Source organism: Phytohabitans rumicis (assembly GCF_011764445.1).
GTDB lineage: Bacteria > Actinomycetota > Actinomycetes > Mycobacteriales > Micromonosporaceae > Phytohabitans > Phytohabitans rumicis.
Genome location: NZ_BLPG01000001.1, coordinates 3,552,169 through 3,609,839, shown reverse-complemented (window position 1 = coordinate 3,609,839; position 57,671 = coordinate 3,552,169). Strand labels below are relative to the sequence as shown.

At 70.1% G+C, this 57,671-nt stretch carries 50 protein-coding genes and 4 pseudogenes (2 of these 54 only partly in view); 31 read left to right on the top strand and 23 right to left on the bottom strand.

Annotation, left to right across the window (positions count from 1 at the left end):
• From Prum_RS15805 to Prum_RS15780, 6 genes and pseudogenes are all read right to left on the bottom strand, one after another.
• A protein-coding gene (locus Prum_RS15805) for a sugar ABC transporter permease (RefSeq protein WP_173077263.1) crosses the window boundary here: on the bottom strand, positions 1–736 show its 5' portion. The gene continues 518 nt to the left of window position 1, outside the view; the window shows 736 of its 1,254 coding nt (coding positions 1–736); its start codon is at positions 734–736; the stop codon falls past the left edge of the window.
• Positions 733–1,557, bottom strand: coding sequence for an ATP-binding cassette domain-containing protein (locus tag Prum_RS15800; RefSeq protein ID WP_371871370.1), 825 nt, complete (start codon positions 1,555–1,557; stop codon positions 733–735). The genes Prum_RS15805 and Prum_RS15800 overlap by 4 nt, the downstream gene beginning before the upstream one ends.
• A 51-nt stretch (positions 1,558–1,608) precedes the next feature.
• Positions 1,609–2,711 (bottom strand): annotated as a pseudogene (locus tag Prum_RS15795) (sugar ABC transporter substrate-binding protein).
• Positions 2,712–3,211: 500 nt separating this feature from the next.
• Positions 3,212–3,691, bottom strand: a complete 480-nt coding sequence (gene ybaK, locus Prum_RS15790) for a Cys-tRNA(Pro) deacylase (RefSeq protein ID WP_173077261.1) — start codon at positions 3,689–3,691, stop codon at positions 3,212–3,214.
• Between the two features lie 9 nt (positions 3,692–3,700).
• Entirely contained in the window at positions 3,701–4,849 is a 1,149-nt protein-coding gene (locus Prum_RS15785) for a THUMP-like domain-containing protein (protein ID WP_246277919.1), read from the bottom strand.
• Positions 4,850–5,041, bottom strand: a complete 192-nt coding sequence (locus Prum_RS15780) for a DUF1918 domain-containing protein (protein WP_173077260.1) — start codon at positions 5,039–5,041, stop codon at positions 4,850–4,852.
• Between the two features lie 278 nt (positions 5,042–5,319).
• Here Prum_RS15780 and groES point away from each other — a divergent pair, with 278 nt between their 5' ends.
• The 3 genes from groES (at position 5,320) to Prum_RS15765 (ending at position 8,959) form a co-directional block, all read left to right on the top strand.
• Positions 5,320–5,628 carry a co-chaperone GroES gene (groES, locus tag Prum_RS15775; RefSeq protein ID WP_498070960.1) on the top strand — a complete coding sequence of 103 codons (309 nt, stop codon included), beginning with the start codon at positions 5,320–5,322 and terminating at the stop codon, positions 5,626–5,628.
• Positions 5,629–5,696: 68 nt separating this feature from the next.
• A complete protein-coding gene (gene groL / locus Prum_RS15770; protein WP_173077259.1) occupies positions 5,697–7,340 on the top strand; it encodes a chaperonin GroEL in 1,644 nt (547 codons plus the stop codon).
• A 125-nt stretch (positions 7,341–7,465) separates the two neighbouring features.
• The gene (locus Prum_RS15765; RefSeq protein WP_173077258.1) at positions 7,466–8,959 is read left to right on the top strand and encodes a molybdopterin-dependent oxidoreductase; all 1,494 of its coding nucleotides are present in this window, start codon (positions 7,466–7,468) and stop codon (positions 8,957–8,959) included.
• Here the strand turns inward: Prum_RS15765 and Prum_RS54490 are convergent.
• A pseudogene (locus Prum_RS54490) lies at positions 8,922–9,313 on the bottom strand (WhiB family transcriptional regulator). The gene Prum_RS15765 and the pseudogene Prum_RS54490 overlap by 38 nt on opposite strands.
• A 171-nt stretch (positions 9,314–9,484) precedes the next feature.
• Between Prum_RS54490 and Prum_RS15755 the strand changes: the two are divergent.
• The gene (locus tag Prum_RS15755) at positions 9,485–10,336 is read left to right on the top strand and encodes a helix-turn-helix transcriptional regulator (protein ID WP_246277918.1); all 852 of its coding nucleotides are present in this window, start codon (positions 9,485–9,487) and stop codon (positions 10,334–10,336) included.
• Here the strand turns inward: Prum_RS15755 and Prum_RS15750 are convergent.
• Positions 10,333–10,737 carry a DUF5319 domain-containing protein gene (locus Prum_RS15750; RefSeq protein WP_173077256.1) on the bottom strand — a complete coding sequence of 135 codons (405 nt, stop codon included), beginning with the start codon at positions 10,735–10,737 and terminating at the stop codon, positions 10,333–10,335. The two genes, Prum_RS15755 and Prum_RS15750, sit on opposite strands and share 4 nt — an antisense overlap.
• 102 nt (positions 10,738–10,839) lie before the next feature.
• Between Prum_RS15750 and guaB the strand changes: the two are divergent.
• The 3 genes and pseudogenes from guaB (at position 10,840) to Prum_RS15735 (ending at position 14,867) form a co-directional block, all read left to right on the top strand.
• Positions 10,840–12,311: pseudogene (gene guaB, locus Prum_RS15745) on the top strand (IMP dehydrogenase).
• Between the two features lie 9 nt (positions 12,312–12,320).
• A complete protein-coding gene (locus Prum_RS15740; protein WP_173077255.1) occupies positions 12,321–13,439 on the top strand; it encodes a GuaB3 family IMP dehydrogenase-related protein in 1,119 nt (372 codons plus the stop codon).
• Positions 13,440–13,454: 15 nt separating this feature from the next.
• The gene (locus Prum_RS15735) at positions 13,455–14,867 is read left to right on the top strand and encodes a M1 family metallopeptidase (protein ID WP_246277917.1); all 1,413 of its coding nucleotides are present in this window, start codon (positions 13,455–13,457) and stop codon (positions 14,865–14,867) included.
• Positions 14,868–14,926: 59 nt separating this feature from the next.
• Here Prum_RS15735 and Prum_RS15730 read toward each other — a convergent pair whose 3' ends face one another.
• A complete protein-coding gene (locus Prum_RS15730) occupies positions 14,927–16,009 on the bottom strand; it encodes an LCP family protein (RefSeq protein ID WP_173077254.1) in 1,083 nt (360 codons plus the stop codon).
• A gap of 63 nt (positions 16,010–16,072) precedes the next feature.
• Here Prum_RS15730 and Prum_RS15725 point away from each other — a divergent pair, with 63 nt between their 5' ends.
• Positions 16,073–17,755 carry an FAD-dependent oxidoreductase gene (locus Prum_RS15725; protein ID WP_173077253.1) on the top strand — a complete coding sequence of 561 codons (1,683 nt, stop codon included), beginning with the start codon at positions 16,073–16,075 and terminating at the stop codon, positions 17,753–17,755.
• 91 nt (positions 17,756–17,846) lie between these two features.
• Complete coding sequence (guaA, locus tag Prum_RS15720; protein ID WP_173077252.1) at positions 17,847–19,400, top strand: glutamine-hydrolyzing GMP synthase; 1,554 nt, start codon at positions 17,847–17,849, stop codon at positions 19,398–19,400.
• Here the strand turns inward: guaA and Prum_RS15715 are convergent.
• Positions 19,384–19,623: a PspC domain-containing protein gene (locus Prum_RS15715; RefSeq protein ID WP_173077251.1), complete on the bottom strand. Its 240-nt coding sequence runs from the start codon at positions 19,621–19,623 to the stop codon at positions 19,384–19,386. The two genes, guaA and Prum_RS15715, sit on opposite strands and share 17 nt — an antisense overlap.
• 144 nt (positions 19,624–19,767) lie before the next feature.
• Here Prum_RS15715 and Prum_RS15710 point away from each other — a divergent pair, with 144 nt between their 5' ends.
• The 3 genes from Prum_RS15710 (at position 19,768) to Prum_RS15700 (ending at position 22,882) form a co-directional block, all read left to right on the top strand.
• Complete coding sequence (locus tag Prum_RS15710; RefSeq protein ID WP_173077250.1) at positions 19,768–20,712, top strand: NUDIX domain-containing protein; 945 nt, start codon at positions 19,768–19,770, stop codon at positions 20,710–20,712.
• 184 nt (positions 20,713–20,896) lie between these two features.
• Positions 20,897–21,796, top strand: a complete 900-nt coding sequence (locus Prum_RS15705; protein WP_173077249.1) for an NUDIX hydrolase — start codon at positions 20,897–20,899, stop codon at positions 21,794–21,796.
• Positions 21,797–22,003: 207 nt separating this feature from the next.
• Positions 22,004–22,882 (top strand): CDP-alcohol phosphatidyltransferase family protein, encoded by an 879-nt coding sequence (locus Prum_RS15700; RefSeq protein ID WP_173077248.1) that lies wholly within the window; start codon positions 22,004–22,006, stop codon positions 22,880–22,882.
• Between the two features lie 1,095 nt (positions 22,883–23,977).
• Here the strand turns inward: Prum_RS15700 and Prum_RS15695 are convergent.
• Genes Prum_RS15695 through Prum_RS15685 form a run of 3 tightly spaced genes read right to left on the bottom strand, consistent with a single transcriptional unit; the run spans position 23,978 to position 27,031 of the window.
• Complete coding sequence (locus tag Prum_RS15695; RefSeq protein ID WP_173077247.1) at positions 23,978–25,171, bottom strand: phosphatidylserine decarboxylase; 1,194 nt, start codon at positions 25,169–25,171, stop codon at positions 23,978–23,980.
• 16 nt (positions 25,172–25,187) lie between these two features.
• Positions 25,188–25,568, bottom strand: coding sequence for a hypothetical protein (locus Prum_RS51565; RefSeq protein WP_246277916.1), 381 nt, complete (start codon positions 25,566–25,568; stop codon positions 25,188–25,190).
• Positions 25,568–27,031: a PspC domain-containing protein gene (locus Prum_RS15685; protein ID WP_173077246.1), complete on the bottom strand. Its 1,464-nt coding sequence runs from the start codon at positions 27,029–27,031 to the stop codon at positions 25,568–25,570. Before Prum_RS15685 ends, Prum_RS51565 begins: the two co-directional genes overlap by 1 nt.
• Positions 27,032–27,194: 163 nt before the next feature.
• Between Prum_RS15685 and Prum_RS15680 the strand changes: the two genes are divergently transcribed.
• Both Prum_RS15680 and Prum_RS15675 read left to right on the top strand, forming a co-directional pair.
• Positions 27,195–28,460 carry an ATP-binding protein gene (locus Prum_RS15680; RefSeq protein ID WP_246278574.1) on the top strand — a complete coding sequence of 422 codons (1,266 nt, stop codon included), beginning with the start codon at positions 27,195–27,197 and terminating at the stop codon, positions 28,458–28,460.
• Complete coding sequence (locus Prum_RS15675) at positions 28,457–29,116, top strand: response regulator (RefSeq protein ID WP_173077245.1); 660 nt, start codon at positions 28,457–28,459, stop codon at positions 29,114–29,116. Before Prum_RS15680 ends, Prum_RS15675 begins: the two co-directional genes overlap by 4 nt.
• On the opposite strand, the gene Prum_RS15670 is transcribed toward Prum_RS15675, so the two are convergent.
• A complete protein-coding gene (locus Prum_RS15670; protein WP_246277915.1) occupies positions 29,117–29,854 on the bottom strand; it encodes a PIG-L deacetylase family protein in 738 nt (245 codons plus the stop codon).
• Positions 29,855–30,302: 448 nt separating this feature from the next.
• Here Prum_RS15670 and Prum_RS15665 point away from each other — a divergent pair, with 448 nt between their 5' ends.
• From Prum_RS15665 to Prum_RS15645, 5 genes are all read left to right on the top strand, one after another.
• The gene (locus Prum_RS15665; RefSeq protein WP_173077243.1) at positions 30,303–31,949 is read left to right on the top strand and encodes a peptide ABC transporter substrate-binding protein; all 1,647 of its coding nucleotides are present in this window, start codon (positions 30,303–30,305) and stop codon (positions 31,947–31,949) included.
• 147 nt (positions 31,950–32,096) lie between these two features.
• A complete protein-coding gene (locus tag Prum_RS15660; RefSeq protein ID WP_173077242.1) occupies positions 32,097–33,023 on the top strand; it encodes an ABC transporter permease in 927 nt (308 codons plus the stop codon).
• A complete protein-coding gene (locus Prum_RS15655; protein WP_173077241.1) occupies positions 33,016–33,990 on the top strand; it encodes an ABC transporter permease in 975 nt (324 codons plus the stop codon). The genes Prum_RS15660 and Prum_RS15655 overlap by 8 nt, the downstream gene beginning before the upstream one ends.
• Positions 33,991–33,998: 8 nt before the next feature.
• Entirely contained in the window at positions 33,999–35,036 is a 1,038-nt protein-coding gene (locus Prum_RS15650) for an ABC transporter ATP-binding protein (RefSeq protein ID WP_173077240.1), read from the top strand.
• The gene (locus Prum_RS15645; RefSeq protein ID WP_173077239.1) at positions 35,029–36,075 is read left to right on the top strand and encodes an ABC transporter ATP-binding protein; all 1,047 of its coding nucleotides are present in this window, start codon (positions 35,029–35,031) and stop codon (positions 36,073–36,075) included. Before Prum_RS15650 ends, Prum_RS15645 begins: the two co-directional genes overlap by 8 nt.
• 22 nt (positions 36,076–36,097) lie before the next feature.
• Here the strand turns inward: Prum_RS15645 and Prum_RS15640 are convergent, their stop codons facing one another.
• Both Prum_RS15640 and Prum_RS15635 read right to left on the bottom strand, forming a co-directional pair.
• Positions 36,098–36,412, bottom strand: coding sequence for a chorismate mutase (locus tag Prum_RS15640; protein WP_173077238.1), 315 nt, complete (start codon positions 36,410–36,412; stop codon positions 36,098–36,100).
• Between the two features lie 251 nt (positions 36,413–36,663).
• Positions 36,664–38,523 carry a bifunctional metallophosphatase/5'-nucleotidase gene (locus Prum_RS15635; protein WP_173077237.1) on the bottom strand — a complete coding sequence of 620 codons (1,860 nt, stop codon included), beginning with the start codon at positions 38,521–38,523 and terminating at the stop codon, positions 36,664–36,666.
• 153 nt (positions 38,524–38,676) lie between these two features.
• Here Prum_RS15635 and pcrA point away from each other — a divergent pair, with 153 nt between their 5' ends.
• Complete coding sequence (pcrA, locus tag Prum_RS15630; protein WP_173077236.1) at positions 38,677–41,028, top strand: DNA helicase PcrA; 2,352 nt, start codon at positions 38,677–38,679, stop codon at positions 41,026–41,028.
• A 536-nt stretch (positions 41,029–41,564) separates the two neighbouring features.
• Here pcrA and Prum_RS51560 read toward each other — a convergent pair.
• Together Prum_RS51560 and Prum_RS15620 are read right to left on the bottom strand one after the other, a co-directional pair.
• Complete coding sequence (locus tag Prum_RS51560; RefSeq protein ID WP_246277914.1) at positions 41,565–41,945, bottom strand: M23 family metallopeptidase; 381 nt, start codon at positions 41,943–41,945, stop codon at positions 41,565–41,567.
• Positions 41,946–42,593: 648 nt separating this feature from the next.
• Positions 42,594–43,313, bottom strand: coding sequence for a M23 family metallopeptidase (locus Prum_RS15620; protein WP_173077235.1), 720 nt, complete (start codon positions 43,311–43,313; stop codon positions 42,594–42,596).
• A gap of 401 nt (positions 43,314–43,714) precedes the next feature.
• On the opposite strand from Prum_RS15620, the gene icmB reads away from it, so the two are divergent.
• The 4 genes from icmB to sucD all read left to right on the top strand — a co-directional run bounded on the left by icmB (position 43,715) and on the right by sucD (position 47,107).
• Entirely contained in the window at positions 43,715–44,119 is a 405-nt protein-coding gene (icmB, locus tag Prum_RS15615) for a coenzyme B12-dependent isobutyryl CoA mutase small subunit (protein WP_173077234.1), read from the top strand.
• 282 nt (positions 44,120–44,401) lie between these two features.
• Entirely contained in the window at positions 44,402–44,941 is a 540-nt protein-coding gene (locus Prum_RS15610) for a hypothetical protein (RefSeq protein ID WP_173077233.1), read from the top strand.
• Between the two features lie 106 nt (positions 44,942–45,047).
• Complete coding sequence (gene sucC / locus Prum_RS15605) at positions 45,048–46,226, top strand: ADP-forming succinate--CoA ligase subunit beta (protein WP_173077232.1); 1,179 nt, start codon at positions 45,048–45,050, stop codon at positions 46,224–46,226.
• A gap of 2 nt (positions 46,227–46,228) precedes the next feature.
• Positions 46,229–47,107, top strand: coding sequence for a succinate--CoA ligase subunit alpha (sucD, locus tag Prum_RS15600; RefSeq protein ID WP_173077231.1), 879 nt, complete (start codon positions 46,229–46,231; stop codon positions 47,105–47,107).
• Positions 47,108–47,166: 59 nt separating this feature from the next.
• Here the strand turns inward: sucD and Prum_RS15595 are convergent, their stop codons facing one another.
• Positions 47,167–47,406 (bottom strand): hypothetical protein, encoded by a 240-nt coding sequence (locus Prum_RS15595; RefSeq protein ID WP_173077230.1) that lies wholly within the window; start codon positions 47,404–47,406, stop codon positions 47,167–47,169.
• A gap of 115 nt (positions 47,407–47,521) precedes the next feature.
• Between Prum_RS15595 and Prum_RS15590 the strand changes: the two genes are divergently transcribed.
• Entirely contained in the window at positions 47,522–48,826 is a 1,305-nt protein-coding gene (locus Prum_RS15590) for a cell division protein PerM (RefSeq protein ID WP_173077229.1), read from the top strand.
• 56 nt (positions 48,827–48,882) lie between these two features.
• Here Prum_RS15590 and Prum_RS15585 read toward each other — a convergent pair whose 3' ends face one another.
• Both Prum_RS15585 and Prum_RS15580 read right to left on the bottom strand, forming a co-directional pair.
• On the bottom strand, positions 48,883–49,116 hold the full coding sequence (locus Prum_RS15585) for a hypothetical protein (RefSeq protein WP_173077228.1): 234 nt from the start codon (positions 49,114–49,116) through the stop codon (positions 48,883–48,885).
• A gap of 75 nt (positions 49,117–49,191) precedes the next feature.
• Entirely contained in the window at positions 49,192–49,704 is a 513-nt protein-coding gene (locus tag Prum_RS15580; protein WP_173077227.1) for a DUF4190 domain-containing protein, read from the bottom strand.
• 89 nt (positions 49,705–49,793) lie between these two features.
• On the opposite strand from Prum_RS15580, the gene purN reads away from it, so the two are divergent.
• Complete coding sequence (purN, locus tag Prum_RS15575; protein ID WP_173077226.1) at positions 49,794–50,405, top strand: phosphoribosylglycinamide formyltransferase; 612 nt, start codon at positions 49,794–49,796, stop codon at positions 50,403–50,405.
• Positions 50,402–51,951 (top strand): annotated as a pseudogene (gene purH / locus Prum_RS15570) (bifunctional phosphoribosylaminoimidazolecarboxamide formyltransferase/IMP cyclohydrolase). The gene purN and the pseudogene purH overlap by 4 nt, the downstream one beginning before the upstream one ends.
• 62 nt (positions 51,952–52,013) lie before the next feature.
• On the opposite strand, the gene Prum_RS15565 reads toward purH, so the two are convergent.
• A complete protein-coding gene (locus tag Prum_RS15565) occupies positions 52,014–53,600 on the bottom strand; it encodes a peptide ABC transporter substrate-binding protein (protein WP_173077225.1) in 1,587 nt (528 codons plus the stop codon).
• A gap of 49 nt (positions 53,601–53,649) precedes the next feature.
• Here Prum_RS15565 and Prum_RS15560 point away from each other — a divergent pair, with 49 nt between their 5' ends.
• From Prum_RS15560 to mdh, 3 genes are all read left to right on the top strand, one after another.
• A complete protein-coding gene (locus tag Prum_RS15560; RefSeq protein WP_173077224.1) occupies positions 53,650–54,510 on the top strand; it encodes a bifunctional methylenetetrahydrofolate dehydrogenase/methenyltetrahydrofolate cyclohydrolase in 861 nt (286 codons plus the stop codon).
• A gap of 105 nt (positions 54,511–54,615) precedes the next feature.
• Positions 54,616–55,707, top strand: coding sequence for a peptidoglycan DD-metalloendopeptidase family protein (locus Prum_RS15555; RefSeq protein WP_173077223.1), 1,092 nt, complete (start codon positions 54,616–54,618; stop codon positions 55,705–55,707).
• 56 nt (positions 55,708–55,763) lie between these two features.
• Positions 55,764–56,714, top strand: coding sequence for a malate dehydrogenase (gene mdh / locus Prum_RS15550; RefSeq protein WP_173077222.1), 951 nt, complete (start codon positions 55,764–55,766; stop codon positions 56,712–56,714).
• Between the two features lie 62 nt (positions 56,715–56,776).
• Here mdh and Prum_RS15545 read toward each other — a convergent pair whose 3' ends face one another.
• Entirely contained in the window at positions 56,777–57,538 is a 762-nt protein-coding gene (locus tag Prum_RS15545) for an MBL fold metallo-hydrolase (protein ID WP_173077221.1), read from the bottom strand.
• Positions 57,539–57,607: 69 nt separating this feature from the next.
• On the opposite strand from Prum_RS15545, the gene Prum_RS15540 reads away from it, so the two are divergent.
• On the top strand, positions 57,608–57,671 hold the start of the coding sequence (locus Prum_RS15540; RefSeq protein WP_173077220.1) for an NADP-dependent isocitrate dehydrogenase. It continues 1,151 nt past the right edge of the window; only the first 64 of its 1,215 coding nucleotides appear in the window; it begins with the start codon at positions 57,608–57,610; its stop codon lies off the right edge, out of view.

Below are 57,671 nucleotides of genomic sequence, written 5' to 3'. Positions count from 1 at the left end.
GCTCCTGGTTGAGCACGGATACGGCGATGCCCAGGATGAGGGCGAGCGCCCCGATCCGGGCGAGCACGACGGCGAGCGGCTCGGTGACCAGGCCGCGCGCTGCGCGCCGGCGCAGCTTGAGCAGCTGGACCGCGGCGTATCCGGCGACGCCGGCGGCGGCCAGCGCCCAGCCGAGCCAGGGCGTCATGTTCTTGTTCTCGATGGCCACGAGCACGTCGTCCTGGATGGACACGTTGGTGCCGCCCTTGATGAGCAGCAGCACGATGCCCTGGAACGCGAGGAACGCCGCCAGTGTGACGACGAACGACGGGATACCGACCTTGGCGACGAGGAAGCCCAGGACGAAGCCGATCACCACGCCGGTGGCGATCGCGGCGGCCACCGCGACGTACCAGGGGTACTCCTGGAGCGTCACGAGCTGAGCCAGCACCGCGGCGCAGACGCCACTGGCGAAGCCGGCCGACAGGTCGATCTCGCCCAGCAGGAGGACGAAGACCAGCCCCATCGCGATCAGCGTGACCGCGGCGCCCTGGGTGAACAGGTTGGCGAAGTTGCCCGCCGAGAAGAACGCCGGCCGTGCGATCGAGAAGATCACGCACAGCAGGATGAGGCCGAGGATGGCCGGGAGCGCTCCGATGTCCCCGCCACGCAGCCGGCCGATGTAGTCGCGGAAATGGCTCCCGACCGTCGGGGTCGCCGTCACGGCGGCCGGCTCGATATGCGCCGTGGTGATCATTGCTTCGCTCCCGGGATGTCGGATTCCATGAACTCGGCGCCGTTCTCCACCGCCGGCAGGCCCAGTTCGCCGCTGCGCCCGGCGGTGATCAGCTCGACGACCTGCGCATGGGTGACGTCGGTCGTTTTCACCTGGGCGACCATGCGGCCGAGGTACAGCGCGGCGATGTTGTCGGAGACGGCGAAGACGTCGTTCATGTTGTGCGAGATGAGTACGACGGCCAGCCCGTTGTCGGCGAGCCGCCGGACCAGTTCGAGCACCTGCGCGGTCTGTGCGACGCCCAGGGCGGCGGTCGGCTCGTCGAGGATGACCAGCTTGCTGTTCCACAGCACGGCCTTGGCGATGGCCACCGTCTGGCGCTGGCCGCCGGACAGGCTGGCGACGAGCTGGCGCAAAGACTTCACGGTGCGTACGGACAGGCCGGCCAGGGTGTCGGCGGCCATCTGTTCCATGGTGGGCTCGTCCAGCACGAGGCCGGAGCGCTTCTCCCGGCCCAGGAACATGTTCTGGACGATGTCGAGGTTGTCGCACAGGGCGAGGTCTTGGTAGACGACCTCGATGCCCAGTCCGGCGGCGTCCCGCGGCCCGTGGATGTGCACCGGCTGGCCCTCGAAGAAGAGCTCACCCGAGTCGATGGGATAGATCCCGCTGATGCACTTGACGAGGGTGGACTTGCCGGCGCCGTTGTCGCCGACGAGCGCGGTCACCTCTCCGGGCGGAACGGCGAAGGCCACGTCTTGCAAGACCTGAACGGGACCGAACGACTTGTCGATCCCTCGCGCTTCCAACAGGGGTGTCACGGTGCTCTCCTTAGCGCTGATCTAGGGCACACCGGCCACTTGCCGGTGCGCCCTAGATCGACCGTAATCAGGTCAGCTAATGCCTGCCTGGGTGCAGAGGGTGGCGTACGCCCCGGTGCAAAGCTCCGCCTTGGTCACGAACCCGTCGGCGACGACGTCCTTGACGTTGTCCTTGGTGATCGACACCGGCGTCAGCAGCACGGACGGCACGGTCCGGCCGGACTCTGGGTCCTTGACGCTCTGCCCGGTGTCCTTCGTCTCGCCCTTGGCCAGCGCGATCGCCAGTCCGGCGGCCGCGTCAGCCTCCTGCTTGATCGCCTTGTAGACGGTCATGCACTGGTCGCCGGCGAGGATGTTCTGCAGGCCCTGGACCGTGGCGTCCTGCCCGGTCACCGGGACCTTGCCGTTGAGCTTGTTCTTCTTGAGCACCTGGATGGCGGCGTTGCCCAGCCCGTCGTTGGCGGCCAGAACGCCGTCGATCTTGCCGTTCTGCTGGGTCATCATCTGCTCGAAGATCGTGCCGGCCTGGGTGTTGTCCCAGTCTGGCACCGACTGGTCCGGGCCCTTGACGTACTCGCCCGCGTCGTACTTCGGCTTGAGCACCGAGTCGTACCCGTTCTTGAACAGGGTGGCGTTGTTGTCGGTGGGGACCCGTTGAGCTCAGCCACCACCGGCTTCGACGCGTTCTTTTCGGTCAGGCACTTGACCAGGCCCTCGCCCTGCAGCTTGCCGACGGCCTCGTTGTCGAAGCTGACGTAGTACTGAGCGGAGCCGCCGAGGGTCAGCCGGTCGTAGTCGATCGTGGCGACGCCCTGGGACTTCGCCTTGTCCAGGACGGCCTTGCCGGTGCCGGAGTCCAGGTTGACGATCATCAGCACGTTGGCGCCGTTCGTGATCATCTGGTCGGCCAGGGTCTGGAACTGGGTCTTGTCGCCCTGCGCGTTCTGGATGTCGGACTCCACGCCGGCCGCGTCGAACGCCGCCTTCAGGAACTTCCGGTCCGCGGTCTCCCAGCGGACGGACGAGGCGCTGTCGGGCAGGATAACGCCGATCTTGGGCGTCTTGCCGGAGCCAGTGCCGGAGCCGGAGTCGTCGCCCGAATCGTCGCCACAGGCGGCGAGCGTGCCGATCGTCAGCAGGCTGACGGCGGCGATGGAGAGGATCCCTTTGCGCATAGCACGGGTCCTTTCAAAAGGTGGGTTTTTTGTGGTGGGAGTGGGTCGCGCGGCGGGCGCGGTTGTCATCAGGTCGACGTACGTTTGTTGTGTCCGGCAACGTATTGCGGCACGACCGGGTCGCACAAGACCGTCGAGCCAGCGAGTTTGTTGGCGGCGATAACAATTCGGCAACGTGATCGACATGTGCCCGTTCGCGGATCATGCCCGATTAGTGGATCACCTCACTTTACCGCCGATCATGCCCAAACCCCTCGAACTGGGCGCCGCTAGGCGGGGAAAGTTTTACGTCGATCAAGGACTTCCGCGCCGATCAAGGGCGAATGGTCGTGAATCGGAGATCAAAGCACGACCATTCGCCCTTGATCGACGCAGAAGCCCTTGATCGACGCAGAAGCCCTTGATCGGCGCGCGGAAGTCCTTGATCGACGAGGCGCGGAAGGCGGGCGTGTACGCGGAGGGTGTGTGGGCGTACGGAGAGTGAGGGAGGGAGGGAGGGGCTAGGCGGTTGCGATGACCGCGAGGACGGCTGCGGTGAGGCGGGTCAGGTCGGCGGGGGACAGCTCGACCTGGAGGCCGCGGCGGCCGGCGGAGACGTACACGGTGTCATGCTTCTCGGCGGACGAGTCGATTACGGTGGGTAGCCGCTTGCGCTGCCCGAGCGGGCTGATCCCGCCGCGTACGTAGCCGGTCGTCCGCTCGGCGACCGCCCGGTCCGCCATGGCCGCGCGCTTGCCGCCCGCCGCGGCGGCGAGCGCCTTGAGGTCGAGCTCGCCGGTGACGGGTACGACGGCGACGGTCAGCGCGCCGTCGACCTCGGTGACCAGGGTCTTGAACACCCGCTCGGCCGGCACGCCCAGGGCCGCGGCCACCTCCGCGCCGTAGTTGGGCGCGTCGGGCGACACGTCGTACGGGTGGGTGGTGTGCGCGATCTTCTGCTTCGCGAGGAGCGCGGTCGCCGGCGTGCCCTGTCCTGCCACGGGTGCACGCTACAACGGGTCGCAGACCAGGACGGTGGGTGCCCCGGCCACCCGGGTCAGCACCAGCGTCGCCGGGCCGGAGCCGGTCAGCCGCAGGTCACGGCGCAGCCGCTCGGGGTCGAGCGCGGATCCCCGCTTGAGGATCTCGACCCGCCCGACGTCCCGCTCGCGCAGCAGCGCCCGCAGGCGTTTCAACGAGAACGGCAGCGTCACCAGGACCCGGAAGCCGCGCGCGTACGGGGTTGGCGCCGGCGCGTCGGCGTACACGTAGGCGATCTCCGGGTCGGCGAGGTTGCCGCCGACCGTTGCCGCGAACTCGGCCACCAGGTGGGCCCGCACGACCGCGCCGTCCGGGTCGTACACGTAGTCGCGCACCGGCCCGATCGGCGCCCGCTCGGCACCCGAGCCGGTGAGCTCGCCGCGGTCCAGCAGGGTCGCTCGGCGGGGCACCGAGGCGAGCGGGCCGCACCAGAACGCCGCCTCGACCACGTCGCCGCCCACGCTCACCCACTCGGCCTCCGCGCCGGGCGGCACGAGCGCGTGGTCGATGCCGGGCGCCAGCTTCAGCACGGTGCGCGGGACCCGCTCGGGCAGGGCCGCCACGAAGTCCCACGGCGGGGAGTACGCGGCCGGGTCGAAGACGCGCCGGCCGCCCCGCCGCCGGGCCGGATCGCAGAAGACGGCGTCCACTCCGGAAAGGTCGAACGCCGTCGCGTCGCCGCACTCCACCGTGACGTCCAGCCCCAGCGCGGAGGCGTTCGCGGCAGCCACCGTCGCGGTCTCCGGGTCGGCTTCCACGGCGTACACCTTGATGCCGGAACGCGCGGCGGCGAATGCGTCCGCGCCGATGCCGCAACCCAGGTCGGCGAGGGTGCGCACCCCCGCGGCGCGCAACCGTGCCGCCCGCCGGTCCGCGACGGCGGCCCGGGTGGCCTGCTCGAGCCCGGCGCGGGTGAAGAACATCCGGGCCGCGTCGCGGCCGAACTTGCCGGCCGCGCGGCGGCGCAGCTCGGCCTGGGTGAGGGCGGCGGCGGCCAGGTCGGCGGGCACGCCACTGGCACGCATGGCGGCGGCGGCCGCCAGCGGGTCTCCGCCCGCCAGTTCCGCCGCCGTCGCGAGCGCTCTTTCCCCATCGGGGGTACGGAGCGCGGCGGTCACTTATTTATTCTGACCTGCCTCGATCACGGTGTCCGGACCCGGGTAGACCAGACTCTCGTGCCCGTCCGGGAAGCGGACGAGGTATGGCGGCTTGCCCTCGGCGCCGCGGACCTCGACGATCTCGCCGACTCGGTCCTTGGCGCCGACGGTGTTGCTGTGCACGTGCAAGCGGTCACCGACTGTGGCCTGCATGTCTATCGCCTCCGCGCGGTCGGCTGCGGCGTCCTTCCTAGAAACGATGCCGTAAATCACCCCGCCGCGCCATCAGTTCCGGGCACGCTGGCACTCTCCTTGACGGAGTGCTAGAAGCCGGCATAACCTGCGGTTAGCACTCTCAAACCGAGGGTGCCAGCTTTCGGGCACGCCGGCACCCGCGACGACGGCATCGCCCGGTGGCATGAGGCATCAGTATTTCGCCGGCCGGAGCTTTCGGCTGGCTAACCAGACCAGTACCCCAGGAGGGTATGCCCGTGACTACCGCGACCAAGGTTGCGATCAAGCCGCTCGAGGACCGGATTCTGGTCCAGGCGAACGAGGCTGAGACCACCACGGCGTCGGGCATCGTGATTCCCGACACCGCCAAGGAGAAGCCGCAGGAGGGCACCGTCCTCGCTGTCGGCCCCGGCCGCGTCGACGACAAGGGCAACCGGATCCCGGTTGACGTCAAGGTCGGCGACACGGTCATCTACTCGAAGTACGGCGGCACCGAGGTCAAGTACGCCGGCGAGGAGTACCTGGTGCTCTCCGCCCGCGACGTCCTCGCGGTCATCGAGAAGTGATTGACTGACGCTGACATCGCCCCGGGCCGCACCATGGTCCGGGGCGCTGCCGCCTTGAAGGGACATTAATGGCGAAGATCCTGAGTTTCTCGGACGACGCCCGGCACCTGCTCGAGCACGGCGTCAACGCGCTCGCCGACACGGTCAAGGTCACCCTCGGCCCGCGTGGGCGCAACGTCGTGCTGGACAAGAAGTTCGGCGCTCCGACGATTACCAACGACGGCGTGACGATCGCCAAGGAGATCGAGCTCGCCAACCCGTACGAGAACCTCGGCGCTCAGCTGGTCAAGGAGGTGGCGACCAAGACCAACGACGTCGCCGGCGACGGGACCACCACCGCGACCGTGCTCGCCCAGGCGATGGTGCGCGAGGGTCTGCGTAACGTCGCCGCCGGCGCCAACCCGGCCGGTCTCAAGCGCGGCGTCGACATCGCGGCCGAGGCCGTGTCGAAGGCGCTGCTCGACAAGGCCGTCGAGGTCGCCGACAAGCAGTCGATCGCCAACGTCGCCACCATCTCGGCCCAGGACGCCACCATCGGCGACCTGATCGCCGAGGCGATGGAGAAGGTGGGCCGCGACGGTGTCATCACCGTCGAGGAGGGCTCCACGCTGGCCACCGAGCTGGAGGTCACCGAGGGCCTGCAGTTCGACAAGGGCTTCATCTCCCCGCACTTCGTCACCGACTCGGAGTCGCAGGAGGCGGTGCTCGAGGACGCGCACATCCTCATCACCACCCAGAAGATCTCCGCGGTCGAGGAGCTGCTGCCGCTGCTGGAGCAGGTGCTCCAGGCCAACAAGCCGCTCCTGATCATCGCGGAGGACGTCGAGGGGCAGGCGCTGGCCACGCTCGTGGTCAACGCGATCCGCAAGACGTTCAAGGTCGTCGCCGTGAAGGCGCCCGGGTTCGGTGACCGGCGCAAGGCGATGCTCCAGGACATCGCGATCCTCACCGGCGGTGCCGTGGTGGCCCCCGAGCTGGGCTACAAGCTCGACGGGGTCGGCCTGGAGGTGCTGGGCCGGGCCCGGCGCATCGTGGTCGACAAGGACAACACCACGATCGTCGAGGGCGCGGGCAACGAGTCCGAGGTCTCCGACCGGGTCGCCCAGCTCCGCAAGGAGATCGAGGCATCCGACTCCGAGTGGGACCGGGAGAAGCTCGCCGAGCGGCTGGCCAAGCTCTCCGGCGGCATCGCGGTGATCAAGGCCGGCGGCGCGACCGAGGTCGAGCTGAAGGAGCGCAAGCACCGCATCGAGGACGCCATCTCGGCGACCAAGGCCGCGGTCGAGGAGGGCACTGTGCCCGGCGGCGGCGCCGCCCTGGTGCAGATCGCCGCGTCCCTCGACGGTGGGCTCGGCCAGACCGGCGACGAGGCGGTGGGCGTGTCGATCGTGCGAAAGGCCCTCGTCGAGCCGCTGCGCTGGATCGCCGAGAACGCCGGCCACGACGGCTACGTCGTGGTGGAGAAGGTGCGCGCCAAGGACTGGGGCTTCGGCCTCGACGCGGCCACCGGCGAGTACGTCGCGCTGGCCGCGGCGGGCATCATCGACCCGGTCAAGGTGACCCGCAACGCGGTCACCAACGCCGCGTCGATCGCCGGGCTCCTGCTGACCACGGAGAGCCTGATCGTGGAAAAGCCCGAAAAGCCGGCCCCGGCAGCCGCCGGCGGCGGTCACGGGCACGGCCACGGTCACCAGCACGGCCCGGGCTTCTAGCCCGACGCCTCTTCCGTGATCAGGGCGTCCCTCAAGTCGTTATAGCGGCTTGAGGGACGCCCTGATCATTACAGGGGGCTTACCGAGTGGCGGCGAGTGCGGCGGCCCGGGGCAGACTGGGTGCCATGCGAAACGGCGTGCGCGGTGCGCTGGCGGGCGTGGCTGCCGCCGCGGTGGCCCTCGGGCTGGCGGAGCTGGTCGCCGTGTTCGTCGGCGCCCGGTCGGCCCCGCTCGTGGCGGTCGGCGGGGTCGTCGTCGACAACGTGCCCGAGCCACTCAAGCAGTTCGCGATCGACGCGTTCGGCGTGCACGACAAGACCGCGCTCATGATCGGCACGGTGGTGCTGCTCGCGGCCTTCGCCGCGCTGATCGGCTACCTCGCGGTCCGCCACATCGGGTACGGCTACGCCGGCATCGCGCTCTTCGGCGTGATCGGCATCGGGGCGGCGTTGACCCGGCCGGACGCGGGCGTCGCCTATGCCCTGCCGTCGTTGCTGGGCGTCGGGGCGGCCGCGGTGGTGCTGTGGCGGCTGGTCTCCCCGGCTGACGACGTCGACCTCGAGGATCGCCGGCACTTCCTCACCGGCGTCGCGGTGGTGCTCGGCGCGGCGGCGGCCACCGGCCTCGGCGGGCGCTGGCTGGCCAACCGGCGCACCGTCTCCGAGGCCCGGTCGGCGGTGACGCTGCCGATCCCGGCCGACCCCGCTCCCGCCGTACCGGAGACGCTCTCGCTGCCGCAACTGGCGCCGTACGTCACGTCGAACCGCGCCTTCTACCGGATCGACACCGCGCTGGTGGTCCCGCAGGTCGACCCGGCGACGTGGGAGCTCAAGATCCATGGGCGGGTGCGCCGGCCCATGACGCTCACCTTCGAGCAGTTGCTGGCCCGGCCGATGGTCGAGCGGTACGTCACGCTCGCCTGCGTGTCGAACGAGGTCGGCGGCGACCTGATCGGCAACGCGCGCTGGCTCGGCGTACCCCTGAAGGACCTGCTCGACGAGGTCGAGCCGCTCGACGGCGCCGACCAGGTCGTGGGCCGGTCCTCCGACGGATGGACCTGCGGCACGCCCACGGCCGTGCTGCGCGACGGGCGGGACGCGCTGCTCGCCGTCGGCATGAACGGCGAGCCGCTGCCCATCGACCACGGCTTCCCGGTCCGGATGGTGGTGCCCGGCCTGTACGGCTACGTGTCCGCGTGCAAGTGGGTCGTCGAGTTGGAGCTGACCAGCTTCGCCGACTTCGACGCGTACTGGGTGCCGCGCGGCTGGTCGGCCCAGGCGCCGATCAAGACGCAGTCCCGGATCGACACGCCCCGCTCGCGCAACAACCTCACACCCGGCCCGATCACCGTCGCCGGCGTGGCCTGGGCACAGCACCGCGGCATCGCCCGCGTGGAGGTACGCGTCGACGACGGCCCGTGGCAGGAGGCCACCCTCGCCCGCACGGTGTCCGTAGACACCTGGGTGCAGTGGTCATGGCGCTGGGATGCGACGTCCGGGGCGCATCGCCTCCAGGTACGCGCGACCGACAGCACCGGCGCGACCCAGCCGGAGGAGGAGAACCCGCCGGCTCCCGACGGTGCTACCGGGTGGCACTCGGTCGACGTTGAGGTGGAATAGCGCTTTTGTGGGGCGGCCCAGCCGCGTCTCCAGCCGTCCAATGTCGACTCTGGTCTGCTGGCGGTCGGCGAGGTCCTCCCAGCCCACGGCCAGCAGCCGCAGCCGTTCGGACTCGCTGAAGCCGCCCCACACGCCGTACGGCTCGCGTACGGAGAGGGCGTGCGCGGCGCACTCGGCCCGCACCGGACAGGCGGCGCAGACGGATTTCGCCCTGGCCTCGCGGCGGTTGCGGGAGGAACCACGTTCGCCGTCGGGATGGAAGAACTGCGCACTGTCGCGACCCCGACAGGCGCCCAACCGCTGCCAGTCCCAGATATCGGCAATGGGCCCCGGCAACCTGCGTACGTTGGACATCGGCTCTCCTCCCGCGCTCCCTCCGGTCCGCGCAACCACCGGTTACCCGGTCCCGCTGAGCCGGAAACCGGCGTGTCGATCTGTCGGGAAGTTTCAACTTCTTTCGTCCGAAAGCCCGTAATGATCAGAAGGTTCCGTGGTCTCCTCCTCAGAGGAAAGAGGAGGATCACTGTGCGTACCGTCCTCGTGTGTGTCCGGACGCCGCTCGCGGCGCAAACCGTTGCATCCGCGGCCGCTCGGCTGGGGATGACCGGCGTCGTGCGAACCGCCGTGTCCGAGACCGAAGCGCTGCTCCGACTGGGCGAGCGCCCGGCCGACATCGTCCTCGCGGACACCGCGCTGACCCGGCGCGACAGCGTCGGCTTCACCCGGCGCGTACTCGTCCGGGCGCCCGGTGCATTGATCATCCTGTTCGGCCCGGAAGACCCGCGCATGGCCGCCGCCGCGATCGCCGCGGGCGCCCGGGGCGTACTGCGCGGGACCGGCGACCACGACCTGGTGAGCGTGGTGGCCAAGGCGCTGCTGCTCTGCCTTCCCGAGCCGGCGCGCCCCCGGGCCGGCGCGTCCGCGCCCCGGGCCGGTGCACCCGCCGCCGACCTGCTGCCGGGCGCCGCCCCCGTCGCGGAGACCGACCCGCCCGACCTGCGGCCGGCGCGCCCGTCCACACCTCCGTCGATGGTGCCCTCCCAGCGCGGCGACCAACTCGACACGGGTCCCGGCACCAACGGACCCGGTGGCCCCGGCCGCCCGCCCGGCAGCCCGAACACCGGCCCCAGTTGGCGGGTCGGCCCGCGTACCGGCGATCGACCCGAGGTGGTGGCCCGGCGGATGTCGCTCACCGAGCGTGAACTCCAGGTCCTGCGCGGGATGGCGGACGGCAAGAGCAACGCCGAGATCGGGCGGGAGCTCTTCGTGTCCGAGGACACCGTGAAAACGCACGCCCGCCGCCTCTTCCGCAAGCTGGGCGCCCGCGACCGAGCCCACGCGGTGGCGGCCGGCTTCCGCGCCGGCCTGGTCGCCTAGGGGGTGTCGTCGTCGGTGGCGTCGCTCAGGGTGTCGTGGACGCCGTCGGCGTAGCCGCGGGCGTACTCCCAGGTGACGTAGTGGTCGGGGTCCGGGTCGTACGCCGGCTCGTGCACCCTCGGGCGGCCGGAGTTGAGCAGGTGGCGCAGGTTGCCCCGGAGCAGGTCCCAGTCGAAGTAGTGCGGCTCATGGCAGTCTTCGCACTCGATGACCAAGCCGCGTACGCCGATCGGGCTCAACAGGGCCTGGTAGATCTCCAGGTCGGCCAGATCCTCCAGCACGTCCTGCCGTTCCGCGTCGGACAGCGGGTCGAGCTGGGGGTCCTCACCGAGGTCCTCCAGGCCCGCGGACGGGTCAGCGGGATCGCCGTTGAACGGGTCGATCGGCTCGTCGTGCTGCACCCCTCCACCGTAGTCGCATCACCGCTCACCGCGTGGGCCGCACAGGGGTGCTAAATAGGGACAACGGTACGATGAACCATCGCGCCACTGAGGGGATGAGCTGTGGAAGTTCCGATCGGGTTGACCTTCGATGACGTACTGCTCCAGCCGGCCGAGTCCGAGGTCATTCCCAGCCGGGTCAACACCGTCACTCAGGTGAGCCGCAACGTCAGCGTGTCGATTCCGCTGATGTCGAGCCCGATGGACACGGTCACCGAGGCCCGGATGGCGATCGCGATGGCGCGCCAGGGCGGTCTGGGCGTGCTGCACCGCAACCTCTCGATCGACGACCAGGCGCTCCAGGTCGACCTGGTCAAGCGCTCCGAGGCCGGCATGGTGACCAACCCGATCACCTGCAGCCCCGACGACACGCTGCGCGACGTCGACGCGCTGTGCGGGCGCTACCGGATCTCGGGCGCGCCGGTGACCGACGCGAACGGGACATTGGTCGGCATCGTGACGAATCGGGACATGCGGTTCGTGACCAACGCCGCCACCCCGGTGCACGAGATCATGACCCGGATGCCGCTGATCACGGCGCCGGTCGGGGTGTCGAAGGACGCCGCGCTCGCCCTGCTGCGGCAGCACAAGGTGGAGAAGCTGCCGATCGTCGACGAGGCGGGCAAGCTGCGCGGCCTGATCACGGTCAAGGACTTCACCAAGAGCGAGCAGTACCCGGACGCGACCAAGGACCCGGCCGGCCGGCTGCGGGTCGCCGCCGCCGTCGGGGTGGGCGAAGACGCGTACAAGCGGGCCCGCGCGCTGGTCGACGCGGCCGTGGACGTGCTGATCGTCGACACCGCGCACGGGCACCAGCGGGCCGTGCTGGAGATGGTGGCCCGGCTGAAGAAGGACACCGCCGTCGACGTGATCGGTGGCAACGTGGCGACGTACGCGGGGCGAAGGCCCTGGTCGACGCCGGCGCCGACGGCGTCAAGGTGGGCGTCGGACCGGGCGCGATCTGCACCACGCGGGTGGTCGCGGGCGTGGGCGTGCCGCAGATCACCGCCGTGATGGAGGCCGCCCGGGCCTGCCGCCCGGCCGGCGTGCCGGTGATCGCGGACGGCGGCATCCAGTACTCGGGTGACATCGCCAAGGCGATCGTCGCCGGCGCGCACACGGTCATGCTGGGCAGCCTCCTCGCCGGCTGCGAGGAGAGCCCCGGCGAGCTGCTCTTCATCAACGGCAAGCAGTACAAGGCGTACCGCGGGATGGGCTCGCTGGGCGCGATGCAGTCGCGCGGCCAGGCCCGCTCCTACTCCAAGGACCGGTACTTCCAGGACGACGTGCTCAGCGAGGAAAAGCTCGTGCCGGAGGGGGTGGAAGGGCAGGTGCCTTATCGCGGGCCGCTGTCGCAGGTCGCCCACCAGCTCATCGGCGGCCTCCGCCTCGCCATGGGGTACGTCGGCGCGGAAAGCATTCCCGAGATGCACCGCCGTGGCCAGCTCATCCGGATCACCGCGGCGGGGCTGAAGGAGAGCCATCCGCACGACATCCAGATGACCGTCGAGGCCCCCAACTACCACACGCGATAGGAGCGTCCCGTGCGTGACGTGGTGGAGATCGGGTTGGGTAAGACCGCGCAGCGCGGCTACCACCTCGACGACATAGCGATCGTGCCAAGTCGGCGTACCCGGGATGTGGACGACGTGTCCACGGCCTGGCAACTCGACGCGTACCCCTTCCAGATCCCCTGCGTGGCGCACCCGTCCGACGCGACGATGAGCCCGGCGACGGTCGTGACCCTGGGTCAGCTCGGCGGCCTCGGCGTGCTGAACGTCGAGGGCCTGTGGACCCGCTACGAGGATCCGACGAAGATCCTCGAGGAGCTGGCCACGCTCGACGAGGACGCGCCGACCACACGGCGGCTGCAGGAGGTGTACGCCGAGCCGATCCGCCCCGAGCTGATCGCCGAGCGGGTACGGGTCATGCGCGAGGGCGGGGTGACCGTGGCGGTGCGGGTGTCGCCGCAGCACACGCTCGCGCTCGCCCCGGTGATCCTGGACGCGGGCGTCGACATCCTGGTCATCCAGGGCACGCTGGTCTCCGCGGAGCACGTCTCCACGACGGACGAGCCGCTCAACCTCAAGGAGTTCATCGCCGACCTCGACCTGCCGGTGATCGCGGGCGGGTGCACCGACTACAAGACGGCGCTGCACCTGATGCGCACCGGCGCGGCCGGCGTGATCGTGGGCGTCGGCGCCGACGAGTGGTCCACAACGGACACCGTGCTGGGCATCCGGGTGCCGATGGCGACCGCGATCGCCGACGCGGCCGCGGCTCGGCGGGACTACCTCGACGAGACCGGCGGGCGGTACGTGCACCTGATCGCCGACGGCGACATCCAGACCTCTGGCGACATCGCCAAGGCGCTGGGCTGCGGCGCCGACGCGGTGATGCTGGGCGAGTCGCTGTCGCTGTGCGAGGAGGCGCCGGGCCAGGGTGCGTGGTGGCACTCGGCCGCGAGCCACCCGAAGCTGCCGCGTGGCGCGTTCGGCGTGTCCGACGAGCCGCTGGGCTCGATGGAAAAGCTGCTGTACGGGCCGGCCGACGCGCCGGATGGCCAGCTCAACCTGTTTGGCGGGCTGCGGCGGGCGATGGCCAAGTGCGGGTACCGCGACGTGAAGGAGTTTCAGCGCGTAGGGCTGGTACTCGACCGGTAGCGCTAAGGTCGCCACGTGACTCGTGGGATCGTGGCCGTGGCGGCCGTTGCCGCGCTTGCTGTTGCCGGGTGCACTTCGGACGAGCCAGGCACCGCAACGACGGCGCCGAAGCGCAACTTCCAGCCCGGTGCGGACGGCGTCGGCGACCCGTACTTTCCGAAGTACGGCAACGGCGGCTACGACGTGCGGAACTACGCGCTCAAGCTGAAGTACGACCCGCGTAGCGACGAGCTGAGCGGCACCGCCACCGTCACGGCGGTCGCCACCGCCGACCTGTCGCGGTTCAACCTGGACTTCTCCGGCCTGTCGGTGTCGTCGGTGTCGGTGAACGGCAAGCCGGCCACCGAGGCCCGCGAAGAGGCCGAGCTCGTCGTCACGCCGGGCGCGGGGATCGCCAAGGACGCCGAGTTCACCGTCGAGGTGGCGTACGCGGGCAAGCCGGCGCCGATCCAGAGTGCCGACCTGGGCGAGGGCGGGTTCCTGCACACCGACGACGGCGCGATCGCGCTCGGGCAGCCGGAGTCGGCGAGCTCGTGGTTCCCGGTCAACGACCACCCGACCGACAAGGCCACGTACGACATCGAGATCGCTGTGCCGCAGGGCCTGGAGGCGCTCAGCAACGGCGTGCCGGGGGAGAAGGCGGACGCCGACGGGTGGACCACGTGGAAGTGGTCGGAGAAGGTCCCGATGGCCAGCTACCTGGCATACCTGGCGATCGGCGAGTACCGGGTCGAGACGAGCACCCACAACGGCAAGCCGATGGTCATCGCCATCCCGGAGAGCCTGCCGGAAGGCGGTGACGCGGAGGACTCGATGGCCCGTACCGGCGAGATCGTGGACTTCCTGGAGACCCAGTTCGGGCCGTACCCGTTCGAGGCGTACGGCGGGGTGGTGGTCGACGACGACCGCATCGGGTACGCCCTGGAGACCCAGTCCCGGCCGGTGTACGGCGGCGTCTGGTTCAAGCAGAACCGCAATCTCGTCGTGGTCGCGCACGAGCTGGCCCACCAGTGGTTCGGCGACAGCGTGTCGATCGCGCAGTGGAAGGACATCTGGCTCAACGAGGGCTTCGCCAGCTACGCCGAGTGGCTGTGGACCGAAAAGGACGGTGGCCCGTCCGTCCAGGAGAGCTTCCAGCAGGAGTACGACGACACGGACTGGCAGAACCCCACGGCTGACCCGGGCCGGACGGGCATCTTCAGCCGGGCGGTCTACAAGCGCGGCGCGCTGACCGTGCACGCGCTGCGGCTGACGATCGGCGACGACGACTTCTTCAATCTCCTCAAGACGTGGACGGCGGAGAAGCGCAACGGGAACGCCGCGACGGCCGACTTCGTCACGGTCGCCGAGCGGGTCTCGGGCGAGTCCCTGGACGGCTTCTTCGACCGCTGGCTGATCGGCGACACGCCCCCGGAGATCCCCCGCTGAGGTGCAAGGAAGGGCCCCTTCCTATCGCTTTTTGCATAGGAAGGGGCCCTTCCTTGCACCTAGCGCTTGATGATGAGCGCTGGGTGGGCCTTCAGGTACGCGTCGGCGCGGCCGGCGCGCATCTCCGCGATGAACTTGCGGCCCTCCGCGGTCAGCGCCTCGCCGCGGTAGCTGGAGCCGCGGCCCACGCCCGAGCCGGGCAGCGCGACCATCGTCAGGGCCGCCGGCTTGAGGCCGCTCAGCGCGTACGCGAAGTCGAGCGGTTGGCGCCCGCGACCGTCGAACACCAGGGTGTCGCCGAGCGCGCGCAGCACCCGGTCGACCTCCACCGGGTTGCGGGCGATGTCCAGCGCCAGCACCTTGGCGAACACCGCGCGGATCAGCTGCTGGTGGTGCCGCTGCCGGGTGTAGTCGCCACCGGCGGTGTAACGCTGCCGCGAGTAGTCCAGCGCCTGCCAGCCGTTCAGGTGCCGCATGCCCACGTTGTAGACCATCGCCGGACCGCCGGCCGAGAGGCCGCGGCCGCTGCTGTTCAGGTGGATGGAGGTGACCTTCTGGTCGACGTAGAGGTCGATGCCGCCGACGGCGTTCACCAGGTTACGGAAGCCGCGGAAGTTGAGCACCGCGCCGGCGTCCCACTGCTTGATCCCGGTGTACGCGCTGACCGTCTGGGCCAGCAGCTGGAACCCCTGCGCGGCGCTGGGCTTCGCGTCGCCGCGCTTGCTGCCGTAGCTCATCGCGTGGGTCAGCTTGGTACGCCCGCCGGGGTAGCCGGACTTCGGGAACTTGGGGATGTCGACGACCAGGTCGCGGGGGAGCGAGAACAGGTAGCCCTTGGTGAGGCCCGCGGGCACGTGCAGGATCGTCACCGCGTCGGCGTGCGGCTCCCAGTCCGGCTCGCTCTCCCGGGTGTCGATGCCGACGATGAGGATGTTGAGCGGCCCCTTGATGTCGGCGCCCGGTGCCGGCGTCGGGCTGGGCGTCGGCGACGGTGCGGCGGGCGCCGGCGTGCCGAACAGGTCGGCGGTCGGCACCTCGTACCGGTCGCGCAGCGCGAAGCCCACGGCCACCGCCCCGCCAGCCAGCAACAACACGGCCGCGAGAGCGGCCGCGCCGATGAGGATCCACCGTCGTCGAGTCATAAGGTCGCATCGTGCCCGCTTAGCGGGTGGTGTGCTACCTACTCGTGAGTAATGATGAGGCGCATGCGATACGACGTGGTCGTCATCGGGTCGGGTTTCGGCGGCAGCGTGGCCGCCCTGCGGCTGGCCGAAAAGGGCTACTCGGTCGCTGTGCTGGAGGCGGGGCGGCGGTTCGCCGACGACGAGTTCCCGCAGACCTCCTGGCGCAGCCGCCGGTTCCTCTGGGCGCCCAAGCTCGGCTGCTTCGGCATCCAGCGGATCACCCTGCTGCGCTCGGCGCGCGGGCAGCAGGGCGCCGGCGTGCTCGTCCTGTCCGGCGCGGGCGTGGGCGGCGGTTCCCTGGTCTACGCCAACACGCTCTACGAGCCGCTGCCGCACTACTACGCCGATCCGCAGTGGCGCCATATCACCGACTGGCGTGCCGAGCTGGCCCCGCACTACGACCAGGCGAAACGGATGCTGGGCGTCACGACGTACCCGAAACAAACGGCCGCGGACCGCGCGATGCTGGCGGTGGCCGAGCGGATGGGGGTCGGGCACACCTTCCACGCCACGCCCGTCGGCGTCCACATCGGACGGCCGGGGGAGACGGTGCCCGACCCGTACTTCGGCGGCGTGGGCCCGGACCGCACCGGCTGCCTGCACTGCGGCTCGTGCATGACAGGCTGCCGGCACGGAGCGAAGAACACCCTGGTCAAGAACTACCTCTGGCTCGCCGAACGGCTCGGCGTCGACGTGCATCCGCTGACCACCGCGGTCGCGGTCCGGCCGTCGGGGTCGGGCTATGAGATCGACACGGTACGCACCGGAGCGTGGCTGCGGAAGCGACCGCAGGTCTTCGAGGCGGACCAGGTGATCTTCGCGGCCGGGGCCCTGGGCACCCAGCGCCTGCTCCACGCGATGAAGGAGTCCGGCACGCTGCCCGGCCTGTCCGACCGGGTGGGCGCGCTGACCCGTACCAACTCGGAGGCGATCCTCGGCGCGGCCACGCTGCGGCCGGACGCGCGGCGGCGCGGGCTGGACTTCACCGAGGGGGTCGCGATCACCAGCTCGTTCCACCCGGACGAGCACACGCACATCGAGCCGGTCCGGTACGGGCACGGCTCCAACGTGATGGGCCTGCTGCAGTCGGCGCTGGTCGACGGCGGTCCGCGCCGGCCGCTGCGCTGGCTGCGGACGCTGGCCGGGCGTCCGCTGACCTACCTGCGGCTGCTGTCGGTGCGCAGCTGGTCCGAGCGGACGGTCATCGCGCTGGTGATGCAGTCGCTGGACAACTCGCTGACCACCCGGTACCGGCGGGGCAAGCTACGGACGACCCAGGGGCACGGGGCGCCCAGCCCGACCTGGATCCCGGCCGGCAACGAGGCCGTACGCCTGCTCGCCGACGAGATCGGCGGGATCCCCGGTGGGGCGGTCACCGAGGCGTTCAACGTGCCGCTGACCGCGCACATTCTGGGCGGGGCGGCGATCGGGGCGACCCCGGCGGAGGGCGTCGTCGACCCGTACCACCGGGTCTTCGGCCACCCCGGCCTGCATGTGGTCGACGGCGCGGCGGTGGCGGCCAACCTGGGCGTGAACCCGTCGCTGACGATCACCGCGCAGGCGGAGCGGGCGATGTCGTTCTGGCCCAACCGGGGCGAGCCCGACCCGCGCCCGGCGCTCGGCTCGGCGTACGAGCGGGTCGCCCCGGTGGCGCCGGCGACACCCGCGGTCCCGGCCGGCGCCCCCGCCGAATTGCGCCTGTAGGCTGCGTACACATGAGCGAGCGGAGCGAGCGAATCATCAGGCACAGCGCGTGTGGAGCCTCATGCCCGCCCGCAGCGAAGCGAGGACGGGCATGAGCGTGCCGCGCCCTGTTCTGGTCGTCGACTTCGGAGCCCAGTACGCCCAGTTGATCGCCCGCCGGGTGCGTGAGGCGAAGGTCTACTCGGAGATCGTCCCGCACTCGATGCCGATCGCCGAGATGCTGGCCAAGGACCCTGCCGCGATCATCCTGTCCGGCGGCCCCTCCAGCGTGTACGAGCCGGGCGCCCCGCAGATCGACGCGAAGCTCTTCGACGCGGGCGTGCCGGTCTTCGGCATCTGCTACGGCTTCCAGGCGATGGCCCAGGCGCTCGGCGGCACGGTGGCGCACACCGGCCAGCGCGAGTTCGGCGGTACGACGCTGGCCGCCCGCCCCAACGCCAGCGTGCTGCTGCGCGACCTGCCGGCGGAGATCTCCGTGTGGATGAGCCACGGCGACTGCGTCACCGAGGCGCCGAGCGGCTTCGCGATCACGGCCGGGTCGCCCGGGGCGCCGGTGGCCGCGTTCGAAGACCTGATTGGCCGGCGGGCCGGCGTGCAGTTCCACCCGGAGGTGGCGCACACCGCGCACGGGCAGGCGATGCTGACCCGCTTCCTGTACGACATCGCCGGCATCGAGCCGACCTGGACGATGGGCAACATCATCGACGACCAGGTCGCCGCGATCCGGGCCCAGGTGGGCGACAAGGAGGTCATCTGCGCGCTGTCCGGGGGTGTGGACAGCGCGGTGGCCGCCGCCCTCGTCCACAAGGCCGTCGGCGACCAGCTCACCTGCGTGTTCGTCGACCACGGGCTGCTGCGCGCGGGCGAGGCCGAGCAGGTCGAGCAGGACTACGTGGCGGCGACCGGCATCAAGCTCAAGGTGGTCGACGCGGCCGACCGGTTCCTGGGCGCCCTCGCCGGGGTCACCGACCCGGAGGAAAAGCGGAAGATCATCGGCCGGGAGTTCATCCGGGTCTTCGAGCAGGCCGCCCGCGAGGTCGCGGCCGCCGGCGACGTGGAATTCCTGGTCCAGGGGACGCTCTACCCCGACGTGGTGGAGTCCGGCGGCGGCACCGGCACCGCCAACATCAAGTCGCACCACAACGTCGGCGGGCTCCCCGACGACCTACGCTTCGCCCTGGTCGAGCCGCTGCGCACCCTCTTCAAGGACGAGGTACGCCAGCTCGGCCTGTCGCTCGGCCTGCCCGAGGCGATGGTCTGGCGGCACCCGTTCCCCGGGCCGGGCCTCGCGATCCGCATCATTGGTGCGGTCTCCGCCGACCGGCTGGAGCTGTTGCGCGCCGCCGACCTCATCGCTCGCCAGGAGCTGACCGCCGCCGGGCTGGACCGGGACGTGTGGCAGTTCCCGGTGGTGCTGCTGGCCGACGTGCGCTCGGTGGGCGTCCAGGGCGACGGCCGGACGTACGGCCACCCGGTCGTGCTGCGCCCGGTCTCCAGCGAGGACGCGATGACCGCCGACTGGTCGCGCCTGCCGTACGACGTGATCGCCCGGATCTCCACCCGCATCACCAACGAGGTGCCCGAGGTCAACCGCGTGGTGCTGGACGTCACCAGCAAGCCCCCGGGCACTATTGAGTGGGAGTAGTCGGCCAGGCCGGAGCGTCGGCCGGCTCTTCCGGCATCAGGAACCACATGATCGGGTACGCCAGCGCGGCCACCCCCGCCGTGAGGAGGGTCGCGACTGCGAAGATCACGCGGACGAGCACCGGGTCGACGTTGAAGTACCGGCCGAGACCGCTCGCCACACCGGCGATGATGCGGTCGGTCATGGGCCGTCGAAGTTGCTTGTAGGGAGGGTTGTGGGTCATGCCTCTACGGTCCTCGCCTGGGCGTCCCACGGCCTCGGTGAGCGCCCGGATGCGTACCCTGATCACCCCCTGATGGGGTAGCTCTATGTCAGGAATCTGACTGACGTCATAGACTTGTCATCTCATTCGGGAAGAATGCCCCCTGTGACCCCCGCGCTCGAACCGCTTCGCAGGATCGCGGCCTACGCCGTTTTGACCGATTCAAATGGCCAGGTGCTGCTGGTCCGCGCGTCGCCACGCTCCGGAACCCCGGGCGTCTGGTCGCTGCCGGGTGGCGCGGTGGATCACGGTGAAGACCCCAACCACACCGTCGTACGCGAGACCGCCGCGGAAACCGGTCTGTCCGTCGCGGTGACAGGGCTGCGCGACGTACTGGCCGACATGCGGGCGCTCCCGCACCGGGGCATCACGATCCACACCGACCGGCTGATCTACGAGGTCTCGGTCCGCGGCGGCACGCTGTGCGATCGCGTCGGCCAGCCCACCGACCTGGCCCGCTGGCACACGATCGAGGCGGCCAAGGCGCTGCCGCTGCGCCCGTTCACCGCTGGCGCGCTGGACCTGCCCGCGGACAGCGTCGATCTGCGGCCGGACGAGGCGCCGGACTTCCCCTCGTTCTACGCCGTGCCCGGTCCGGACGGGCTGCACCGGGCCCAGCGTTTCGCCGCGTACGCCGTGGCCACCGACCCGGGCGGCCGCGTGCTGCTCACCCGGGTGGCGGACGGCTACCCCGGCGCCGGCTGCTGGCACCTGCCCGGCGGCGGCACCGACTACGGCGAGCAGCCCGGCGCGGCGCTGATCCGCGAACTGCACGAGGAGACCGGCCAGCGCGGCCGCCTGGTCGCGCTGCTGGGCGTGGCCAGCCACCGCGACGCGGCCTCGCTCGGGCCCGAGGGCTATCCGATCGACTGGCACGGCGTGCGGGCCTTCTACCGGGTCGAGGTCGAGTCGCCCGCGCCGCCGACCGTGGGCGACGTCGGTGGGTCGACATCCGAGGCGCGCTGGTTCGGGCTGGACGAGTTGCGGGCGCTGCGGTCACACGAGCTGACCGAGGTGACCGCCGAGGCGATGCAGGCGGCCCGGCTCTAGGGCCCGTTTTATAAGGGTCGGTCGAGCCAAGGCGAGGCCCAGGCGGCGATCGGGCAAGCCGGGCGGAAGGTCGCATACCGGTGTTGTATGCGGCCTTTCGACCGGTGCCGCCGGTCGTCGTCTGGGTCCGCCGCAGGCCGGCCAGCCCTTATAAAACGGGCCCTAGGGCTCGTAGGCTCGCCGGGTGAAACAGCGACGGATCGCGGCGTACGGGGTGTGCCGGGACAGGGCCGGAAGGGTGCTGCTGACCCGGGCGTCCGCGAGCGCCGACCTGCCGGGCGTCTGGCAGGTTCCGGGCGGCGGGGTCGACCACGGCGAGCACCCGGCGGAAGCGGTGGTGCGCGAGTTCGCCGAGGAGACCGGGCTGACCGTCGTGGTGACCGGGCTGCGGACCGTGGTGTCCGACGTGCTGTGGACGAAGCACACCGATCGGGTCATTTATGACGTCGCCGTACGTAACGGAGCCTTACGGGACGAACCGGACGGCACCACCGATCTCGCCGCCTGGATCGCTCCGGAGGAACTGCCCGACCTGCCGATGATGCCGTTCACCGCCGAGCTGTTCGACGTACCCGTGGAGCCGGTGACCGCGCCGCCGCTCGTGGCGCCACCGCCCGTCACCGGCCCCATCACGCGCGGCCAGCGGTTCGCGGCGTACGGCCTGGTCACCGACCCGGACGGCCACGTGCTGCTGACGCTCATCGCGGAGGGGTATCCGGGCGCCGGCAAGTGGCACCTGCCCGGCGGTGGCACCGATCACGGCGAGCAGCCCGCGACGGCCCTGCTACGTGAGCTCGCCGAGGAGTCCGACCAGGTCGGGCGGGTGACCGAGCTGCTGGACGTGACCCACCGGCACAACCCGCGGGCGCTGGGCCCGGAGGGCTACGTGATCGACTGGCACGCGGTCCGGGCGACGTACCGGGTACGGGTCGACGCGCCCACCGAGCCCGCTGTGACCGAGGCGGGCGGCTCGACGGCGCAGGCCCGGTGGTTCTCCCTCGCCGAGGCGGTGGATCTCCCCCTGACCGATGTGGCGGCAGCGGCATTATCTCGGTTGATGACCGGTTTGGACACCCCCGGCTAGAATGTGTAGCTGCCGCTGGAGATCAGCGCGTGGCTATCGCCAAGCCGACCGGACTGTGCGATGGTGTAGGCCGCATGCGACCGGACGGCCGCCGAGGCGGCGGGTAGACCGAGCCGGTCATGGAGGTAATACGTGCCGAGAGCCCCTTGGCGCCGGCGTCGTGCGACGGACAGTCCGCGCCCCGGAGGGCGCCGCTGGGCAGGGCGTTTGCGCCGCAGTGGCACGTTCGCCCGGCAGGTTCTGCTGGTCCGGGTCGGACGGCGGCGGCCCGAGCCGACCGGCGGCACCACGGTGGTCGTGCCCGCGCACCCAAGTCTCGACCGGCTGACCGACGACGACATCGAGTCGCTTCTGCCGATGAGCCCGGCCCCGGCCGGTGCGGCAGCCGCGGCCGGCATGACGATCCCGCTGCTGCCCGGCGAGCACACGGCCGCCCGGCGCGCCAAGTTCATGATCGTCAACGTGTGCACGCTCGGCAGTCTCACGCTCGGGCTGCTCGCGATCTTCCTGGCCATGCAAGGCGACGTACGCGCCGCCGCCGCCTGCCTCATCGCCTGCGTGGTCTTCGACGGCCTGGACGGCGCGCTGGCCCGCCGGTTCGAGGTGGCCAGCCCGTTCGGCGCCCAGATGGACTCGCTGGCCGACATGTGCTCGTTCGGCCTGGCGGCGCCGGTGGTGGTCTACGCCTCCCTGGTCGGCACCGTCCCCACGGCCGCCGCGGCCGCCGGGTGCACGCTGGTCGCCGGGTGCGCCGCGATCCGGCTGGCCCGCTTCAACGTCTCGCCCAAGGACGGGCGCTTCTTCTGCGGCGTGCCCACCACCATGGCCGCCGCCGTACTCGCCGTCGGCGTCCTCATCGACCTGCCCATGTCGGGCGCCGCTCAGCTCGCCGGTGTGGCCCTGCTCGCGTTCGCGATGGTATCCAGCTTCCCGTACGCCAAGCTGGCCCGGCTCATCAAGCTGCCGCCGTGGCTGTGGCTGCTGCCGGTGGTCGGTGCCCTGGTCGACCCGCGAATGACGTTCACCGTCGTGGTGGTCGGCTACCTGGCCAGCGGCCCCCTCCTCTGGCTCCGCCACCGCCCCTAACCCCCACCCCGCCCTCCCGCCCTGCGCGCGCCTCCCGCCCTGCGTGCGCGTCGATCAAGGGCAAACGGTCGTGCTTTGATCTCCAATCCACGGCCGTATGCCCTTGATCGACGCGAAAGTCCTTGATCGATGGCAGCCTGCGTCCCGGGTCCCGCCGGTCCGGAGGCGAGCGGCCCCGATTACTCCTAGATCGACAGGGGAAACCAGGCTTAGCTTCGAGACAAGGAGCAACGGGCGCACTCAAGGCCGGGTAGTTAGGGGAACCTGGTACAGCGTCGCCGGCGGCCGCGCCCGTTTCCCGGACCGCTCGGACGGTGGCCCGATTGCCGCGCGGGCTGGCGTCGATCTAGGACTTGTCATGGGTATCGAGTCCGGTACTCGAACCCCCACCGCCAGCAGCGACCAGCGCCCAGGAACCCCTTGACTACCCGGCAGTGGGGGCGTCCTCAAGGCCGGGTCGTTAAGAGGCCGCCGAAGGTGTCAAGGGTCGCTCCCTTGGGTTTGACCGCTCGTCATGGCCGGCCGATCTCGGGTCTGCGTGAACGTGAAGGATGTGGGTCGTTGGGACGACTCGGATCCTTCACGTTGATGCCGATCCCTTGCCGGCCTTGGGGCCGCCGAATCGATCTAGGAACTATCGTGGGTATAAATCGGACTCGATACCCACGATTCTTCCTAGATCGACGCCGACCTGCGGTGATCATGGGCTTAGTGGCGGGGAACGGGGCTCTTCGTGCCGCTAGGCCCATGATCACCGCCGTAGTGGGGTAGCCGTCCGTGTGATCAGGGCGAGGCGCGGCTACGGATGACGTATCTGGCGCTGTCTGCGCTGACGTGGCCCGGGTTCTCTTAACTCCCTGGCCGTGGGGGCGCCCTACTCACGAAGGGTCGCGTTGCGTCTCGGCCCGGCCCCGCAACTGCTCGTCGATCAAGGAAAACGCCGTCGATCAAGGGCAAGCGGTCGTGGATTGGAGATCAAACCACGACCGTTTGCCCTTGATCGACGCGCGGAGCGGGGTGCGCGCGGAGCGGGGTGCGCGCGAGCGGGGTGCGCGCGCGGAGCGGGGTGCGCGCGGAGCGGGGTGCGCGCGCGGGCTAGGTCCAGTGGGCTATTACGGAGGTGGCGCCTCGGACGCGGTCGCCGGGGGCTACGGCGGGGGTGGCGGCTTCGGCGGGGAGGTAGACGTCGGTGCGGGAGCCGAACCTGATCAAGCCGAACCGTTCGCCCTTCGCCAGCAGGGCGCCCACCGGGGCGCGCTGCACGATCCGGCGGGCGATCAGGCCGGTGCGCTGGGCCACCACGACGGTGCCGCGCGCGGTGTCCAGCACCGTGTACGCGGCCACGTTGTGCTCGGCCTCGGGCTTCATGGCCGCGGCGAACCCGCCGTCGGTGACGAAGTAGTCGACCACCTTGCCGGCCACCGGCGCGCGGTTGACGTGTACGTCCAGCACGGACAGGAACACCGCCACGCGCAGGAACTCGTCCGGCCCGAACCGGTCGTCGCGGACCCGCTCGACGGAGAGCACCTTGCCGTCGCTGGCCGCCACCACGGCGGTCTCGTCGTCCGGGACGTCCCGCTGGGGGTCGCGGAAGAACGCCGCCACGGGTGCCGCGGCGAGCGCCGGCACCAGCCACAGCCGGGATTTCGGCCGGGTGGCCCGGATCAGCGCGGCCACGCCGAGGGCGATGCCCGCCGCGGCCACGCCGTTCGAGTCGATGTGCATGCCGCGGGTCAGGGGCACGCTGGACGGTCGGTACGCGGGGGTGACGCGGGCCGCGGCCGAGGTGTCCGCCGGGGTGAACCGCAGCCGGTGTACGCGCAGCGGCGGGTTGTTGCGCACCACCGTGTCCACGCCGACGCCGAAGAGCGCGCCTTGCCGGTCGAGCTCCGCCGCGGCGCCCCCGGTGAGGCCGGCGGCGATGGAGAGTACGCCGCCGTCGGCGAGGTACTTGGTCAGTCCTTCGACCGTCGCCCGGGCCTCTTCGGCGCTGCCGGTCAGCGGCTCACCGACGACGACCACCTCGGCCGGGTCCGCTTCGGCGATCGAGTCGACGACGCGTACCCGATCGGCGACCCAGCGGCCCTGGGCCGCGAGGTGGTCGCGGAGCGCGCCCACCGCGGCGCCGTCCCCTGGTACGACGGTGAGCGCATCGCCCGGCAGGAGTGCCTGGAGCGCCGCGGCCAGCGTGGCGGAGCGGCCGTCGACGCCGACGAGCAGGCAGGTCTTGGGACCGGTGTGGCGGGCCAGTTCGGCGGTGAGCGTGCGGGCGGCTCGAGCGTTGGTCACCGGCCCAGCATATGCGTCATGACGGTTCGCGCTTGATTTCCTCGGTGCTTGACGCCGGGGTCCCGCTCACCGGCGGCAGGTACGGCACCTGGGGGCCGGCGAGCAACTCGCGCACGATGTCGGCGTGCAGTTCGGCGGGGAGCCCGCTCACCGGGGCGAGCGCGGGCTCGGCGGCCGGCGGCGGTACCACGGCGACGGGTGCGGCCTGGTCGCCGCGACCGGACCGGAGTGCACCGATCAGGCCGAGGGCGCCGAGCAGGATCAGCGCGCTGGCGACGAACCAGCCGACGACCGGCAGCTCCAAATCGACGAGCTGGGCGATGAACCACCACGTGGCCATGGACAGGAAGATGAGCGCGAAGGTCAGCGAGACCCCGTCTGTGCGGTGGGGTTTCATTAGCGGTGCACCTCCGCTGAGCCGGCGTTGACCTTGAGGACGATGGTGACCTTGCCGCCGCCGACCCCGTCCACACCGTTGTCGACGATGTCGCCGGGGCTGGTCTGCAGGCCGCTGGACTCGGTGTCGAAGATCTGCGCGTCGCCGGCGTTGACCTCGGCCTGCACGGTCGCGTCGACGTTCGGCGGGACGATCACTTCCAGGTTGCCGAAGCTGACGTGGACGTTGACGAGCTGGTCCTGACCGGTGAAGTCCACCTTGGACAGATCGAGGATGGCGTTGCCGAAGTTGTGCTCGTACCGGTCGGCCATCACCGCCGCGCTGGCCGGCTGCCAGTAGACGTCGCTGCCGGAGGTCTCGTACCGGCCGACCTGTGTCTCGGCGATCGTCGAGACGCCGAGCGCGGCGGCGGCGATGAAGCCCAGCGCGATCAACCAGCGGGCCCGGCCGAACCAGGCTCCGATGAGCAGACCCAGCGCGAGGGTGACGAGCACCGCGAAGAAGTACGTGGACGGGCCCACGCTGACGATGTTGCCCAGGTCGAGCGCGGCCACCAGGCCCAGCGCCACGAAGATCAGCGAGAACGTCGCGGCGCCGAGCGGCGAGCGCTCCTTGGGCGGCTTCGGCGGCTTGGGCGGTGCCGGCGGCGGCCCGTACCGGGGTGGGTAGGGGCCGGCGGGGCCGGCGTACGGGCCGTGCGGGGCGAACGGTGGCCGGTAGGCACCGCCCTGCGGGGTCGGCGGCTGCGGCGGGTACGGCTGGGGTGGGTAAGCGGGCCCGGAGCCGGGCGGTCGCGGGCTCGACGGTGGGACCGGCGGAGTGGGCGGAGCCGGCGGCTGCGGTGGAGCGGGCGGCACCGGTGCCGCCGGGAAACCGAGGGTGGGCGGCGTAGGCCCGCCCGAACCCGGCGGGTACGCCGGACCCGGCGGGTACGCCTGTGCGGCGGCCTGCCAGGGCCGCCCCGCTCCGAATGGCACCTCACCCCCTGCGGGTGCCAGCGGAGCGGGGCGGCCAGGCTTCCGGTTGAGCAGTAGCGCGCCCCCGATGAGCGCGGCCGCTCCCAACACCACAGCCCGGAAGCCGTCAGTGACGATCAGGCCGAAGAGCACGGCGACCAGTACCCCCAAGATGATCACGGTGAGCGGTGACATGCTGGATCGGCCGCGGCCGAGCATCGACTCGACCGGCGAGGCGCTGTCGCCCTCGGCCGGAATGATCAGCCAGGCGCCGAGGTAGATGAGGATCCCGATGCCGCCGAAGAAGCCCAGGACGGCGAGCAGGACGCGCCACAACACGGGGTCGGTGTTGGTGGCTCGGCCGATCGCCGCGCAGACGCCGGCCAGGTAACGCCCCTTCAGCGGGCGGACCAGACCGTACCGGGAGGTAAACCCGGCACCGGACTCGGTGGGCTCGGTCGACTCGGCGCCCTCCGGTCGGCGGGGCTCGGCAGCGTCATCCGTCATGCCTACGATCCTCGCGGCTTGCCTACCCGAACAGCCTCAGGCGCCAACCCTGACCCCACCCTGAGATCTGCGGCCGCAATGTCCGGGGCGTCCCCGTGGCCAGCGGCGCCGCTCCCGTGTGACGATCGGTAGGCAGCCCAGATCGCAAGCGAGGAGCAGACCGATTACCGCCGTCCCGACCGAGCAGCGCCCACGCCTCGACCGCTCCCGCGACCAGCGCGTCGTGGCCGGTGTGGCGTCCGGGATCGCGCGCCATCTGGGCATTCCGGCGCTGCGGGTGCGGATCGCGTTTGTCGTACTGCTGCCGCTGAGCGGGCTGGGCCTGCTGCTGTACGCGGCGTTCTGGGCGGTGCTCCCGCTCCAGGCCCGTACGGCGGACGTGGGGCAGCGCCGCAACTTCATGCACCTGCTGCCGTTCATCGCGATCGGGCTGGGCCTGATCTTGGTGCAGACGCTGGCCTTCGGGTTCGGCGCGCTCGGCGTCACCGGCCTGGCCGGCTGGCTCGTCGCGATCATCGCGGTCGGCGCCGGCATCATCTGGCACGAGTCCGACCCGGAGCGGCGCCGCCAGTGGAGCGAGACGCTGCCGCGGGTGCCGTGGCTGGGCGCGGTGGTGGACGAGAGCGACCGGCGGGCGTTCCTGCTGCGCTTCATCGGCGGCGGCGTCCTGGTGGCGGTGGGCATCATCGGCGTCGTCGCGGTCTACTCGCCGGCGGAAAACTTCGGCGCCGTGATCAACGGCATCCTGTTCGCCCTGGTGGGGCTCGCCGGCGTGGCGGTGGTGGCCGGTCCGGTGCTGTGGCGCACGTACAACCAGCTGCGCGCCGAGCGGGAGGGCCGGATCCGCGAGCAGGAGCGGGCCGAGTTGGCCGCCATGGTGCACGACCAGGTGCTGCACACGCTGGCGCTCATCCAGCGCAACGCCGCCGACGTGAAGTCCGTGCAGCGGCTGGCCCGTGGGCAGGAGCGCAGCCTGCGCAACTGGCTCTACAAGCCGGTCGCCTCGCCGACCGAGCGGTTCGCCGCCGCGCTGGAGCAGGCGGCGGCCGAGGTCGAGGACACGTTCGCGATCACCGTCGAGACGGTGGTGGTGGGCGACCGGGACACCGACGAGCGGGTCGGCGCGCTGGTCGCCGCGGCCCGCGAGGCGCTGGTCAACGCGGCCCGCCACGCCAAGGTGCAGACCGTCTCGCTCTACGCCGAGGTCGAGCCGGATCAGTTGAGTGTCTTCGTCAGGGACCGGGGCGCCGGTTTTGATCCATCCACCGTGGGGGATCATCGACACGGCGTTCGTGGATCGATCATCGGGCGGATGCAGCGCCACGGGGGCCGCGCCACGATCATCAGCGAACCCGGGGACGGTACGGAGGTCCGGCTGTTCCTGCCGACGGCCAGGGACAGCGTCACAGCCGGGAAGGATGGATCATGACCGACTCAGAGGCGCCACGCCGGCTGCGGGTCTTCCTCGTCGACGACCACGCGATGTTCCGCGCCGGGGTACGGGCGGAGCTGGGCGTGCACGTCGACGTGATCGGCGAGGCGAGCACGGTGAGCGAGGCCGTCAACCGGATCGCGGCGACCGAGCCCGACGTGGTGCTGCTCGACGTACACATGCCGGAGGGCGGCGGTCGCGCGGTGCTGGACGCGATGCGGCGTACCCATCCGCACGTGCGCTTCCTGGCGCTGTCGGTCTCCGACGCGGCCGAAGACGTGATCGGCCTGATCCGGGCCGGCGCGCGCGGCTACGTCACCAAGACCATTTCGCCGGACGAGCTGGCGGCGGCGATCCGCCGGGTTGCCGAGGGCGACGCGGTCTTCAGCCCGCGGCTGGCCGGGTTCGTGCTCGACGCGTTCGCCGCGCGCCCGGACGCGCCGGTGGCCGACCCCGAGCTGGACCAGCTCACCAACCGCGAGCGGGAAGTGCTGCGGCTGCTCGCGCGCGGCTACGCGTACAAGGAGATCGCCAAGGAGCTCTTCATCTCCATCAAGACGGTGGAGACCCACGTCTCGAACGTGCTCCGCAAGCTGCAGATGTCCAACCGCTACGAGCTGTCCCGCTGGGCCGCCGACCGCCGTCTGGTCTAGCTACTCGGTCCGCAGGACGGTGAACGCCTCGGCCAGCCGCCCGTCGGGCAGGCCGGCCGCCGCGGCGGTCGCGACCATCCGGTCGCGGAGCCAGCCGTCGTCGGGGTCGAGGTGCGCGGTCTGCGAGACGTGCGCGCGCAGTGCCAGCACCTTTCGGGGGTACGCGTCGGTGACGTCGACGGCGTGGTCCGGGCTCGGACCGCCGGAGTACCAGACCTCCCGCACCACCCACGGCTCCAGCCGGTCGCGGAGGAGTTCGGGGAACGCGAACGGGTTCCGCGCGTCCGGGTAGATCGCGCAGGTGGTCGCCTCGCCCACCGCCAGGTGGTCGGGGTGGCTCGGCCCGGACAGCCGCTCCCACCGGCGCAGGGGAGAGCTGGTGAGGATCCGGTCCGGACGGAACCGGCGGATCGCGGCGGTGATGTCGCGGCGCAGGGTCAGCGTCGGCGTGACGGTGCCGTCGGCGTACCCATCGAGGAAGTCCACCTGCTTGACCCCGACGGCGGCGGCCGCCGCGCGCTGCTCCTTTTCCCGGATAGTGGGCATCTGCTCCCGAGGAGTGTCATCGAAGCCGCCGGCGTCGCCGCGGGTCACGAGCAGGTACGCGACCTCGATCCCGGCGTCCACCCACCCGGCCACGGTGCCCGCGGCACCGAAGTCGACATCGTCGGGATGGGCGAACACTGCTAGTACGCGCCGAACGTCGGAGAGTGCGGGCGCGGAGGGTGGAAACGTCACAACAACCGATGGTACGTCGGGTCGGATCGCGCCCATTAGAGCGAATAACCGCAGGTCAGAGATTTTTGATCATGGCGAAACATGATCTTTACACAGTATCGGCCGCGTCCCGGCCGAATATCGGGTTGATAACGCTCCTTCACGTTAGCGGGCGGGTGGTGTCACAGTGTCAGCACCTCACCCGCCCCGCACCAACGCCCAGGAGGCATGGTCATGCACGCAGGCATCGCCTACAAGGCTGTCCGCGACCCAGGAGCCTCCCCGGCGCTCCGCGCGTCGGCGGTGGTGACGACCGATCACGGTAGATCATCGACCTGTCGCAGGACCGCCTTGTAACGGCGGTAGCTTGCTGGCAGCACGACGCGCCGCGGAACTCGGCCGGCACCGACCCGTAGCTGTGCGAAATACCTGAGGAACGACAGCAACCACTCAAGGGAGGCCCTGAGAAATGAGAGTCTCGAAGCGTGCGAGCGCGGTCGCGGCAATCGCGGCTGTGGCGCTCGTCGCGACAGGCTGCGGTGGCGGTGACGACGACGAGGGCGGCACCACCACCGATAAGACCGCGAATGGCGCGATCACGATCGATGGCACGCAGCCCGCGTTCCCGTTGGTGCCCGCCAACACCAGTGAGACCGGTGGTGGCGACATCCTCGACTTCCTGTGGACCGGCCTGATCAACTACCCGCCGGGCGGCGGACAGCCGACCAACGCGGTGGCGGAGTCGATCGACACGAGCGACGCGCAGACCTACACCATCAAGATCAAGAAGGGCGTCAAGTTCCACGACGGCACCGAGGTGAAGTCGAAGAACTTCGTCGACGCCTGGAACTTCGCCGCCTACTCGGAGAACGGGCAGCAGCAGGGCACGTTCTTCAGCGACATCGAGGGCTACGCCGACGTCCACACGGACGACCCGGATGGTGAGGGCCCGAAGAAGGCGCCGAAGCCGGCGAAGGACAAGATGTCCGGCCTGGCGGTCGTCGACGACTACACCTTCACGGTGAAGCTCAGCGCGAAGCAGTCGATCTTCCCGGTGAAGCTCGGCTACAGCGCGTTCTTCCCGATGCCGGACTCGTTCTTCACGACGGACCCGGACACCTGGGGCAAGAAGCCCGTGGGTAACGGCCCGGTCAAGTTCGTCTCCTGGACGGACAACGTCGAGATCAAGCTGACCCGGTTCGACGACTACACGCTCGACGACAAGGTCAAGATCAAGGACGTGACCGTCAAGCTGTACCAGGAAGACACGGCCGCGTACGCCGACCTCCAGGCCAACAACCTGGACTTCCAGCAGCAGATCCCGGTCTCCGCGCTCGCCGGCGAGAAGTGGAAGGCCGACCTGGGCGACCGCGCCCTCGAGGTGCCGATCCCGGTGCAGCAGTTCATCGCGTTCCCGCTGTACGACAAGAAGTTCCAGAACGCCGACCTGCGGAAGGCGATCTCGCTGGCGATCAACCGGGAGGAGATCGCTTCCAAGATCTTCTTCAACACCCGTAAGCCGTCCACGAGCTGGGCCGCACCGGGCACCCCGTACGCCGACGCGTTCGTCTGCTCGGTCTGCAAGTACGACCCGACCGAGGCCAAGACACTGCTGGCCAAGGCCGGTGGCTTCAGCGGCGAACTGCTGATGTACTACAACGCCGACGCCAGCCACAAGGACTGGTTCGAGGCGGCAGCCGCCAGCATCGCCACCACGCTGAACATCAGGGCCCGTGCGGTGGGTGTCCCGACGTTCGCGGTGTTCCGCCAGAACATCGAGGCGCACAAGATGGACGGCATGTTCCGGGCCGGCTGGCAGGCCGACTACCCGATCTCCGAGAACTGGCTCGGCCCGCTGTACGTCAAGGGTGCCTCGTCCAACGACAGCCTCTTCGACAACGCCGATGTCAACCGCCTCTACGCCGAGGGTCGGGACTCGACGAGCCTGGACGCCGCGGCGGCGAAGTTCGCCGAGGCCATCAAGATCGTCGACGCCGAGGTGCCGTCGATCCCGATCGTCTCCGTCACCCAGCAGTCCGGTGTCTCCGACCGGGTCAAGGGCGTCAAGACGAACTGGGTCGGCTCCATCGACCTCTCCTCGGTCGAGCTGGTCTAACCAGGTAGGTTCCAAGGCCCCGGGCCTGGCATACCATCATCAGGTAGCCGGGCCCGGGGTTACCCGGCGGCCCGCCATGCACCCCAAGGCGGCGCCGCCGGCATCCGTGTCCGGGCGTCAATCAGGACGCCGCTATCTGGAGGACCCATGGGCCGTTACGTCTTGAGGCGGCTGCTCCAGCTGATCCCTGTCTTCTTCGGGACCACGCTGTTGATCTATTGGCTCGTCTGGTCGGTGCCGGGCGACCCCTTCGCGGGCAAGTGCGGCGAGCGCCCCTGCCCCGACTCCTTCGTCCAGTCGATGACCGAGAAATACCACCTGGACGACCCGCTGCCGGTGCAGTACTTCTTCTACATGAGTCACCTCTTGCGGGGTGACTTCGGGACGACGTTCGGCGGTCGCGAGATCAGCGACATCATCGTGCAGGCGTACCCGAACACGCTGAAGCTGGCGATGGTGGCCCTCCTGATCGAGGGCGTCATCGGCCTTACCGCCGGCGTGATCACGGGTCTGCGGCGGGGTGGCTTCGTCGACAACCTCGTCCTGGTCTCGACGCTCTTCCTCGTCGCGATCCCGGTGTTCGTCGCCGGCTTCCTGCTGCAGTACCTCTTCGGCGTGCGGTGGGGCATCGTCAACCCGACCGTCTCCAACCCGCCGGCGTTCAGTGAGTTGATCTTGCCCGGCTTCGTCCTGGCCAGCGGGTCGATGGCGTACGTCGCCCGGCTCACCCGCACCAGCATCGCGGAGAACCAGCGCTCCGACTACGTCCGCACGGCGATCGCCAAGGGTCTGCCGCAGCGCCGGGTGGTTGGGGTACACCTGCTGCGTAACTCGCTTATCCCCGTGGTCACCTTCCTCGGCACCGACCTCGGCGCCTTGATGGGCGGCGCGATCGTGACCGAGGGGATCTTCAGCATCAACGGCATCGGCCGGGAGGTCTTCCGGGCCATCGTCACCAAGGAAGGCGCGACGGTGGTCGGCATCGTGGTCGTCCTGGTGCTGGTCTACCTGTTGATGAACCTGCTGGTCGACCTGCTCTACGCCGCTCTCGACCCGAGGATCCGCTATGAGTGACCCCACTTCCGGCTCGCTGGTCACCTCCCCGCCACCCGAGCAGCCCGGTGCCGTCGTCGAGACGGCCCCGCCGGCGGGCGCCGCGCCGAAACGCGACAAGCCGCGCGGGCTCATGGGCGACGCCTGGTACGACCTGCGCCACAAGCCTCTCTTCTGGATCTCCGCGGCGTTCATCCTGCTGTTCGTGCTGATGGCCGCGTTCCCGTGGCTGTTCACCAACGAGAGCCCCACCCAGGGCACCCTCAGCCGGAGCCTGCAGGGCCCCGGCGCGCACGGCTGGTTCGGTTACGACATCCAGGGGCGGGACATCTACGCCCGCACGATCTACGGCGCCCGCGCGTCGATCATCGTGGCCGTCACCGCCACGTTCGGCACGGTGGTGGTCGGCAGCCTGGTCGGCGTGCTCGCCGGCTTCCGCGGCGGCTGGGTCGACTCGCTGCTGTCCCGCATCGCCGACATCTTCTTCGGGCTGCCGTTCGTGCTCGGCGCGATCGTCATCCTCTTCTCGCTCAACCCCAAGGGCGCCACGGCGAGTCAGTGGAAGATCATCGGCCTGGTCATCATGGCACTGATCGTTCTTGTGTGGCCGGTCGCGATGCGGATCATGCGGTCGAGCGTGCTGGCCGCCAAGCGGGCGGACTACGTGATCGCGGCGCGGGCGCTGGGTGCCAGCAACACCCGGATCATCTTCAAGCACCTGATCCCGAACTGCCTGGCCCCCGTGCTCGTGTACGCGACGATCCTGGTCGGCGTGTTCATCGGCGCCGAGGCGACGTTGTCCTACCTCGGCGTCGGCCTGCAGTCGCCGGTCGTGTCCTGGGGCGTCATGATCAACGACTCGCAGAGTTACCTCCGGGTCGCGTGGTACTGGCTGGTCTTCCCCTCCGCGTTCCTCGTCGCCGCCGTGCTGAGCTTTGTGATGCTCGGCGAGGCGGTCCGCGAGGCCCTCGACCCGAAGCTCCGGTAGGAGATCCGTTGTCCAACGTATTCGTAGCCGAGCAGCCCGAGGCGGCCAAGGCCGGTCACCCCACCGGCCGCCTGCTCGAGGTCGAGGACCTGCGCGTCGAGTTCCGCACCCGGGACGGCATCGCCAATGTCATCAACGGTGTGACGTACCACGTCGACGCCGGGGAGACGCTCGCCGTACTGGGCGAGTCCGGGTCCGGCAAGAGCGTGACCGCCCAGACGATCATGGGCATCCTGGACACCCCGCCCGGCTTCGTCACCGGCGGCAAGATCCGCTTCCACGGCAAGGACATGCTGCAGATGTCCTCCGAGGAGCGGCGGCGGATCCGCGGCGAGGGCATCGCCATGGTGTTCCAGGACGCCCTGTCCGCGCTCAACCCGGTCTTCACGGTCGGCTTCCAGGTCGCCGAGCAGTTCCGGATCCGGCGCGGAATGAGCCGAGGGGACGCGAAGAAGCGCGCCGCCGAGATGCTCGACCAGGTCCAGATCCCCAACGCCAAGCAGCGGGTGAACGAGTATCCGCACCAGTTCTCGGGCGGCATGCGCCAGCGCGTGATGATCGCGATGTCGCTGGCGCTCGACCCCGAGGTGCTCATCGCCGACGAGCCCACCACGGCGCTCGACGTGACGGTGCAGGCGCAGATCATGGACCTGCTCGCCGACCTGCAGCGCGAGCGCCAGATGGGCCTGATCCTCATCACCCACGACCTGGGCGTCGTGGCCGACGTGGCGGACCGCATCGCGGTCATGTACGCCGGCCGCATCGTCGAGGAAGGCGACGTACACGAGCTGTACGCGAAGCCGGCACACCCGTACACGATCGGGCTGCTGGAGTCGATCCCGCGCATCGACGAGAAGGGGCAGCAGCTCCGTACGATCCGTGGGCTCCCGCCCAGCCTGCTGAAGATCCCGTCCGGGTGCCCGTTCCACCCGCGCTGCCCCATGGCGCAGCCGGTGTGTACGGAGAAGGTGCCGCCGCTGCTCCAGCTCGGTCCTTCGCGGGCCAGCGCCTGCCACTTCGCCGAGGAGCTTGTGAACCGTGACTGAGACCATCCTCGAGGTCCGCGATCTGGTCAAGTACTACCCGGTGACCCGCGGGATCGTCTTCAAGAAGACCATCGGGCACGTCCAGGCGGTCGACGGTGTGACGTTCGACCTGCACAAGGGCGAGACGCTCGGCGTGGTGGGCGAGTCCGGCTGCGGCAAGTCGACCCTGGCCCGCGTCCTTATGCACCTGGAGACGCCCACCAGCGGCGGCGTGACGTTCAACGGGCAGGACATCTACAAGCTGAGCGCGAGCGGCCTGCGCCGGCTCCGGCGCAACATCCAGCTGGTCATGCAGGACCCGTACACCTCGCTGAACCCCCGGATGACGGTCGGCGACCTGGTCGGCGAGCCGTACGAGATCCATCCGGAGGTGGCGCCCAAGGGCAGCCGGCGGCAGAAGGTGCAGGACCTGCTGGAGGTGGTCGGGCTCAACCCCGAGCACATCAACCGCTACCCGCACCAGTTCTCCGGCGGCCAGCGGCAGCGCATCGGGATCGCCCGCGCGCTGGCGCTGCGGCCCGAGATCATCGTCTGCGACGAGCCGGTCAGCGCCCTGGACGTGTCGATCCAGGCGCAGGTGATGAACCTGCTGGAGACGCTGCAGAACGAATTCGGCCTGTCGTACATCTTCATCGCGCACGACCTGTCGGTGGTCCGGCACCTGTCGGACCGGGTCGCGGTGATGTACCTCGGCAAGATCGTCGAGGTCGGCACCGAGGACGAGATCTACGAGCGGCCGACCCACCCGTACACCCAGGCGCTGCTCTCGGCCGTGCCGGTGCCCGACCCGAACAGCCGGCGGAACAAGGCGATCATCCGGCTGACCGGCGACGTGCCCAGCCCGACCAACCCGCCGTCCGGGTGCCGCTTCCGTACCCGGTGCTGGAAAGCGCAGGAGATCTGCGCCCGCGAGGTGCCGGCGCTGGAGGTCCGCGACAGTTCCGACCACCCGAGCGCCTGCCACTTCGCCGAAAAGCGCGAGATCGTCGCCACCCACGAGGCCGGCGACCTGACCGAGCTCCCGACCCGGACGATCTAGCCCCGTACCGGCGCGGCCCTCCTCAGAGGGGGCCGCGGCCGGCGCGGAGGATGAGCAGGGCCAGTTGGGTGCCGTCGGTGCCCAGGGCGTTGCGGAAGCGGTCCAGGATCTCCCGCTCGCGAGACAGCACGAGCCGGGTGCCGCCCGAGGCCACCCGGGTCGCCCCGACCTGCTGGGACAGGGCCGCCCGCTCCTGCCAGAGCGCGATCAGGGCGCTGTCGATCTCGTCGATGCGTTCCCGTATCTCGATGATGCGTTCGGCCGCGTCTGGGGCCTCTGTGCCCGTCTCGTGGCCGTTGGCCGGCTTGCCGGGCTGCTCCACCACGTCGGTGGCCATCGCGTACTCCCTGTCGTGGGTCCCGGTCACTGGAGCCCGGATGCACGAAAGCCCCGGACTCCAGGAGACCGGGGCTTTGGTAGGTCTTGTGATCAGGCGCGACCTACGGCTGCCGGACTCCCGGAGCCGTAGCTAAAGTAACGCCGCACCTGCTGAACCACGGGCTGAAGTATGCCAGCGCCGCCCGCCGTCGTGCAAGGAAGGGCCCCCTGCAATCACTTTTTGCATAGCAGGGGGCCCTTCCTAACCGCTCAGGCGAGCTTGGCGATGCGGTTTTGCGGTCCGGGGGCGACCGGGGCGCCGGCGCCCAGGTACGCCACCAGGGCGTCCACGTCGAACCCGGGCGCGGTGGCCCGGTCGGTGCCGGCGGTGAGCCGGGTGAACCCGTCGCCGCCGTTGGCCAGGAAGTCGTTCGTGGTCACCCGGTACGTCGCCGCCGGGTCGATCGGCACGCCGTTCAGGGCCAGGTTGCTGACCTTCGAGCCGGGCGCCTGCGTCGAGTCCCAGGAGTACGTGAAGCCGGCCGAGACCTGCAGGATGCGCTGGACCGTCTGCCCGCCGAAGCCCACGAACTGCTGCTCCAGCACCTCCTTGAGCAGTGCGCCGGTGAGGGTCTGGGTCGCCACCAGGTTGTTGAACGGCTGCACCGTGAAGCACTCGCCGTACGTGACGTCGCCGGGAGCCTCGCCGCCGGGCGAGTTGGCGAACGTCAACGGCGCCCGGATGCCACCCGGGTTCATCAGGGCGATCTGCGCACCCGCCGCCGACGTCGTGTACGCCAGCTGCGCGTCCGCGATCACGTCGCCGAGTGCGCTCTCACCGGCGGCCGTGGTGGCCGTGGTGATGTCGGCGGTGATCTTGCCGACCACCCGGTTGGCGATCGGTGCGACCGCGGTCCGGTACTTGTCGGCGATCACCTTCGCGCTCGCGTCCACCAGGTCGGGGTTGCGCACGGGCACGCCGCCCGGGCCGATCTGCCAGGTGCCGTCGGGGTTGCGTACGCCGTTCTCCACGATGACGTTGCGCGCGGCGACCTCGGCGAACTTGCCGCTGCGCTTGTCCAGCGTGAAGTCGATGTCGGTCACCAGGACGCCGTTGCTGCCGGCGCTGGTGACGACCGTCGGGGCGCCCGCGGAGTTGGGCAGCTGGCACGAGTAGAACCGGTGCGTGTGGCCGGAGACCACGATGCCGAACTCGGGCCGCAGGCCGGCCACGATGTTGGTGATCGGGCCGGCGAAGTTCGCGCACCCGTCGACCGGCTGCGGCGTGGGTGGCGGCGACTGGGCCCCACCCTCGTGGATCAGCAGGACCATCGACTTGACGCCGGCGAGGCGCAGCAGCGCGGCCCACTTGTTGGCGGTCTCGATCTCGTCGCGGAACTCGACCGTGCTGATGCCGGCCGGGTTGACGATCGAGGGGGTGCCCTTCAGCGTCATGCCGACGAAGCCGACCGGTACGCCGCCCACCTGCTTGATGTCCACGGGCAGCAGGATCGGCAGCCCGGTGCTTTTCTTGACCACGTTGGCGGCCAGGTACTTGAACTTCGCACCCTTGAAGCCGTCGCCGTCCTGGCAACCGTCGACCGGGTGGCAGCCGCCCCGCTGCAGGCGCGCCAGTTCCGTCGTACCCTCGTCGAACTCGTGGTTTCCGACGGAGCTGACCTGCAGGCCCGCGTTGTTGAGCAGCTCGATGGACGGCTCGTCGTGGAAGGCCGCGCTGACCAGCGGCGTGGCGCCGACCAGGTCGCCGGCCCCGACGGTGATCGACTGGCGCCCTTCGGCGCCGGCCTCCGCGCGGAGCCTCTTGAGCCAGGTGGTCAGGTATTCGACGCCGCCGGCCGGGTTGCCGTTGACCAGCCCGCCGCTGCCGGTGGGCGGGTCGATCGCGCCGTGGAAGTCGTTGAAACCGAGCAGGTTGCCCTTGGCGGTCCCGCCGTGCTGGCCACCCCCGTAGGTGACGGAGACGGGCGACATCGGCGTCCAGGCCGCGGCCTGCGCGGTCTTCGAGGAGTCGTCGGAACTGAACGGCACCGTGGCGACTACTGCCAGCGCGAGGGCGGGTACGGCGAGGTGACGCAGTACCGCCCGGCCGCGCGAGCGCGGTGGGGTCATCGTGTCTCTCCCTAATTCGCATATGCGCAGGACAACATGCGTCATCGTGCTCGTTTAGGGGATGATCGCACCAGATCCGCCGGGTGACGATTTAGTAGCCGTCCGGCGCGCGGAGAAGTTGTGTCGGTCCCTCGGCATAGACTCGCCCCTGCGATGCATGCTCTCTTCGAACCCCCCACCGATGCGCCGGAAAAGCCGCGGCGCCACCGGCCCGACCCGGAAAAGCTGCTCGCCGGCCTCAACGGCCCGCAGCGCGACGCGGTCGTCCACGCCGGCTCACCCCTGCTCATCGTCGCCGGTGCCGGCTCCGGCAAGACCCGCGTGCTCACCAACCGGATCGCGTACCTGCTGGCCGCCCGGGACGTCCATCCCGGCCAGATCATCGCGATCACGTTTACCAACAAGGCCGCCGGCGAGATGAAGGAGCGGGTGGCCGCGCTGGTGGGCGGGCGCGCCCGGCTCATGTGGGTGTCCACGTTCCACTCCGCGTGCGTGCGCATCCTGCGGGCCGAGCACGAGCACGCCGGGCTGAAGTCGACGTTCTCCATCTACGACGCGGACGACTCGCGCCGGCTGATGCAGATGGTCGCTCGCGAGCTCGACCTCGACCCCAAGCGCTACCCCGCCCGCGGGCTGGCCGCCCAGGTGTCCAACCTCAAAAACGAGCTGGTCGACCCCGAGTCGTTCGCCGACCGGGCCAAGGGGCCCAACGAGCGCGCGCTCGCCGAGGCGTACACGCTGTATCAGCGCCGTCTCAAGGAGGCGCACGCGCTCGACTTCGACGACCTCATCATGACGACCGTCCACTTGCTCCAGTCGCATCCGCACGTGGCCGAGGCGTACCGGCGCCGGTTCCGGCACGTGCTCGTCGACGAGTACCAGGACACCAACCACGCCCAGTACGTACTGATCAAGGAGCTGGTGTCCGGCACGCCGGGCCTGGAGCCGGCGGAGCTGTGCGTGGTCGGCGACGCCGACCAGTCGATCTACGCGTTCCGCGGCGCCACGATCCGCAACATCCTGGAGTTCGAGCGCGACTATCCCGACGCGCGCACGATCCTCCTGGAGCAGAACTACCGCTCCACCCAGACGATCCTCAACGCGGCCAACGCGGTCATCGACCGCAACACGTCCCGCAAGCCCAAACGGCTCTGGAGCGAGGAGGGCGCGGGCGAGCAGATCGTCGGGTACGTCGCGGACACCGAGCACGCCGAGGCCGACTGGGTGGCCCGCGAGATCGACCGGCTCTGCGACGCCGACCAGGCCCGCCCCGGCGACGTCGCCGTCTTCTACCGCACCAACGCCCAGTCCCGCGTCTTCGAAGAGGTGTTCATCCGGGTCGGCCTGCCGTACAAGGTGGTCGGTGGGGTGCGTTTCTACGAGCGCAAGGAGGTCCGCGACGCGCTGGCGTACCTGCGTTCCGTGGTCAACGACGACGACACGGTGAGCATCCGCCGCATCCTCAACACCCCGCGACGCGGCATCGGCGACCGGGCCGAGGCGTGCGTCGAGGCGCTGTCCAGCCGCGAGCGCATCTCGTTCGGCGCCGCGCTGCGACGCGCCGCCGAGGCCCCCGGCATCTCCACCCGCGCGGTCAACGGCATCACCGACTTCGTCACCCTCCTCGACGAGGTACGCGAGCAGGCCGCGACCGCCCCGCCCGAGGAGATCCTGGAGGCGTTGCTGCAGCGCTCGGGCTACCTGGCCGAGCTGGAGGAGAGCCTTGACCCGCAGGACGCCGGCCGGGTGGAAAACCTCCAGGAGCTGGTGAGCGTGGCCCGCGAGTACACCGAGCGGGTGGAAGGGCAGGACGAGACTGCCACGCTGGCCGGCTTCCTGGAGCAGGTCGCGCTCGTCGCCGACGCCGACCAGATCCCCAGCGACGACCCCGAGCACCAAGGCGTGGTCACGCTCATGACGCTGCACACCGCCAAGGGCCTGGAGTTCCCGGTGGTGTTCCTGTCCGGCCTCGAAGACGGCGTCTTCCCCCACCTGCGCTCGCTGGGCGACAACCGCGAGCTGGAGGAGGAGCGCCGGCTGGCGTACGTGGGCATCACCCGGGCCAGGCGCCGGCTCTACATCTCCCGGGCGGTCACCCGAGGCGCCTGGGGTCAGCCGCAGTACAACCCGGCGTCGCGGTTCCTCGCCGAGCTGCCGACCGAGCTGGTCCACTGGGAGCGCACCGAGTCGGCGTACACGTCCTGGTCCGGCACGGGCGGGGGTATCGGCGGCGGTCGCGGGGAGCGCAGCAGCTTCGCCGGGGGTACGGCAAAGGCCGCCCGCCTGGCCGAGCGGCTCGGCGTGGACGGGGCGAAGCTGGCCACGGCGAGCGACCTGCCGCAGGTGCCCAGCGTCTCGGCCGGCGACCGCATCAACCACCAGCGCTACGGCTTGGGCCGAGTCGTCGAGGTCGAGGGCTACGGCGCGCGCACCCAGGCAAAGGTCGACTTCGGCGACCAGGTCATGTGGATCGTCCTCCGCCACGCCCCCATAGAAAAGCTCTAACCCCCGCCCCGCGCCCTTTGGCGTCGATCAAGGGCAAACGGTCGTGCTTTGATCTCCAATCCACGACCGTTCGCCCTTGATCGACGCGAAAATCCTTGATCGGCGCACCGCCTGAGGCCGCCCGAGGCGAGGCCGGCGGGGTCGCGTGCGCGCCTGCGTCAGTAGGGCGCCCCCACTGGGGCATCTGGCGTGAGCGGGGTCCCCAAGGCTGGGTAGGTAGGGGAACCCGGTACAGCGCAAGATGCGTCGCCGATGGTGGCGCCGTTCCCTGACCACTCGGACGGTAGCCCGATTGTCGCGGTGATCATGAGGTTAGCGTCAGGGCAAGTGCTCTCACCGCAGGCTGGCGTCGATCTTCCTAGATCGATTTGGTCGCTCGACTTGGTGGGGTACGCCGGGATCTTGGGTCCGGTTATGTCGGACACGTCCGGGCGCAAGATCCCGCCCTGCCCCACCAAGTCCACTGGCCGGCAAGCGACCAACCGGCGCCGCTTGACAGCACCCAGGGACCCTTAACGCCCCCAAAACCCCCACCCTCAGCACCCGAGATTCACGCCCCGGGCGCGCATCCAAGGAGCAGGGTCGATCTGGTTCCAGAGCCCTTGGTGCACCTCGAAGTGCAGATGAGGCCCGGTCGAGTCGCCGGTGGAGCCCTCGTACCCGATGAGCTGGCCGGCTACGACCTTCTGGCCGGCCTGGACGGCCACCTTCGACTGGTGGGCGTAGTGCGTCAGGTAGCCGTTGCCGTGGTCGATGACCACCGAGATGCCGTACCCGGTGTAGAGCCAGCCGGCTCCGACGACGGTGCCGGCGCCGGCGGCGTGGATCGGCGTGCCCGCGTCGGCGGCCAGGTCGATGCCGGCGTGCAGGACGCCCCAGCGCATGCCGAAGCAGGAGGTGGTGCCGGCGCCGGGCATGGGGCTGACCCAGGCCGGCGCCGCCTTGGTGGTGGTCGTTGCCTTGGGGGCGGCCGCGGCGGCGGGGGCCTTGGCGGTCGAGGGGTGGTTGACGGGGTGGACGCGGACGGGCTGGGGGCGGCGCGCTGGGCCCGGTCGGCGCGCTCCGCGGCGCCGGTACGGGCGTCCTGGCCGGCGGCGACCGCGGCCAGCTCGGCCGGGGCGGCGTCGCCACCACCGCCGGTGACGGCGGCCGAGACGCCGGTCAGGGCCAGCCCGACCAGCGCGACGGCGGTCGGTACGACGATTCGGGCGCGGCCGGCGAGCCGGGCGCGGACCCGATGCCTGATCACTTCGGGGCCGCGAGGGCGACGGGGGGTATCGCTCTGGTGCACGGGGGGAACCTCCGTGGTTGCTTGCACGGACTCGAAAATGTTGGGTTGCGAGCCGTTAACCACGGATACGGGGCGTGACAGACATGGGTGCTCCCACGCCGGAGGGCGGGCTTCTTTGCCCGCATTTGCGGTCTACTAACCGGTAGCTACCGCGTGCTCAGGCGTGGCCTCGGTCACTCTTTGCTGTGTGACGCGCCGAACTTTGCCTGGTCAGAGGGGAGAAAAAACCGCCCATGCCAGGAGGCGTGGGCGGTTGATGGGACAACACGCAGGGTCAGGATGCGGCTACGTCGCCGTAAATTGCCTCGACTTGTAGCTTGATGTCCGCTCCGCGCTCACGGAACCACGGGATCGGGTCCCGGGGCTCACCGTTGACATGCACCTCAAGGTGCAGGTGGTTACCGTACGAGTGCCCGGTGTTACCGACCAGGCCGAGGGTGTCGCCGGCCTTGACCTGCTGTCCGGCCTTGACCAGCACCTGCGACGAGTGGCCGTAGATGGTCTCGATGCCGTTGCCGTGGTCGACGATCACCGCGTAGCCGTAGCCGCCGTAGTAGCCGGCCAGCTTCACCACGCCGGCGTGCACCGCCCGGTACGGCGTGCCCTCCGGGGCTGCCAGGTCGACACCGGCGTGCAGTTGACCCCAGCGCATCCCGTACGCCGAGGTGAACTCGTAGTCGTGCAGCGGCAGCAGCCAGACGTCGTCGGGCGCGGGCTGGGCGGTCGAGTTGGTGCTGGACCGGTCGCCACGGGACGCCCGGTCGGCGTCTTCGGCGCGCTCGGCGAGATCTTGCTGGGTGGAGGTCTGGTCGAGGTCGGCGACCGCGGACGGGTCGACGGTCTTTGCATCGGGCATCGCACCCGCGCCGAGCGCGACAATGCCGGCACCGACAAATGCGGTGGTGACGACGGCCGCGTAGCGGCTACGTGGAGGGGTGGGGACGCGGCGACGACCGCGATATCGGTCGGGCTCAGACGACAGGCGCTGGCGCACGCACACCCTCCGTTGTCGGTCAGGTCGGCGGTCGTACCGGCGTCGAAATCGGGGGTGAACGCTCGGTGACCGCGTTGCCAGCCCGCGGGGTCCGGAATGACAACCGCTGGACACCGTAGCTAAATCCGTGGGCGTGTCACAAGCCAGACGGGCAAATTCGCTACAGTTCTCGACACCGTCCGTTGTGGAATGCCGGAATTCGTAACCTTTTGTACGTAGGCTCGTTAGTAGCATTCAGTCACATCGAGTAGTACTGATAGTCATGTGACACATTCAACAGCGGCATATGCTTGCCATCCTCATTGGACGGCGAAGGTCCTGCGTGATCCCGGATGTTCCGCAGCGCGTCCGTAGGGTTACCGTTCGTTCAGGAGAGTAGTGCGGCCGGAGGGGTGGTGCTGATGAGCGCGCGGATTCGGGTCGTCGTCGCCAAGCCGGGCCTGGATGGGCACGACCGCGGCGCCAAGGTGGTCGCGCGGGCGCTGCGCGATGCCGGCATGGAAGTCATTTACACCGGGCTGCACCAGACGCCGGAGCAGATCGTCGAGACCGCCATCCAGGAGGACGCCGACGCGGTCGGGCTGTCCGTGCTGTCCGGCGCGCACATGACGCTCTTCAAGCGGGTGGTGGACCTGCTGGGAGAGCGCGGCGCGGCCGACATCGTCGTTTTCGGCGGCGGAATCATCCCGGACGCCGACATCCCGGAGTTGGAGCGACTCGGAGTAGCGAAGATATTTACTCCGGGTGCAACCACGCAGTCCATTGTGGGATGGGTACGCGAGAATGTCGCGCAATCAGTAGCGTGACGGCTACTGGTGGTGAATAGGTGAGAGGCCGGACGCACCCCTCACACGTCCGGCCTCTCTATGCACGATGCCCCGCCGCCACCCCTCGACCGACAGGGCATCGGCCGTCTTCGTCGCTGCTGTATCGCTTTGACATCTGAATCAACGATGCCCTTCACGAGGGGTTACGCAGGCCCGGTAAAAAGATTCCGTGACCATCCCCCTCAGCAACCGCCGCCGCCGGGCGGCTGGCAGCAGCCGCCACAAGGCGGTTGGCACCAACCACCACCACCGCAGTTGCCCGTGACCAAGCGGATCCCCGAGGACCAGCCGTACATCGTGCGGGCGAGCGTCCAGAAGCGGCTCCTGCTCTTCGGCGGCTTCGCGGTCGGCGTATCGCTCTTCTTCGGCTGCCTTTCCGGCGCCGGCAGCGGTGACGTGGTCGTCACGCTGGCCATCGCCGGCTGCCTCCTCGCGCTGTTCGGCCTGATCTTCGGGCTGCAGGTGTACCTGATGACCTCCGGCGGCCCGGTGCTCGCGGTCGGACCGGCCGGTCTGTGGATCAAGACGCGGCCCACCCGCGGGCAGGCGATCTGGCTGCCGTGGGAGGCGATCGCGCAGGTGTACCGCCGGCGCTGGGCGCTGGAGAAGATGGTGTGCGTGCGGCCGCACGATCCGCGTACCGGGGCCAACCTCGGCGCGTTCACCGCGCTCGACTCCGGGATGCAGCAGCTCTTCTTCGGTACGGGTTTCACCGCGACGCTGAACTTCGCCGACAAGCCCGAGGCGGAGATCATGGGAGCCATCGCCCACTTCTCGGCCGGGCGGGTGCCGATCAACTAGCGCGGTGTGTGTATTAGGGCACACCGCGCACCCGTTTGGTTGCCGGTGGTGCACCGGTCGATAGGCTGCCGGCAATCAACCCATTTTCTCACGCTGAGGGTGCTACGTGGACCTGTACGAGTACCAGGGGCGCGAGCTGTTCGACCGGCATGGCCTGCCCGTGCTGGCCGGTGGCGTCGCTACGACCCCGGAGGAGGCCCGCGCGATCGCCGAGCGCCTTGGCGGACGCGTGGTCGTCAAGGCCCAGGTGAAGGTCGGGGGCCGGGGTAAGGCCGGCGGGGTCAAGCTCGCCGAGAACGCCGAGGAGGCGGTGGCCCACGCCACGAACATCCTCGGCATGGACATCAAGGGTCACACCGTTCACAAGGTGATGTTGACGGTGACCGCGGACATAGCCGAGGAGTACTACTTCTCGTACCTGTTGGACCGGGCGAACCGTACGTTCCTGTGCATCGCAAGCGTCGCCGGCGGCATGGAGATCGAGCAGGTCGCCGAGGAGGCGCCGGAGAAGGTCGCCAAGGTCGCGATCGACGCCAACGAGGGGGTCGACGACGCCAAGGCCCGCGAGATCGCGGCGCTGGCGGGCTTCCCGGCGGACGTGGCCGACCAGGTCGCCGCGATCGCGGTCAAGCTGTGGCAGGCGTTCATCGCCGAGGACGCGACGCTGGTGGAGGTCAACCCGCTGGCGAAGACGGACACCGGCCAGGTGCTGTGCCTCGACGCGAAGGTGACGCTGGACGCCAACGCGTCCTTCCGCCACCCGGAGCACGAGGCGCTCGTGGACCAGTCCGCGGTCGACCCGCTGGAGCAGCGGGCCAAGGAGAAGGACCTCAACTACGTCAAGCTCGACGGCGAGGTCGGGATCATCGGCAACGGCGCGGGCCTGGTCATGTCGACGCTCGACGTGGTCGCGTACGCGGGTGAGAACTACGGCGGCGTGAAGCCGGCGAACTTCCTCGACATCGGCGGCGGCGCGAGCGCGGCGGTCATGGCCAACGGCCTGGAGATCGTCCTGTCCGACCCGTCGGTCAAGAGCGTCTTCGTGAACGTCTTCGGCGGCATCACCGCCTGCGACGAGGTGGCCAACGGCATCATCCAGGCGCTCGCTCTGCTGGAGCAGCGCGGTGAGCAGGTCACCAAGCCGCTCGTGGTGCGCCTCGACGGCAACAACGCCGAGGCGGGCCGGGCCATCCTCGAGGGAGCGGCCAACCCGCTCGTCGAACGGGTGGACACTATGGATGGAGCGGCCCAGCGCGCCGCCGAGCTCGCCGCGGCAGGAGTCTGATCATGGCAATCTGGCTGACCAAGGACTCGAAGGTCATCGTTCAGGGGATGACCGGCTCCGAGGGGTCCAAGCACACCCGGCGGATGCTCGCCGCCGGCACCCACGTCGTCGGCGGGGTCAACCCGCGCAAGGCCGGCCAGACGGTCGACTTCGACGGCAACCAGCTGCCGGTCTTCGGTGGTGTGGCCGACGCGATGAAGGAGACCGGCGCCGACGTCACGGTCATCTTCGTGCCGCCGGCGTTCTCCAAGGCCGCCGTGATCGAGGCGATCGACGCCGAGATCCCGCTCGCCGTGGTGATCACCGAGGGCATCCCGGTGCACGACACGGCGGCGTTCTGGGCGTACAGCCGGGCCAAGGGTGCGAAGACCCGCATCGTCGGCCCGAACTGCCCCGGCATCGCCTCGCCGGGCGCCTCGAACGCCGGCATCATCCCGGCCGACATCACCGGCCCCGGCCGGATCGGTTTGGTCAGCAAGAGCGGCACGCTGACCTACCAGATGATGTACGAGCTGCGCGACATCGGCTTCTCCACCTGCGTGGGCATCGGCGGTGACCCGGTCATCGGCACCACCCACATCGACGCGCTCGCCGCGTTCCAGGACGACCCGGAGACGGATGCGATCGTCATGATCGGCGAGATCGGCGGTGACGCCGAGGAGCGGGCCGCGGATTTCATCAAGGCCAACGTGACGAAGCCGGTGGTGGGGTACATCGCCGGTTTCACCGCGCCGCCCGGCAAGACCATGGGCCACGCCGGTGCCATCATCTCCGGCTCCAGCGGCACCGCGGAGGCGAAGAAGCTCGCCCTGGAGGCCGCCGGCGTCAAGGTCGGCAAGACCCCGACCGAAACCGCCGGCCTGATGCGCGCCCTGTTCTAAGAGGTGTTAGGAAGGGCCCCTTGCTATGCAAATAGCGTTAACAGGGGCCCTTCCTTGCACTAGTCGCGGGCTATCCAGAAGATGCTGTTGCCGACCAGGCTGAGCACGCTCAGGCCGATGGCTACCCAGCCCAGCACCTGGCTCTTTCCCACCCGCTTCGCATCGCGGATGGACAGGACGCCGAAGACGATGCCCAGGATGGGGCAGCAGATCAGGCCGATGACGATGCCCAGGACGCCCCACAGCGTCGTCCGGTCATTGGAGGGGGCCGCTGCCGGTGGTGGGTACGGTTCGCTCATGGGCAGAGGCTAACGCTAGTACGTCCTAATTTGCCCGCATTTTGGCTGACGAACGCCATGATCGACGGTGGTGTCGCCCTCCGGCCGGCCCCGCGGCGTGCCAAAGTAGGGCCTGATGCCCGCGACGACCCCTGACCAGCCCGACCCGGTCGACCCGGCGACCAGGGAGACCGTGCGCATCACCGTGCAGCCCCAAAAAACGGAAGCGGGCGGCGACCTCGCCCACCGGCCCACCGTCCGGCTGCCGCGCCAGCGCCCGGGTGGCACCCGCAAGCAGCGCCGGGCCCCACTCCCGGTCGCGGCCGCCGTCGCCACGGTCTGGGCGGCGGTCCTGTCGTACCTGCCGGTCGCGGTCGTCATGAGCCTCACCCGGCTCGCCGATGACGCCGGCTCGCTTCCGGGCGCGGCCCGCGTCGGGCTCGCCGGCTGGCTCCTCGGCCACGGCGTGCCGCTGGACACCCCCGCCGGCCCGATCGGGCTGGCACCGCTGGCCCTCGGCGTGTTCGCCGCGTGGCGGGTGTCCCGCGCCGGCGTACACGTCGCCCGGGCCATCGGCGCGCGGCACCACGGGTCACCGGCCCAGGCGCTCGCCGTCGCGGGCACGGTCGGCATCGGGTACGGGGTGCTCGGCCTCCTCGGCGCGGTCATCCTGAACACCGGAGACGTGTCGGCGTCCCCGCTCCGAGCCGGGCTCACGTTCGCCGCTTTCGGGGCCGTGGCCGCGCTCGTCGGCGCGCTGCGTACCACCGCCGCGCTGCGCGTGCTGGCCCGCCGGATCCCCGCCGTGCTCCGCGACGGCGTACGCACCGGAGTGGTCGCCGCGTTCCTGGTGCTGGGCGCCGGTGCGGGGCTCGCCGGGCTGGCGATCGCGCTGGGCGGAGGGCACGCCAGCGACATCATCGGCGCGTACCGCACGGGGGTGGCCGGGCAGGCCGGGATCACCCTGGTCTGCGTGGCGTACGCCCCGAACGCCGCGGTGTGGGCGGCCGCGTACCTGCTCGGGCCCGGGTTCGCGGTCGGCACCGACACGGTCGTGCGGACCACCGAGGTCTCCGTCGGAGCGCTCCCCGCCGTACCACTGCTGGCTGGACTGCCGGACGGACCGCTCGGCGGGGCGGGTGCCGCGCTGCTCGCGCTGCCGGTCGTCGCCGGCATGCTCGCGGGGTGGCTGCAGGCGCGCCGGATGGCGCGGGCGGACCGGGCGGTGCGGTGGCCGCGGGTGCTGGGCGCGGCGCTGCTGGCCGGGCCGGTCGCCGGCCTCGTGCTGGGCGGCGCGGCGGTGCTCTCGGGCGGATCGCTCGGCGGTGGCCGGATGGCCGACATCGGCCCGGTCGCGTGGCAGGTGGCGGCGCTGGCGGCCGGGATCGTCGCGGTGGGCACGCTGATCGGCGCGACGGCCACCCGCATCTTCACGCCGTAGACAGCACCGTGGGGCGCCCCGAAGCCGGAGCGCCCCACCGTGTGGTCGGCCGTGTACTACCGGGCCGCGTAGTAGATGATCCCGAAGACCAGGTTCAGCGCGGCGGCAGCGAAGGCGACGTAGGCCAGCGTCGGCGGCTTGCCGGCCTTCTTCGACTCCTGCAGCGAGAGGACGCCGAAGACGACGCCCAGGATCGGGCAGCAGATGAGGCCGAGCACGATGCCGAGAACGCCCCAAAGGGTCGTCTTGTCGCTGGCCGGCTGGGCCGCAGGCGGCGGCGGGTATGCCATGTTCTATTCCTCCCCAAAGTGTTCGATGAACTTGACGATGCTCGCGGTTGGTCACACGTTCGTCAAGAGCGACACCTAGCTCGTGACCAGGCTGTTCCAGTTGAACGCGAGGCTGAGGACGACCCACAGGATGCCCAGCGCGATGCCGATTCCACCGCAGATGATCGCGGCCTTCGCCTGGCCGGCATTGTTCGCCAAGCCTTGGTCGACCTTGTTCTTACCCAGGAAGCCGAGCACGAGGGCGGCGATGCCGAGCGGCACGCCGATGAACGTGCAGCACGGCCCCAGCGGGATCGCCGCGATGCCGAGGATCATGCCGACGAGGCCCAGGGTGTTGTTCGGGCCCTGGACCGGGCCCGGCGCGCCGTAGCCGGCGCCCGGGTAGATCGGCGCCTGCGGGGGCTGCTGCGCGTACGGGTCCTGGTAGGCGGGTTGGCCGTACTGCGGCTGACCGTATTGCGGCTGGCCATACTGTGGCTGGCCGTACTGCGGGTCGTACTGCGGCTGGCCATACGGTGGTTGCGCCGGACCTGGTTGACCGTATTGCGGTTGGTCATTCGGGTCCTGGCCGGGATAGCCGGGCTGCATCGAAGGCTCCTTGTCGATGACGGTGTATCTCAGCGACCGGCAGCGTACCTGCCGGCCGCCACTCCTGACCGTCCCGGTAGGGTTTTGACGTGCGCGAACCCGCCCGCCTCGTGGTCCTGGTCTCCGGCTCGGGCAGCAATCTGCAGGCCCTTCTCGACGCGAGCGCCGACCCGGCGTACGGCGCGCGGGTCGTCGCGGTCGGTGCCGACCGCGACGGCATCGCCGGCCTAGACCGGGCCGCCGCGGCCGGCGTGCCCACCTTCGTCGACGTGGTGCGCTCCTATCCCACCCGCGAGCGGTGGGACGCCGCCCTCACCGCCCACGTCGCCGAGCACAAGCCGGACCTGGTCATCTCCGCCGGCTTCCTCAAGCTGGTCGGCGCGGAGTTCCTGGCCGCCTTCGGCGACCGGTACATCAACACGCACAATTCGCTGCTGCCGGCATTTCCCGGCATGCACGGTCCGCGCGACGCGCTCGCCTATGGGGTACGCCTGGCCGGCGCCACTCTGTTCTTTGTGGACGCCGGCGTCGACACCGGACCGATCATCGCTCAGGTGGCCGTGCCCGTGCTGCCCGACGACACGGAAGACACGCTCACCGAGCGCATCAAGGAAGCGGAGCGGCGCCAGCTCGTCGAGTCGGTCGGCCGCCTGGTCCGCGAGGGCTGGACCATCACCGGAAGAAGGGTCATGATCCCATGAGGTCCGACGGTCGCCGTCCGATCCGGCGTGCGCTGCTCAGCGTGTACGACAAGACGGGGCTGCCCGAGCTGGCCCAGGCGCTGCACGCGGCCGGTGTCGAGGTGGTCTCCACGGGCACCACCGCCAAGGCCGTCGAGGCGGCCGGCGTGCCGGTGACCCGGGTGGAAGACGTGACCGGCTTTCCGGAGACGCTCGACGGCCGGGTGAAGACGCTGCACCCGGCGATCCACGCGGGGCTGCTCGCCGACCTGCGGCTGCCGGCCCACGCCGCGCAGCTGGAGGAGCTGGGCGTACGGCCGTTCGACCTGCTGGTGTCCAACCTCTACCCGTTCCACGAGACGGTGGCGTCCGGCGCGGGCGTGGACGAGTGCGTCGAGCAGATCGACATCGGCGGGCCGGCCATGGTGCGAGCCGCCGCCAAGAACCACGCCTCCGTCGCGGTGGTCACTTCCGTTGAGGCGTACCCCTTGGTGCTGAACGCTCTCGGCGGCGATGGCTTCACGCTCGCGGAGCGCCGGGCGCTCGCGGCCCGCGCCTTCGCGGACATCGCCGAGTACGACCTGGCGGTCGCCCAATGGTGCAGCTCGACGCTGGACCCGTCGCCGGATGGGTGGCCCGCGTTCGCCGGGCTGGCGCTGCGGCGGTCGAACGTGCTGCGGTACGGCGAGAACCCGCACCAGCAGGCCGCCCTGTACGCCAACCCGGACTCGCCGCCCGGCCTCGCGCAGGCGGAGCAGGTGCACGGCAAGGAGATGTCGTACAACAACTACGTGGACGCCGAGGCCGCGTGGCGCGCTGCCCACGATTTCACCGAGCCCGCCGTCGCGATCATCAAGCACGCCAACCCGTGCGGGATCGCGGTGGCGGGGGACGTGGCCGACGCCCACCGCAAGGCACACGCGTGCGACCCGGTCTCCGCGTTCGGCGGCGTGATAGCGGTAAACACCGAGGTCTCGGTGGAAATGGCGAAGCAGGTCGCGGACATCTTCACCGAGGTCATCGTGGCGCCGTCCTATGAGGAGGGTGCCGTGGAGGTGCTCTCCGCGAAGAAGAACTTGCGGATCTTGCTGGCGCCACCGTTCCAACCGCTGCCGGCGGAGTGGCGGCCGGTGGGGGCGGGGTGCTCGTCCAGCTGTCCGACCGCATCGACGCGCCCGGCGACGACCCGGCGTCCTGGCGCCTGGTCTCCGGTGCGGCCGGCCTTTTGGACGACCTCTTGTTCGCCTGGCGGGCGGTGCGCGCGGTGAAGTCGAACGCCATCCTGCTGGCCCACGACGGAGCCACCGTGGGAGTGGGCATGGGTCAGGTCAACCGGGTGGACTCGGCGCGGCTCGCGGTGACGCGCGCAGGTGAGCGGGCCGCCGGTTCGGTGGCCGCCTCGGACGCGTTCTTCCCGTTCGCGGACGGGCTCCAGGTGCTGATCGACGCCGGCGTGCGCGCGATCGTCCAGCCCGGCGGCTCGGTACGCGACGAAGAGGTGATCGCCGCAGCCCAGGCCGCCGGCGTGACGATGTACCTAACCGGCACCCGCCACTTCTTCCACTAGCCCGTCTCCGTCGTGATCAAGGCGTCCTTCAAGTCGCTCCAGCGACTTGAAGGACGCCTTGATCACGACGAGGAGGTGGTGAGCTTCAGCAGGTTGACGCGGCCGAAGAGGTCGAGGGCTACGTCGCTCACCTTGCTTGAGTAGCCGAAGTTGTTCTGCCCGAAGCGGAGCGGGATGACCGGCATGTCGCGGGCGAGGATGTCCTCGGCCTCCTGGTACTTCTTGATCGTGTTGGCCTCGTTGGACGCCTGCATCGCCTCGCTGACCAGCGTGTCGAAGCGCGGGTTGCTGTAGCCGGCGTAGTTGGAGGAGCCGGTCGTGGAGTACAGCGGGGCGAGGTAGCTCTCCATCGACGGGTAGTCCATCGGCCAGCCCATCCGGAACATGCCCACCGGCTTGCGCTGCTCGACCTTGGTGAGCAGGTCGCCGAAGCCGGCCTCGGGGACGGCGGTGCACTGGACGCCCAGGTTGGTGCGCAACTGTGCGCAGGTCGCCTCCACCCACGCCTGGTGCCCACCGTCGTCGTTGTAGCTGATCTGGAGCGTCGCCGGGCCGCCCGCCTCGGCGTACATGCGCTTGGCCTCGGCGGGGTCGAACTCGCACGACGCGCCGCAGCTGTTTTCCCGGTAGCCGGCCACGATCGGCGACACGAACGCGCGGGCCGGCTGCTGCGAGTCCTCGAAGACGGTGCGCACGATCGCGTCCCGGTCGATCGCCATGGAGATCGCGCGGCGCACGTTGCCCTTGAAGTACTCGGGCTGGAACGCCGGGAACGCCAGGAACTGGATCGTCGAGTCGAGGCTGGTGCCGTACCGGCCGCCGAGGTCGTCGCGCGCCCCGGCCACCTTCTCCGCCGGGATCGTGCGGATCACGTCGAGGTCGTCGCTGAGGACGTCCGCATACGCGGACGTCAGGCTGTCGTACACGCGGAAGACGGCGCCGCTGATGCTGGGCTTTTCTCCCGGGTACGCGTCGTAGCGCTCGACCTCCCACTTCTTCGTGAGCTTGAACGGGCCCTGGCCGATGACCGCGCTTTCGAAGCCGGGGTTCAGTACGCCGGGCGCCTGCCAGGCCGCCTCCGGGAGCGGGTAGAACGCGGTGTCACCCAGCATGGTCTTGAACTCGGTGAACGGCGCCGACAGCGTCACCTGGAAGGTCTTGTCGTCGATCTTCTTCAGCCCGGACAGGGTCTTCGCGGCCGGGGCGGTGCCGGCGCCGGCCGGTTGGGTCGCGGCGTACCCGGCGATCTTGGCGAAGTAGTAGCTCTTGGCCTGCTTGTTCGGCGCGTACGCCCCGTAGTTCCACGCGTTGAGGTAGCTGTCGGCGGTGACCTTCTCGCCGTTGTGGAACGTATAGCCGTCCTTGAGCGTGATGGTCCATACCCTGTGGTCGGTCGACTTGATCGACTCGGCCGCGACCTCGTACGGCTGGTGTTTCTCGTCGTAGTCGACCAGCGGCGCGAAGAGGGCGGCGAGCACCTGGATGCCGCTGGGGTCGTTCGTGTTGGTGGGGATCATGTGTCGCGGCTCGCCGATCTGGATGCTGACCACCCCCGGCGCGTCGCCGCTGGCCGCGTCGCCACCGAACGGGTCGCACGCGGTCAGAGCAAGGACGGCCGCGATTGGGAGCGCGAGCCTGTGGAGCAGCATTTTGTCCCTCACCATTTCGTCGTCGGCTCCCTATGAGACCATTTGCGGCGTGACGGCGACACTCCTGGACGGTAAGGCAACCGCGGCGGCAATCAAGGAAGACCTGCGGTCGCGGGTCAAGGCTCTCGCCGAAAGAGGCATCGTCCCAGGACTCGGCACCGTGCTGGTCGGCGACGACCCGGGCTCCCACGCGTACGTCCGGGGCAAGCACCGCGACAGCGAAGAGGTGGGCATCGCCTCGTTCCGCCGCGAGCTGCCCGCCGACACCACCCAGGCCGAGGTCGAGGCCGTCGTCGCCGAGCTCAACGCCGACCCGGCCTGCCACGGCTACATCGTCCAGCTTCCGCTGCCCCCGCAGATCGACACCCAGCGGGTGCTGGAGCTGATCGACCCGGACAAGGACGCGGACGGGCTGCACCCGGTCAACCTGGGCCGGCTCGTGCTCGGGTACGACGGGCCGCTGCCCTGCACGCCGCGCGGCATCGTGGACCTGCTGCGGCGGTACGGCGTACCGCTGCGCGGGGCGGAGGTCACCGTGATCGGGCGCGGCACCACGGTGGGCCGCCCGCTCGGCCTGCTGCTCACCCGGCGCAGCGAAAACGCGACCGTGACCCTCTGCCACACCGGCACCCGCGACCTGGCGAGCCACACGCTCGGGGCCGACATCGTGATCGCGGCGGCGGGCGTGCCCGGCCTGCTCACCGCCGACATGGTCCGGCCCGGCGCGGTGGTGGTCGACGTCGGGATCACCCGCGTGGTCGGCCCGGACGGCAAGGGCGTCTACACCGGCGACGTGGCCCCCGAGGTGGCGGAGGTGGCCGGCGCGCTGGCCCCGGTGCCGGGCGGCATCGGCCCCATGACCCGCGCGATGCTCCTCACCAACGTGGTAGAGCGCGCCGAACGCTCCTAGCTGCAAGGAAGGGCACCTTGTTAACGCTTTTTGCATAGCAAGGGTCCCTTCCTAACGTCGGCGCGGCGGCGTGACCGATTCGCCGCATTTGTTCATGATCGTGGCATGCTGGCCTTCGCTGTATCGGCGCTGTTGCTCGTACCTGGTCTCGCTGCTGCGTCGCCAGACCTGGAAGCCGCTGTCAAAGCCAAGATCGGCACCGGGGCGCAGGTGACCATCGCGCCGCGCACCACCGGCGAGTGGGGCTTCGGCGCGGTCGTGCGTCCCGCGCCGGCCGCGGAACACGCGTACCCGGATGGCTGGCTCTTCGTGGCCCGGCGGACCGCGACGCGCTGGAAGGTGGCCCTGGAGGGCGAGGCCGCGTTCGCCCGGCTGAGCGCGGCCGCGTCGATCCTCAGCCCCGACGAGCGTCGGGTCCTGGGCAACCGGACGGAGAGCGACGGTGACCGGCGCACCGGCATGCGGCTGCCGTACGGGCTCGGGCAGACCTGGCGGTACACCGGCGGGCCGCACCCGATGGGCGGGACCGTGCGCAGCTCGATCGACCTGGCCGGCGGCGACGGCAAGGTGCTCGCGGCGCGCGGCGGGCTGGCGTACACGATGTGCAAGTCCGGCAAGGGCTGGGTGCGGGTGGTGCACGACCGCGGGTACGCGACCGACTACTACCACCTGGAGGGCAACATCAAGGTGGACGGCAGGGCGGTCGCGGAGGGCGCCTTCCTCGGCAACATCGGCAACGACGTGTCGTGCGGCGGGCGTTCCACGGGCAAGCACGTGCACCTTTCGCTTCGCCGCAACGGGGTCTACGCCCCCATCGACGGGTACGCCTTCGGCAAGTGGGTGATCGTGGCGACCGGCAAGGCGTACAGCGGCCTGGCGCGGCACGGGTCCAAGCAGGTGGGCGTCGGCGGCGGGCTGTTCAACTACGGCCCGCTCGGCCTCGCGCAGGGCATCGTGGACACCGACGGCGGCAGCACGCTCAACCGGCGTACCGGCCCGGGGACCACGTTTCCGATCGCGGGCAAACTGGCCGACGGCGACACGGTGACGATCGCCTGCTCGGCCCGGGGGACCCGGCACACCGGGCGCGGCGGCTACACCAGCGACCTGTGGAACAAGCTGACCGACGGCAGTTGGATCAGCGATGTGTACGTGTGGACCGGCACAGGTGAGCCGGTCAACGGACTCTGCACCTGAACCGGCTGATACGGTCCGAAAAAAGGAACCCGTCCGTATCAGAGAGTGAGACGACCATGGGCAAGAAGGTCACCGTCGTCGGCGCCGGCTTCTACGGCTCCACGACCGCGCAGCGCCTCGCCGAGTACGACATCTTCGACACGGTCGTGCTCACCGACATCGTGGAGGGCAAGCCGGAGGGCCTCGCGCTGGACATGAACCAGTCGCGCGCGGTCGAGGGCTTCGAGACGAAGGTCGTCGGGCAGACCACCGGGCCGAGCGGCGAGGGGTACGAGGCCATCGAGGGCTCGGACATCGTGGTCATCACCGCCGGGCTGCCCCGCAAGCCGGGCATGAGCCGGATGGACCTGCTCGGCGTCAACGCCAAGATCGTGCGGCAGGTCGCCGAGAACGTCGCCAAGTACGCCCCGAACGCCGTCGTCATCGTCGTCTCCAACCCGCTCGACGAGATGACCGCGCTGGCGCAGCTCGCGACCGGCTTCCCGAAGAACCGGGTCATGGGCCAGGCGGGCATGCTGGACACCGCCCGGTTCACCAACAACGTGGCCGAGACGCTCGCCGTACCCGTCGGGTCGGTGAAGACCCTCACGCTCGGCTCGCACGGCGACACGATGGTGCCGGTGCCGTCGGCGTGCACGGTCAACGGCAAGCCGCTGTCTGAGTTCCTCCCGGCCGAGAAGATCGAAGAGCTGGTCGTCCGTACCCGCAACGGCGGCGCCGAGGTGGTCGCGCTGCTGAAGACGGGGTCGGCGTACTACGCCCCGTCCGCGGCCGCCGCCCGCATGGCGCGCGCCGTCGCCGAGGACTCCGGCGCGGTCCTGCCAGTCTGTGCGTGGGTGGACGGCGAGTACGGCATCGCGGGCGTCTACCTCGGTGTCGAGGCGTCGATCGGTGCCAACGGCGTCAACCGCGTCGTCGAGACCGAGCTGACCGACACCGAGCTCGCCGGCCTGAAGGAAGCCGCCGAGGCCGTCCGCGCCAAGCAGGCCGACATCGCTTCGCTCTGACCAAGTGCAAGGAAGGGCACCTTGTTATCGCTTTTTGCATAACAAGGTGCCCTTCCTTGCATCTACACCCGGACGAACGGGTCGGTCAGGTGGGGGGTCGCCAGGATCAGGCCGTCGCGGAGCAGGCTCGTCCGGGACTCGCGCGCCATCTCCGCGTCCACCTCATGGGAGTACGGGGTTTCCGGCGCTACCAGTTGCAGAGCGTGCACGAGCAGGTCGCCGGTGACGAGGAGCCGCTCATCGTCGTACTCGATGAGCACTGACTGATGCCCCGGCGTGTGGCCGGGGGTGGCGATGGCGGTGAGTCCGGCGGCGATCCGGACGTCGCCCTCGACGAGCCGTAGCTGGCCGCCGAGTCCGTCGAGGAGGGCCTTGCGGTCCGCGCCGAACGCCTCCGCGTCGGCCCGCTGGATGAGGTACGTCGCGTTGGGGAAGTACGGCGTCCCGACGACCGCCCAGCCGATGTGGTCGGTGTGCAGGTGCGTGATCACGACGGTGTCGACGTCGGCGGGGTCGATCCCGGCGGCGGCGAGCTCCTCGGGCAGCCGGCCGGGCACGGGCGCCCAACTCGCGGCCAGCGAGTCGGCGGGGCCGATGCCGGTGTCGACCATCGTGACGCGGTCGCCGTGCCGTACGGCGAAGCACCGGAACCGCAGCCACCACTGCCCGTCGGCCGTGACCGCGCCCGGGTCGCGTTCGTCGGCGCGCCGCCACTGCTCGGCGGTAGCCTGCGGAAATGCCTCCTCCCGAGGCTGGAAGAAGGGCCCCTCACCGTCCTGCATGGCGACGATGGTGGCGGGGCCGACAGTGCGGGTGAGCGGCATGCGGACCAGTCTAGGCTGTGCAGTACGCTCGTACTGCTTGTTAGTCCCCGCGAGAGGAGCGCCGGCGCGATGGCGAAGATCAAGGTAAATAACCCGGTCGTTGAGCTCGACGGCGACGAGATGACCCGGATCA

Excerpts from the sequence above, each read along its gene's own strand:
- Prum_RS15780 (WP_173077260.1), bottom strand. The coding sequence starts at position 5,041 with ATGCAGGCCACAGTCGGTGACCGCTTGCACGTGCACAGCAACACCGTC.
- groL (WP_173077259.1), top strand. The coding sequence starts at position 5,697 with ATGGCGAAGATCCTGAGTTTCTCGGACGACGCCCGGCACCTGCTCGAG.
- Prum_RS15765 (WP_173077258.1), top strand. The coding sequence starts at position 7,466 with ATGCGAAACGGCGTGCGCGGTGCGCTGGCGGGCGTGGCTGCCGCCGCG.
- Prum_RS15730 (WP_173077254.1), bottom strand. The coding sequence starts at position 16,009 with ATGACTCGACGACGGTGGATCCTCATCGGCGCGGCCGCTCTCGCGGCC.
- Prum_RS15725 (WP_173077253.1), top strand. The coding sequence starts at position 16,073 with ATGCGATACGACGTGGTCGTCATCGGGTCGGGTTTCGGCGGCAGCGTG.
- guaA (WP_173077252.1), top strand. The coding sequence starts at position 17,847 with ATGAGCGTGCCGCGCCCTGTTCTGGTCGTCGACTTCGGAGCCCAGTAC.
- Prum_RS15715 (WP_173077251.1), bottom strand. The coding sequence starts at position 19,623 with ATGACCCACAACCCTCCCTACAAGCAACTTCGACGGCCCATGACCGAC.
- Prum_RS51565 (WP_246277916.1), bottom strand. The coding sequence starts at position 25,568 with ATGAAACCCCACCGCACAGACGGGGTCTCGCTGACCTTCGCGCTCATC.
- Prum_RS15685 (WP_173077246.1), bottom strand. The coding sequence starts at position 27,031 with ATGACGGATGACGCTGCCGAGCCCCGCCGACCGGAGGGCGCCGAGTCG.
- Prum_RS15675 (WP_173077245.1), top strand. The coding sequence starts at position 28,457 with ATGACCGACTCAGAGGCGCCACGCCGGCTGCGGGTCTTCCTCGTCGAC.
- Prum_RS15665 (WP_173077243.1), top strand. The coding sequence starts at position 30,303 with ATGAGAGTCTCGAAGCGTGCGAGCGCGGTCGCGGCAATCGCGGCTGTG.
- Prum_RS15660 (WP_173077242.1), top strand. The coding sequence starts at position 32,097 with ATGGGCCGTTACGTCTTGAGGCGGCTGCTCCAGCTGATCCCTGTCTTC.
- Prum_RS15655 (WP_173077241.1), top strand. The coding sequence starts at position 33,016 with ATGAGTGACCCCACTTCCGGCTCGCTGGTCACCTCCCCGCCACCCGAG.
- Prum_RS15640 (WP_173077238.1), bottom strand. The coding sequence starts at position 36,412 with ATGGCCACCGACGTGGTGGAGCAGCCCGGCAAGCCGGCCAACGGCCAC.
- Prum_RS15635 (WP_173077237.1), bottom strand. The coding sequence starts at position 38,523 with ATGACCCCACCGCGCTCGCGCGGCCGGGCGGTACTGCGTCACCTCGCC.
- pcrA (WP_173077236.1), top strand. The coding sequence starts at position 38,677 with ATGCATGCTCTCTTCGAACCCCCCACCGATGCGCCGGAAAAGCCGCGG.
- Prum_RS51560 (WP_246277914.1), bottom strand. The coding sequence starts at position 41,945 with ATGCCCGGCGCCGGCACCACCTCCTGCTTCGGCATGCGCTGGGGCGTC.
- icmB (WP_173077234.1), top strand. The coding sequence starts at position 43,715 with ATGAGCGCGCGGATTCGGGTCGTCGTCGCCAAGCCGGGCCTGGATGGG.
- sucD (WP_173077231.1), top strand. The coding sequence starts at position 46,229 with ATGGCAATCTGGCTGACCAAGGACTCGAAGGTCATCGTTCAGGGGATG.
- Prum_RS15595 (WP_173077230.1), bottom strand. The coding sequence starts at position 47,406 with ATGAGCGAACCGTACCCACCACCGGCAGCGGCCCCCTCCAATGACCGG.
- Prum_RS15590 (WP_173077229.1), top strand. The coding sequence starts at position 47,522 with ATGCCCGCGACGACCCCTGACCAGCCCGACCCGGTCGACCCGGCGACC.
- Prum_RS15585 (WP_173077228.1), bottom strand. The coding sequence starts at position 49,116 with ATGGCATACCCGCCGCCGCCTGCGGCCCAGCCGGCCAGCGACAAGACG.
- Prum_RS15580 (WP_173077227.1), bottom strand. The coding sequence starts at position 49,704 with ATGCAGCCCGGCTATCCCGGCCAGGACCCGAATGACCAACCGCAATAC.
- Prum_RS15565 (WP_173077225.1), bottom strand. The coding sequence starts at position 53,600 with ATGCTGCTCCACAGGCTCGCGCTCCCAATCGCGGCCGTCCTTGCTCTG.
- Prum_RS15555 (WP_173077223.1), top strand. The coding sequence starts at position 54,616 with ATGCTGGCCTTCGCTGTATCGGCGCTGTTGCTCGTACCTGGTCTCGCT.
- mdh (WP_173077222.1), top strand. The coding sequence starts at position 55,764 with ATGGGCAAGAAGGTCACCGTCGTCGGCGCCGGCTTCTACGGCTCCACG.
- Prum_RS15545 (WP_173077221.1), bottom strand. The coding sequence starts at position 57,538 with ATGCCGCTCACCCGCACTGTCGGCCCCGCCACCATCGTCGCCATGCAG.